The organism is Aquimarina sp., assembly GCF_977115655.1.
The window spans coordinates 57,672-110,061 of sequence record NZ_CDSBKO010000012.1; the positions used below are offsets into that span (position 1 = coordinate 57,672).

General features: G+C 33.9%; 37 protein-coding genes, 1 pseudogene and 2 riboswitches (1 of these 40 running past the window's edge). Of the genes and pseudogenes, 12 read left to right on the top strand and 26 right to left on the bottom strand.

Going from position 1 to position 52,390, the window contains the following annotated elements; all coding sequences use genetic code 11:
• The 6 genes from ACZIYX_RS07205 to ACZIYX_RS07230 all read right to left on the bottom strand — a co-directional run.
• A protein-coding gene (locus ACZIYX_RS07205; protein ID WP_462681535.1) for a DinB family protein crosses the window boundary here: on the bottom strand, window positions 1-267 show its 5' portion. It extends 204 nt beyond the left edge of the window; the window shows 267 of its 471 coding nt (coding positions 1-267); the start codon lies at window positions 265-267; the stop codon falls past the left edge of the window.
• Between the two features lie 16 nt (window positions 268-283).
• Window positions 284-3,013: a methionine synthase gene (gene metH, locus ACZIYX_RS07210; RefSeq protein ID WP_462681536.1), complete on the bottom strand. Its 2,730-nt coding sequence runs from the start codon at window positions 3,011-3,013 to the stop codon at window positions 284-286.
• Window positions 3,010-3,369, bottom strand: coding sequence for a four helix bundle protein (locus ACZIYX_RS07215; protein ID WP_462681537.1), 360 nt, complete (start codon window positions 3,367-3,369; stop codon window positions 3,010-3,012). Before ACZIYX_RS07215 ends, metH begins: the two co-directional genes overlap by 4 nt.
• A 10-nt stretch (window positions 3,370-3,379) precedes the next feature.
• Window positions 3,380-4,384 (bottom strand): homocysteine S-methyltransferase family protein, encoded by a 1,005-nt coding sequence (locus tag ACZIYX_RS07220; protein ID WP_462681538.1) that lies wholly within the window; start codon window positions 4,382-4,384, stop codon window positions 3,380-3,382.
• A gap of 157 nt (window positions 4,385-4,541) precedes the next feature.
• A riboswitch (SAM riboswitch) is annotated at window positions 4,542-4,646 on the bottom strand.
• Between the two features lie 601 nt (window positions 4,647-5,247).
• Window positions 5,248-6,750 carry a M12 family metallopeptidase gene (locus tag ACZIYX_RS07225; RefSeq protein ID WP_462681539.1) on the bottom strand — a complete coding sequence of 501 codons (1,503 nt, stop codon included), beginning with the start codon at window positions 6,748-6,750 and terminating at the stop codon, window positions 5,248-5,250.
• A gap of 271 nt (window positions 6,751-7,021) precedes the next feature.
• A complete protein-coding gene (locus ACZIYX_RS07230; RefSeq protein ID WP_462681540.1) occupies window positions 7,022-7,828 on the bottom strand; it encodes a hypothetical protein in 807 nt (268 codons plus the stop codon).
• 740 nt (window positions 7,829-8,568) lie between these two features.
• Here ACZIYX_RS07230 and ACZIYX_RS07235 point away from each other — a divergent pair.
• Window positions 8,569-8,817, top strand: a complete 249-nt coding sequence (locus ACZIYX_RS07235; protein WP_462681541.1) for a hypothetical protein — start codon at window positions 8,569-8,571, stop codon at window positions 8,815-8,817.
• Window positions 8,818-8,996: 179 nt separating this feature from the next.
• Here the strand turns inward: ACZIYX_RS07235 and ACZIYX_RS07240 are convergent, their stop codons facing one another.
• The 9 genes from ACZIYX_RS07240 to ACZIYX_RS07280 all read right to left on the bottom strand — a co-directional run bounded on the left by ACZIYX_RS07240 (window position 8,997) and on the right by ACZIYX_RS07280 (window position 17,297).
• A complete protein-coding gene (locus ACZIYX_RS07240; protein ID WP_462681542.1) occupies window positions 8,997-9,317 on the bottom strand; it encodes a 2Fe-2S iron-sulfur cluster-binding family protein in 321 nt (106 codons plus the stop codon).
• Window positions 9,318-9,401: 84 nt separating this feature from the next.
• A complete protein-coding gene (locus tag ACZIYX_RS07245; protein ID WP_462681543.1) occupies window positions 9,402-10,457 on the bottom strand; it encodes an NAD(P)/FAD-dependent oxidoreductase in 1,056 nt (351 codons plus the stop codon).
• Window positions 10,444-11,046 carry a precorrin-2 dehydrogenase/sirohydrochlorin ferrochelatase family protein gene (locus ACZIYX_RS07250; RefSeq protein WP_462681544.1) on the bottom strand — a complete coding sequence of 201 codons (603 nt, stop codon included), beginning with the start codon at window positions 11,044-11,046 and terminating at the stop codon, window positions 10,444-10,446. The genes ACZIYX_RS07245 and ACZIYX_RS07250 overlap by 14 nt, the downstream gene beginning before the upstream one ends.
• Window positions 11,047-11,066: 20 nt before the next feature.
• Entirely contained in the window at window positions 11,067-11,834 is a 768-nt protein-coding gene (gene cobA, locus ACZIYX_RS07255; RefSeq protein ID WP_462681545.1) for a uroporphyrinogen-III C-methyltransferase, read from the bottom strand.
• Window positions 11,835-11,842: 8 nt separating this feature from the next.
• Window positions 11,843-13,933, bottom strand: coding sequence for a HEPN domain-containing protein (locus ACZIYX_RS07260; protein ID WP_462681546.1), 2,091 nt, complete (start codon window positions 13,931-13,933; stop codon window positions 11,843-11,845).
• Between the two features lie 106 nt (window positions 13,934-14,039).
• Window positions 14,040-15,287 carry a sulfate adenylyltransferase subunit 1 gene (locus tag ACZIYX_RS07265; RefSeq protein ID WP_462681547.1) on the bottom strand — a complete coding sequence of 416 codons (1,248 nt, stop codon included), beginning with the start codon at window positions 15,285-15,287 and terminating at the stop codon, window positions 14,040-14,042.
• 103 nt (window positions 15,288-15,390) lie between these two features.
• The gene (cysD, locus tag ACZIYX_RS07270; protein WP_462681548.1) at window positions 15,391-16,332 is read right to left on the bottom strand and encodes a sulfate adenylyltransferase subunit CysD; all 942 of its coding nucleotides are present in this window, start codon (window positions 16,330-16,332) and stop codon (window positions 15,391-15,393) included.
• A 53-nt stretch (window positions 16,333-16,385) separates the two neighbouring features.
• A complete protein-coding gene (locus ACZIYX_RS07275) occupies window positions 16,386-17,012 on the bottom strand; it encodes a phosphoadenosine phosphosulfate reductase domain-containing protein (protein WP_462681549.1) in 627 nt (208 codons plus the stop codon).
• Window positions 17,013-17,045: 33 nt separating this feature from the next.
• Window positions 17,046-17,297, bottom strand: a complete 252-nt coding sequence (locus ACZIYX_RS07280; protein WP_462681550.1) for a DUF2061 domain-containing protein — start codon at window positions 17,295-17,297, stop codon at window positions 17,046-17,048.
• Window positions 17,298-17,635: 338 nt separating this feature from the next.
• On the opposite strand from ACZIYX_RS07280, the gene ACZIYX_RS07285 reads away from it, so the two are divergent.
• Window positions 17,636-18,178: a hypothetical protein gene (locus ACZIYX_RS07285; RefSeq protein ID WP_462681551.1), complete on the top strand. Its 543-nt coding sequence runs from the start codon at window positions 17,636-17,638 to the stop codon at window positions 18,176-18,178.
• 54 nt (window positions 18,179-18,232) lie between these two features.
• On the opposite strand, the gene ACZIYX_RS07290 is transcribed toward ACZIYX_RS07285, so the two are convergent.
• From ACZIYX_RS07290 to ACZIYX_RS07310, 5 genes are read right to left on the bottom strand one after another with little or no spacing between them, the layout of a single operon-like run.
• Window positions 18,233-19,414, bottom strand: coding sequence for a trans-sulfuration enzyme family protein (locus tag ACZIYX_RS07290; protein WP_462681552.1), 1,182 nt, complete (start codon window positions 19,412-19,414; stop codon window positions 18,233-18,235).
• Window positions 19,411-19,836: an OsmC family protein gene (locus ACZIYX_RS07295; protein WP_462681553.1), complete on the bottom strand. Its 426-nt coding sequence runs from the start codon at window positions 19,834-19,836 to the stop codon at window positions 19,411-19,413. Before ACZIYX_RS07295 ends, ACZIYX_RS07290 begins: the two co-directional genes overlap by 4 nt.
• A gap of 45 nt (window positions 19,837-19,881) precedes the next feature.
• Window positions 19,882-22,296 (bottom strand): bifunctional aspartate kinase/homoserine dehydrogenase I, encoded by a 2,415-nt coding sequence (thrA, locus tag ACZIYX_RS07300; protein WP_462681554.1) that lies wholly within the window; start codon window positions 22,294-22,296, stop codon window positions 19,882-19,884.
• Between the two features lie 12 nt (window positions 22,297-22,308).
• Window positions 22,309-23,274 (bottom strand): alpha/beta fold hydrolase, encoded by a 966-nt coding sequence (locus ACZIYX_RS07305; protein ID WP_462681555.1) that lies wholly within the window; start codon window positions 23,272-23,274, stop codon window positions 22,309-22,311.
• A 25-nt stretch (window positions 23,275-23,299) separates the two neighbouring features.
• Window positions 23,300-24,589, bottom strand: coding sequence for an O-acetylhomoserine aminocarboxypropyltransferase/cysteine synthase family protein (locus tag ACZIYX_RS07310; protein WP_462681556.1), 1,290 nt, complete (start codon window positions 24,587-24,589; stop codon window positions 23,300-23,302).
• Window positions 24,590-24,708: 119 nt separating this feature from the next.
• Window positions 24,709-24,820: riboswitch (SAM riboswitch) on the bottom strand.
• Between the two features lie 472 nt (window positions 24,821-25,292).
• Here ACZIYX_RS07310 and metK point away from each other — a divergent pair.
• The 3 genes from metK to ACZIYX_RS07325 all read left to right on the top strand — a co-directional run bounded on the left by metK (window position 25,293) and on the right by ACZIYX_RS07325 (window position 27,926).
• A complete protein-coding gene (gene metK / locus ACZIYX_RS07315) occupies window positions 25,293-26,549 on the top strand; it encodes a methionine adenosyltransferase (protein WP_462681557.1) in 1,257 nt (418 codons plus the stop codon).
• 227 nt (window positions 26,550-26,776) lie between these two features.
• Window positions 26,777-27,139, top strand: a complete 363-nt coding sequence (locus ACZIYX_RS07320; protein WP_462681558.1) for a hypothetical protein — start codon at window positions 26,777-26,779, stop codon at window positions 27,137-27,139.
• Window positions 27,140-27,566: 427 nt separating this feature from the next.
• The gene (locus tag ACZIYX_RS07325; protein WP_462681559.1) at window positions 27,567-27,926 is read left to right on the top strand and encodes a hypothetical protein; all 360 of its coding nucleotides are present in this window, start codon (window positions 27,567-27,569) and stop codon (window positions 27,924-27,926) included.
• A gap of 340 nt (window positions 27,927-28,266) precedes the next feature.
• On the opposite strand, the gene ACZIYX_RS07330 is transcribed toward ACZIYX_RS07325, so the two are convergent.
• Together ACZIYX_RS07330 and ACZIYX_RS07335 are read right to left on the bottom strand one after the other, a co-directional pair.
• A complete protein-coding gene (locus ACZIYX_RS07330; protein ID WP_462681560.1) occupies window positions 28,267-28,689 on the bottom strand; it encodes a DoxX family protein in 423 nt (140 codons plus the stop codon).
• An 84-nt stretch (window positions 28,690-28,773) separates the two neighbouring features.
• Entirely contained in the window at window positions 28,774-29,958 is a 1,185-nt protein-coding gene (locus ACZIYX_RS07335; RefSeq protein ID WP_462681561.1) for a heparan-alpha-glucosaminide N-acetyltransferase domain-containing protein, read from the bottom strand.
• 441 nt (window positions 29,959-30,399) lie between these two features.
• Here ACZIYX_RS07335 and ACZIYX_RS07340 point away from each other — a divergent pair, with 441 nt between their 5' ends.
• From ACZIYX_RS07340 to ACZIYX_RS07350, 3 genes are all read left to right on the top strand, one after another.
• Window positions 30,400-30,741 (top strand): hypothetical protein, encoded by a 342-nt coding sequence (locus ACZIYX_RS07340; protein WP_462681562.1) that lies wholly within the window; start codon window positions 30,400-30,402, stop codon window positions 30,739-30,741.
• 277 nt (window positions 30,742-31,018) lie between these two features.
• Entirely contained in the window at window positions 31,019-31,633 is a 615-nt protein-coding gene (locus ACZIYX_RS07345; RefSeq protein WP_462681563.1) for a deoxynucleoside kinase, read from the top strand.
• Between the two features lie 15 nt (window positions 31,634-31,648).
• Window positions 31,649-32,305, top strand: coding sequence for a DUF2461 domain-containing protein (locus ACZIYX_RS07350; RefSeq protein WP_462681564.1), 657 nt, complete (start codon window positions 31,649-31,651; stop codon window positions 32,303-32,305).
• A gap of 73 nt (window positions 32,306-32,378) precedes the next feature.
• Here ACZIYX_RS07350 and ACZIYX_RS07355 read toward each other — a convergent pair whose 3' ends face one another.
• The gene (locus ACZIYX_RS07355) at window positions 32,379-33,116 is read right to left on the bottom strand and encodes a hypothetical protein (RefSeq protein ID WP_462681565.1); all 738 of its coding nucleotides are present in this window, start codon (window positions 33,114-33,116) and stop codon (window positions 32,379-32,381) included.
• A 596-nt stretch (window positions 33,117-33,712) separates the two neighbouring features.
• A complete protein-coding gene (locus ACZIYX_RS07360; RefSeq protein WP_462681566.1) occupies window positions 33,713-34,957 on the bottom strand; it encodes a 3-deoxy-D-manno-octulosonic acid transferase in 1,245 nt (414 codons plus the stop codon).
• 107 nt (window positions 34,958-35,064) lie between these two features.
• Between ACZIYX_RS07360 and ACZIYX_RS07365 the strand changes: the two genes are divergently transcribed.
• The 4 genes from ACZIYX_RS07365 (at window position 35,065) to ACZIYX_RS07380 (ending at window position 41,802) form a co-directional block, all read left to right on the top strand.
• Entirely contained in the window at window positions 35,065-36,198 is a 1,134-nt protein-coding gene (locus tag ACZIYX_RS07365; RefSeq protein ID WP_462681567.1) for a DegT/DnrJ/EryC1/StrS family aminotransferase, read from the top strand.
• Between the two features lie 439 nt (window positions 36,199-36,637).
• A complete protein-coding gene (locus ACZIYX_RS07370; protein WP_462681568.1) occupies window positions 36,638-39,541 on the top strand; it encodes a DEAD/DEAH box helicase in 2,904 nt (967 codons plus the stop codon).
• 239 nt (window positions 39,542-39,780) lie between these two features.
• On the top strand, window positions 39,781-41,055 hold the full coding sequence (locus ACZIYX_RS07375; protein WP_462681569.1) for a metal-dependent hydrolase family protein: 1,275 nt from the start codon (window positions 39,781-39,783) through the stop codon (window positions 41,053-41,055).
• A 6-nt stretch (window positions 41,056-41,061) separates the two neighbouring features.
• Window positions 41,062-41,802, top strand: a complete 741-nt coding sequence (locus ACZIYX_RS07380; protein ID WP_462681570.1) for a phosphodiester glycosidase family protein — start codon at window positions 41,062-41,064, stop codon at window positions 41,800-41,802.
• Between the two features lie 344 nt (window positions 41,803-42,146).
• Here ACZIYX_RS07380 and ACZIYX_RS07385 read toward each other — a convergent pair.
• Window positions 42,147-42,450, bottom strand: a pseudogene (locus ACZIYX_RS07385) (IS1 family transposase); the annotation flags it as partial.
• 312 nt (window positions 42,451-42,762) lie between these two features.
• Complete coding sequence (locus ACZIYX_RS07390; RefSeq protein WP_462681571.1) at window positions 42,763-51,690, bottom strand: GEVED domain-containing protein; 8,928 nt, start codon at window positions 51,688-51,690, stop codon at window positions 42,763-42,765.
• Window positions 51,691-52,390 lie beyond the last annotated feature (700 nt).

Consider the following 52,390-nt stretch of genomic DNA (forward strand, 5'->3'; position numbering starts at 1 on the left):
TGTAGAGATAAAGACGTCTTTTCTCCAGTCTTGTTCGGTATTTAATTTAATATCAAAAGTTTTGTTTTCTTTTAGTTTTTCAATAACAAATATTCTCCAATCTACAAGGTGGTATACTAACTCTAAAATGGAATGAGATGCCTTTTCTGGTTTTTTATTCCAAAATAACAATGGTATATCCTGTAACGATTTTAATATTGAAGTACCAAACCAAGGTTCTCCTTCGAAAACTTCATTGTATTGAATTATGCTATCCTCTATACTCATAGATTTTTATATGAATTTAATCCAGTATATTTGGGCTCAACCATTTTTTTGCATACTCAAAGTCTATCTCTTTTCGTTCTGCAAAGTCTTTTACCTGATCTTCTTTTATTTTTCCTAATCCAAAATATCTGGCTTCGGGATTTGCAAAATAATATCCGGATACGGATGCAGCAGGCCACATTGCCATGCTTTCGGTTAACTCTACTCCTATTCGTTCTTTTACTTTGAGTATTTCCCAAATAGTTATTTTTTCGAGATGATCGGGGCAAGCAGGATATCCTGGCGCCGGGCGAATACCTTTATACGCTTCTTTTATTAATTCATCATTGCTTAAAGTTTCCTCATTTGCATATCCCCAATCTTCTTTTCTTACTTTTTTATGTAAGTATTCTGCAAATGCTTCTGCTAATCTGTCTGCCAGTGCTTTAATCATGATAGAATTATAATCATCCAGATTTTTTTCAAAAGCTTCTGCCAGGTCTTTTGTTCCAAACCCTGTTGTAACACAAAAGCACCCTATATAATCCTGAAATCCACTTTCTTTTGGTGCTATAAAATCTGATAACGCAAAATTAGGTTTGCCTGCATGTTTTTTTAATTGCTGACGAAGAGTCCTAAATACAAAACCTCCTTCTTCAGTAGTTACTTCTATATCATCATCATTAACTGTATTTGCTTCAAAAAGACCATAAATGGCTTTGGCTCCTAACAATTTCTCATCTAACACTTTTTTTAATAGCTCTTTGGCGTCTTTAAATAAAGAGGTTGCTTGTTCTCCTACTATCTCATCGGTTAAAATAGCGGGATATTTACCGTGTAAATCCCAGGATCTAAAAAAAGGAGTCCAGTCTATATAAGATTCCAATTTTTTCAAATCAAATTCTGTTAGTACCTGAATCCCCAGTTGGTTTGGTTTTACAATTTCAGAAGTCTCCCAATCTATTGTGTATTTATTTTTTCGAGCTTCATTAATGCTCAAATATTCTTTTTGCTTTGTTCTTTTTAAGAATCCTTCTCTAAACTTATCGTAGTCTTCTTTTAAGTCTCCTATATATTTTTGATTACTTCTTTTATTTAACAAATCCCCTACTACGGTTACTGCTCTGGATGCATCATTAACATGTACTACGGCATTTTTATATTGCGGATCAATCTTAACTGCGGTGTGTGCTTTGGAGGTGGTTGCTCCACCAATTAACAATGGGATATTAAAATTTTTACGTTCCATTTCTTTTGCAAGATGCACCATCTCATCTAAAGAGGGTGTTATCAAACCGCTTAAACCAATAATATCTACTTGTTCATCGATAGCTGTTTGAATAATCTTTTCTGGTGGCACCATAACTCCAAGATCCACAATCTCATAATTATTGCATCCTAATACTACAGATACAATATTTTTGCCTATATCATGTACATCTCCTTTTACTGTGGCCATCAGGATACGTCCATTTGTCCCATTACCTTCTACTGGTTTGGGATTCTTCTTTTTCTCTTCTTCAATATAAGGTAATAAATGCGCTACTGCTCTCTTCATCACTCTTGCAGATTTTACTACTTGTGGCAAGAACATTTTACCAGAACCAAAAAGGTCTCCCACAACATTCATCCCTATCATTAGATTTCCTTCAATTACTTCGATAGGTTTGTTTGCTTTTTGCCTTGCTTCTTCAACATCTTCTACAATATATTGATCGATCCCTTTTACCAAAGCCCGGGTGATTCTGTCCTGCAAAGGTTCTTCCCGCCAGGAAAGATCTACAACTCTTTCTTTACTGGTTCCTTTTACAGATTCTGCCAGATCTAATAATCTTTCTGTAGCATCGTCTTTTCGATCCAGAATAACATCTTCAACATGTTCTAAAAGATCTTTAGGGATATCATCATATACTTCGAGCATTGCGGGATTTACAATCCCCATATTCATTCCTGCTTTGATTGCATGGTACAAAAACACAGAGTGCATTGCTTCTCTAACTCTATCGTTTCCTCTAAAAGAAAAGGAAACATTACTTACTCCTCCACTAACACTACAGTGAGGCAGGTTTTCTCTTACCCATCGTGTTGCTTCGATAAAGTCGATAGCGTTTCTACGATGTTCTTCCATCCCGGTTGCTACAGGAAAAATATTTAAGTCAAAAATTATATCTTCGGGAGGAAAATTAACCTGATCTACCAGTACATCATAGGATCTTTTTGAGATTTCTATACGCCGTTCATAATTATCTGCCTGTCCTACCTCATCAAAAGCCATCACAATTACTGCTGCCCCATATCGCTTTATTTTTTTTGCATGTGCAACAAATTCTGCTTCTCCTTCTTTAAGACTTATTGAGTTTACGACGCATTTTCCTTGCACTACCTGTAGTCCTGCCTCGATGATATCCCACTTAGAGCTATCGATCATAATAGGTACTCTGGCAATATCAGGCTCTGCCATAATAAGATTAAGAAATCGTATCATTGCTTCTTTACCATCGATCAAGCCGTCATCCATATTAATGTCGATCACCTGGGCTCCCCCTTCTACCTGATGTCTGGCTACATCCAAAGCTTCGTCAAACTTTTCTTCTTTAATTAATCGTAAAAACATACGTGATCCCGCTACATTGGTACGTTCTCCTACATTAATAAAGTTAGTTTCTGCTGAAACTATCATGGGTTCCAAACCAGAAAGTTTTAAATATTTTCTGGTTGATTGTTTAGAGTTGTCGGTTGATAGGTTTTGTGATTTATTTTCTATCATGATGCACATTTTTTATAATAGTTGATAAATCCATTTAATAATTTTTTACATTTTAAAATTTGGGCTAACAGAATCTGATGCTGTTTTATTTCAAAATAATTTTGATCCAAAGCCAAATAGGATTGTGTTTCTAATTCATACAATGAACCTCTTGAAATATGTAAAAACTGAAGTGTATCTGCAGAAGTTCTTCTTCCGCATCCCTCAGCGATATTTGACGGTATTGAAATCGCACTTCTTCTCATTTGATTTGTTAATCCATATAATTCATCCTTAGAAAACGTTTTTGTAATTTCATAAAGATTATTAACTAATATTCTTGACTTCTTCCAAACTTCTGACTCTTTATACTCCATAATCTATCCACTAAAAACTATCCACAGTCAACTGTCTGGGTTTATACTTTTTCGCCAAATCTGCTATTGCTTTTATATGTTCTGGAGTGGTCCCGCAGCATCCCCCTATAATGTTCACCAAATTTTTCTCCATATATTCTTTGATTTGTTCTGCCATTTGCTCTGGTGTTTCGTCATATTCTCCAAATGCATTTGGTAATCCTGCATTTGGGTGTGCCGATACTGCAAAGTTTGCTTTTTGGGCAAGAACTTGAAGGTGCGGGGTTAATTGATTTGCCCCCAAGGCACAATTAAATCCCACAGATAACATTGGGATGTGGGATACTGAAATCAAAAAAGCTTCAGCGGTTTGACCGGATAATGTTCTGCCACTGGCATCTGTTATAGTACCACTTACCATAATCGGGACTTTTATATTTCTTTCGTCTTTTACTTCTTCAATTGCAAAAAGTGCTGCTTTGGCATTTAGGGTATCAAAAATAGTTTCTACCAATAAAATATCTGCTCCCCCATCCAATAATGCTTCTACTTGCTGTTTGTAGGCTATCCTTAACTCATCAAAAGTTACTGCTCTGTACCCGGGATCGTTTACATCTGGTGACATACTTGCGGTTCTGTTTGTAGGGCCAATAGATCCTGCTACAAAACGGGGTTTATGTGGTTCTTTTGCTGTAAATTGTTCTGCTACTTCTTTGGCTATTTTTGCAGATTGGTAATTAAGTTCATATACTAGTTCTTCCATGTTATAATCTGCCATAGCAATTGTAGTTCCTGAGAAAGTATTGGTTTCTACAATATCTGCGCCTGCTTCAAAATATAAACGATGTACTTGTTTTATTGCTTCTGGTTGTGTAATACTTAGTAAATCGTTGTTGCCTTGTACGGGCACCGGCCAGTCTTTAAAGCGTTCTCCCCTAAAATCTTCTTCGGTAAATTTATGTCTTTGCAGCATGGTTCCCATAGCTCCATCCAGAACAAGGATTCTTTCTTTTAATATTTCATTTATATCTTTCATATACCCACTTTAATATTTTGATTACCTCTAATACTATCCAACTTTTACAAATTCAAATACCAAATTGTTGAAAATAACAAAATGCGTCCTTTTTAAAAAGGAAATATTAATGTGTATCAAGAAAAACAAATGGAAAAAATAGCCAAGCTATGTGTCTTCGTTATCTATACCGTTTAACGGATAGAATGTAGCACCTTCTTTAACAGGTAAAGGGTTGCTAAGGTTTCACAGGGTCTATTCCCTCCACCTTTCTTGATAACAATTAATATGATTATGAACTAAAAAAGCATCGTTTGCTAATCTGGATACAAATAAAAGACATAGCTATTTGTTATGCAAGTTTATTTACTGATTTATGCAGTAACAATAAAAAATTAATATTATCTGGTTAAGACTTTAGGTTTTTATTGCTTCGAGATACCAGATCCACGACTGCTTTTTTTTAATATTGAATATCTTTAAAATGATCTTTAACCCGGATTATCAAATAATTTTCGAGGCAGAGCCAATTACCTTGAGGCAATTCTGTGAGGCATTCAGCAAAAAGCTTCTTTTCTATTTTGAGGCAAGCCAGGGGATCAGACTCCACAATGTAAAAAAACAACCAAAATCCTGAGAGTTACTTATTTTATTGTGTTTCTAATTATTTTGTTTATAGCAACAAAATAATAACCAAAAAAAAGAGGTCTGAAAAGTAATTTTAAATAAAAATTTATTTGAAAACATTAATAATAACTTCTCAAAAACTCTTTGTTTCTTTCTGTAAAATCTTCTTTTATAATTAGTTAAAAAATCGCAATAGAAAAAGAGGATGTCTGAAAAGTCAAACATCCTCTTTTAAACAAAGATTATTTTTTTTTACATTATCTACTCCAACTAGATCCTCCAAATCCTCCTGTTACACTTACCCGGGTCATTTTATTAGCTCCGTCCATTTTCAATTGTAAGGTTCCGTTTCCATTAGCATTTCCTTTAGGGACATCTGCCCAGTTCAGGTATATATTGTTGCCTATTTTGGTTCCATATCCTACATTTGCCCAAGCTGGTCGCCCTGATGTAAAATGACGTTCTCCAAACCACACTACACGGCTTCCTACTTGTCTTACATAATAATACCCCCCATCATTGGCATACCATCTTGCGGTTAGGTTATTGATATCATTACGCACTCCAAATCCGGCAGTTCTGGTTCCCGGAAGATTTAAAGGGAGTGTCGATTTTGTCCATACCGATCCCCCAAAGTTATTACCCGAGGTTTTAGTGATCTTGGTACTATTATAATTAACGGTTAATTTTAGTTCTCCTGATCCTTGTATTTTGCCTTTTGGCACATCATAAAAATTACCTGTTATTTTGTCTCCATCCAGCTTTCCTTTAAATATATTAGCCCATGATCCACTTGGATGTTCTCCAAACCAATATACATCGGTTCCTATATGCCTGATATAATAATGCCCTCCGTCGTTTGCTTTGTAATACCCGCTCATGTTTGGTACTGTACCACATATTTTTTTATACATTCTTGAAACTCCTATTTTATCCCACGCAGACAGCGCTGTACGCTGTACGCTATAGGTGCTTCCATCTTTTTTGGTTATGGTAGGGTTTCCGTTTTTAGAAAATGCATAGGAATCATACATCATAATACTACCAAAATCTAAGGTTGGTGAATATTCGTCTCCATCTTCTCCCCTTTCCACATAGGTTTTAAAGTTGTGTTCTTTTCCTGCTTGTATGTTAGCAAAATTGATATTTACATAGGTATTTCTATCTTTTCTGCTTTGCTCATGCCATAATCCAATGGCATGTCCTATCTCATGTATAGTATTACCGGTAGAACATCCATCTGCTAAATTAATATTTTGTTTTCCTCCTGTACGCCCAACACTAGATGAGCAACCGCTTCCTTTACGAAAATTCACATAAGCAGCCTGAGTGGTTCGTTTTATAAACTGAAGATTGGTTTTACTTTCCCAATGTGCAATGGCATCATACACTCTATCCTTATTAGGCAAAGTGCTCTCTATAGTATAATACACTACACAATTTGGCCAAAGACTGCTAACCCTGCCTGTACTTTTGGTTTGGTTTTGAAGCTCTTCTGGCGTAATAAGTATATCTCCTTCAAATACGTATAAATCATCCATTTTTTCTACGGTCAACTGCTGCCCCTGATAGGTTATTTCAGTAATTTCACCTGTTCTTTCAGGAAAAGCTTTTTCGGTTATATCTTTTTCTTGTGTGGCAACAATTTCTTCGGAAGTTTCTTCTGTGACAAGCTCTTTTTCGCAATTGGTAAATACTAATAATACCCCCAGTAATAAAGTTGAAATACTCGATTTCAACCAAAATGTTTTTAGTTTCATGTTGTTAGTTTTTATGGTTTTAATTTTTTGTGTAAAAAATAATTATACTGATGACTTATGAATTGATGTTCCGGAAATCAATTATATATTTTTCAAAATTAGGATACCTAAAAGACATATAGCAGAGGTGAAAAACCCTTTGCAAACAGGCTAATAACGGAAACTTTACGGGGCTTTATACCCTAATATTATTAGTAGTCTGTATAGAGATCATAAAAACAAAGGTTGTCCAAAACAGACAACCTTTATAAGACATATATACATTATTTTATTATCTGCTCCAGCTCGATCCTCCAAATCCTCCTGTAGAATGCACCTTCGTTATATGGTTAGCATCATCAATACTTCCCCGCAATATCCCACTACTATTTGCTCCTCCTTTGGGGACGTCTACCCAATCTAACCATAACTGACTGTAAAAACGACTTCCATAAGCTATGTTAGACCATGCTGGTTGCCCTGATATAAAGTTTCGTTCTCCAAACCATATTATCTGGTTGCCTATTTGCCGTATATAATAATACCCTCCATCATCACCTGTCCATCTGCCGGTTAGGTTATTGATATCATTTCTAACTCCAAATCCTGCCGGACGTGCACCGGGAAGATTTGCCGGCTTTGTAGTTTTTATCCAGACCGATCCTCCAAAATTATTTCCTAAAGTTTTACTAAGAATTACTCCATTATAAAGAACCGATATTTCTAAAGTTCCGGAACCTGCTATTCTTCCTTTAGGAACATCATAGAAATATCCTGTAATTTTATTTCCTTCTATTTCTCCCTTAAACACATTTGCCCAATTTCCTGATGGGTGTTCTCCAAACCAAAATATTTTATTGCCTATATGCCTGATATAATAATGCCCTCCATCATTAGCTTTGTAATAGCCATTTATGTTAAGGGGCATCTTGGCAGAAGTCACTTCTTTTAACGAGTCTGCAATTTTTTCTTGTGATACTTTTATATCTTCTGATATTTCTATAGTATCGTATCCTTCTTCTTTTTCACAATTTATAAACAATAGTATGCTACTTAGTAGTATCACTAAAATGCTGTATCTTAATTTTATCGTTTTCATTTTTATTTTATTTAGTGTTTTCAGCTTAATTATGTAATAGATTTTATACTAGATTTACAATCTATTGCCCCCTATTTTACCACCATATACATAGTATAATATTTTCTGGTCTACCTCAAAAATATATTAGTACCGTATAAGAAAACAGAGGTAAAGACCCCATTTTACATAGGGAATAGACTAGAATTATGAGAGGTAAAACACCTTTTTTAAAGAAAGGGCACAGGTTGGTGAGACCGCCTTAATTTCTAACCAAAAGGTATTTGTATACAATCTCCATAAGCTTTGGGTTGATACGATGAAGGTTCTAAGGGTTATTTATATGTTTCGAAGGACCTAGAAAGGCAATGTCATTAAGTTAAGCTGTATCTTTTTGAGGATTAAACATCTGTAAAAGCAAAATATCCCTTTACACTCATCATGGATTCTAGCTTACGCTGGAAATGACAAGCAGAAAATATTGTGTTTTGGTTATTTTGTCATTCCGTTGAAGAACGGAATCCATCATTAAAAATCTTTAAATCAATAGTTTAAATTCTTAACTTAATAATATTGCCGCCTAGAAAGGGTTTCGAACTGATAATTTATCAAATAAAAGGGTCAAAATATCGATTCTAAGCTCTTTGGGATCTATTAGAACCCTCACTATATGGGTAGTTCTCTTTATTGAACCTACACTGTGCTATAACTACTTTTAAAAAGATGTCTTTTACATATCGACACGTATACAACAACTATTTATGAAGGAATTAATGGCAAACAGAAATTGGTGGGAAAAGAACTGGAAATGGTTATTACCAAGTATAGGAATACTAGCTTGTATATCTGTATTCTTTATGATCACGGGTAATGCTACGTATAGATATGGTTCTGTTATTGCACAACCAGCATTAACAAACAATGCTTTAGAGATAGTTAAAAAAAATAATCACGTGGCAGAAAAACCAGGCGATTTATCTCCTGTTGATTTTTCTTTTATTAGAAGGTGAAGTTGCCTATAGTAACCATAACCGCATAGTTACTCTTACTGTTGGAATTAGAAGCACAAAAGGAAAGGCCAAAATGGATATTCTGGCACATAAAAATGGGTTACACCGGGACTATCAAAAAATTACGGTAAGAATAAAAAAGCCTACAAAGGAAACTATTATAGTTTTAGAGTAGTATATCAGGATTCTGGCGCGAGCTCTATTTCAAGTCCGTCTAATTCTGGGGTAATCGGGATTTGACATCCTAATCTACTATTATCTTCTACATAAAAAGCTTCTGCTAACATTAAATCTTCATCCTGACCCATCTCTGGTAATTGATGATCTGATAAAATATAGCATTGACAGGAAGCACACATTGCCATACCACCACAGGTGCCTTCAACTGGTAATTCATAAGCTTTACAAACTTCCATCAGATTCATAGCCATATCTGTTGGTGCTAATACTTCATGTACTACTCCTTCTCTATCTTTTATTTTTATAGTAATGTCTGACATATCCTTCTTTTTTTGTTGTACAAATATAAGTAAAGACCTCACAGGTTTAAAGCCTGTGAGGTCAAAAATATAATTTTTTAGTTACTAATTAATTGCTTTCACAACTTCTTTTTTAGCTTCTTTTTTGGTACCGTCAAATCCTTCTACTCCTCCTACTGTTGTATATTTCATTACATACTTTTTATCCGGGTGGATTCTTTGGTATGCACTTTGACACATAATTGCTGCTTCGTGAAAACCTGAAAGAATTAGTTTTAGCTTTCCTTTATATGTATTTACATCTCCTATAGCATAAATACCTGGTATATTGGTTTGATAATCGTAAGAATTATCTACTTTGATTGCATTTTTTTCTATTTCTAACCCCCAATCTCCTATTGGCCCTAATTTTGGGGATAATCCAAATAGCGGGATAAAGTAATCTGTTTCAAAGTGAATATACCCTTTGGTATTATGTTTAATACCAACTGCGGTTAAATGATCTTCTCCTTTTAATTCTTTTACTTCTGCTTCTGTAATTAAGTTTACTTTACCTAATTTGGAAAGCTCTGCTACTCGTTCTACAGAATCTAAAGCTCCTCTAAATTCGTTTCGCCTATGCACCAAAGTTACTTCGCTTGCTACATCTGCCAGAAAAATAGACCAATCCAGGGCAGAATCTCCTCCTCCTGCTATAACTACTCTTTTATCTCTGTACACTTCTGGATCCCGTATAATATATGCTACTCCTTTGTCTTCAAAATCTGTGATATTCGGGATAGGGGGTTTACGTGGTTCAAAAGAGCCTAATCCCCCTGCAATAGCTACTACCGGTGCATTATGTTTGGTTCCTTTATTTGTGGTTACCAAAAATGTACCATCTTCTAGTTTTTCGATAGTCTCTGCTCTCTCTCCTAATGTAAATCCAGGCTCAAAGGGTTTTATTTGCTCCATTAGATTACTCACCAAATCTCCTGCAAGTATTTCTGGGAACCCAGGAATATCATATATTGGTTTTTTAGGGTATATCTCTGAGCATTGCCCTCCTGGTTGTGGTAATGCATCTATAAGATGTGTTTTTAACTTAAGTAATCCTGCTTCAAAAACAGTAAATAATCCTGTTGGCCCTGCTCCGATTATTAAAATATCAGTCTTTATCATTTGCAACTTCTTTTTTTCCTATTAATCCTTTGGTGAATTCGTTTAGTGTTTCTACTTTTTCTTCGAAATCCCCTTTTATTGTTTTTCTGTATTCGTTTAAATTTTTAACTAAATCGTCAATATTTTCAGGTATTACTTCTTCAAAAAACTGACGTAGTCGTTTGGCAGTGGTTGGTGACTTTCCGTTAGTAGAAATCGCCACTTTTACACTTCCCTTGGTTACAATTCCTCCCATATAAAAATCACAATATGGCGGGTTGTCTGCTACATTAACCAATATGCTTTTCTTCCTACAGTCTTTGTACACTTGTATATTAACTTTTGGAATATCTGTAGTAGCTATTACAATATGCTTTCCTTTTAGAAAGCGTTTGTTATATTTTTTATGTATCCTTTGCACTCCAAATTTTTCTGCCAATGCTATTGTATTATCTCTATACACAGGAGATACTATAGTTACATTTGCATCCGGACTGGATTTTAATAAGAACGTAAGTTTTTCTTCGGCTACATTACCTCCTCCTACTATAAGTACTTCGAGGTTTTTAACTTTTAGAAAAACCGGATATAAATTATTTCTTTCTTCCATCACAAAGGGATATTGATCTATCAAGATACTATTTCTTCTTTTATCTCTTTATAGACAGAAGCAATTTTTACTTTTTTATTAACAACTTCTCCTATCACAATAATTGCCGGAGAGGATAGTTTTTTTTCTTTAACTACTTGTTCTATTGTTTTTATCGTTCCGAATCCAAAATGTTCATTTTTAGTGGTTCCATTTTGAATAATTGCTACAGGAACGTCCTGTTTGTTTTCGGCTGCAAAGATACTAACTATTTCACTTAACTTACTCATCCCCATCAAAATTACCACAGTTGCATTTGATTTTGCTGCCAGGCATACGTCCTGTGATAATTTGTGGGATTTTGTTGTTCCCGTAATCACCCAAAAGCTTTCTGAGGAACCTCGTTTTGTTAAAGGTATTCCTTGATATGCTGGTACTGCCAATGAGGAAGATATCCCGGGAACCATATTAGTTTCTATATCAAACTGTCCTACATAGTCTATTTCTTCTGCTCCCCGACCAAAAATAAATGGATCTCCTCCTTTTAATCGTACTACATGTCCATGGCTTTTGGCCCTGCTAACGATCAATTCATTAATTTGCTCTTGCTGGTATGCATAGCATCCTTTTCTTTTACCAACAAAAATTTTTTCTGCTTTAGGAGCATAGTTCAATAAACTCTCGTTAATGAGTGCATCATACAACACCACATCAGCAGACTCTAAAGCTTTAATGGCTTTGAGTGTTATCAGATCCGGATCTCCTGGCCCTGCCCCTACTACTGTTAATTTTGGTGTTTTATCAATCATGTTTTATTTTAAGCGTTTTCTACCTCGATTGCCCTAAATTCCTGTACTTTTTTCAAAAATTGTTTTGCACTTTTAATATAATCTACTGCAAAATCTTTTGTTGGAGCATTTTTTTGAAGCTGGTATATTAAATCTGAAAATGTACCGCTTAGATTTATTTTACCATTTGCTACAAATTCTTCATCAAACTGACTTATAATACCTGCATGTGTATTGGTTTTTTTATTTTCTGCCAACAATAATGCCTTTGCCGAATTTATTAAAGAGCTATATGCGTGATAAACTGCATCAGAATACACTTCATTATCAAAAGATATTTCAGCATTTTCTATTTTTTCTTCGCTTTCTAAAAACAGGGTAGCAATTAGATCAATAACTACTCCTGCACACTCTCCAACTCCTATTGCTTGTATATATTCTTCTTGTGTTCCCCAATCGATAAAATCTTGTTGTGTAAGATTATCTATATTGGACAGATCGGTAAGGAAATCGTAAAAGTATTTTTCTCCTTTTTCTGCATAATAATCAACAAAAAGCTTTCCTTCTGCATTTGCTTCATAATCATCTAAAATCCTGCGTAATGCTTCTGGCCCTCTTCTGCTTGGTATTTTGACTACTTTATCTGCAAAACGACCTTTACCGTCTCCCAGATTTCCCCCTCCTAATAATACTTGTAATGCTGGTGCTACTAATTTATCTTTAGTACGGATTGACATTCCTTGAAAACCAATATTTGCCATGTTGTGCTGCCCACAAGCATTCATACACCCGCTAATTTTAATCACCAAATCTTCTTTTTCAAGATATTGCGGATATTCTGTTTTTATAACTCTTTCCAGCTCTTCAGCTATACCTGTACTACTGGCTATACCCAGATTACAAGTATCTGTTCCGGGACATGCAGTTATATCTACGGCTTTATTATATCCTGCTTCTACAAACCCTAATTTGGCTAATTCCTGATAAAAAAATGGCAAGGCATTTTCTTTAACAAAAGGGATTAAAATATTTTGGCGCAGAGACAGCCGAATTTCTCCTGCTGCATATTTTTCTACTAAGTCTGCCAACAATCTGGCTTTATCGGTATAAAAATCCCCTAGCAATACTTTTATTCCGATTGCTACATATCCTTCTTGTTTTTGAGCAATTACATTAGCAGATTTCCATAAATCATAAGCTTTTGTGTCTTTAATTTCAGTTTTTGGAACTTCTATTTCTTTTGGTGTTGAAGTTTTATAAGCTTCTGGATCAATCTCTACTGTTTTTTGTACTATTGCATTTTGCTCTGCCTCTACCAACTCTTTAAAAGCGTCCAGCCCTACATCTTTAATTAAAAATTTCATTCGGGCTTTGGCTCTGCTTTTACGCTCGCCATGACGATCAAATACTCTTAACACCCCTTCCATTAAAGGAATAATCTTGTCTGTTGGTAAAAAACCATATAACTCATCTGCATGTCTTGGTTGTGAGCCAAGACCTCCACCCAACATTACTTTAAATCCCCGTACCCCGTTTTCGATTTTGGCTATAAAACCAAGATCGTGCATATAGGATAATCCTGTATCCTCGTCTGTTCCTGAAAAGGACACTTTGAATTTACGCCCCATCTCCTGGCAAATAGGATTTCTTAAAAAGAAACGGAACAGTGCATCTGCATAGGGAGAGACATCAAAAGGTTCTTTTGGGTCGATTCCTGCTGTTTCTGATGCGGTTACGTTACGAACAGTATTACCACAAGCTTCTCTTAAAGTCACATCATCTTTTTCGAGCTCTGCCCATAGCTCTGGCGTTCTGTTAAGATCTACGTAGTGTATCTGTATATCTTGTCGTGTAGTAATATGCAGGCGACCTCTGGAATACTCATCGGATACTTCACAAATACGTCTTAATTGATTGCTCAATACTTTACCATAAGGTAATTTAATACGAATCATTTGTACTCCTTCCTGACGCTGACCATATACCCCCCGAGCTAAACGAAGGCTTCGAAACTTCTCTTCATCGATCTTACCATTATGAAATTGCTCTATTTTATTAGCTAATTCTATAATGTCTTTTTCTACAATTGGGTTTTCTATTTCGGTTCTAAAACTTTGCATCTCTTTTCGTATTTCTATCCTCAAAAAAGGACATAGTTATGACTTTTGTATGGTATATTTTACTTTAAAAAAAAGTTCTTTTTTTCTTTCCTTAATCAGCTTTTATCTAATCGATGAAGCCTACTCCAGAAGTGTTATTGTTTTGTGAGTCTATCAAAATAAAGGATCCCGAGGCTTTGTTCTTACTGTAAGAATCTATCGCCAAAGGTTTGCTTAATTGTATGTTCACTTTTCCTATTTCGTTAAGGCCTAATGTACTTTTTGTAGTATCTTCTCCAGAAAAATCTGTTGCAATGGTACCACTTATGTTTTTTATTTTGGCTAAAATCCTGCTGCTTCCGCTTTGTATAAAATAATTTGTTCCTGGCTTCAGATCTTTACTATCCATCCAACATACGGTTGCTGTTAGCTGTTTTTCTACTCTTGGTTTTTCAGATGATTTTACAATCATATCTCCCCGGCTTACATTTACATCATCTTCTAATGTAATTGTACAGGAGCTTCCTCTGCCTGCTGTTTCAAACTTTTGGTCAAAAAAGTATATTTCTTTTATTTTTGATGTGGTTAATGAGGGCAGGATTGTCACTTCTTCTCCTACAGAAAGGTCTCCTCCGTATATTTTACCTGCATATCCTCTAAAATCATGAAATTCGTCTTTTTTAGGACGGATTACTGTTTGCACCGGAAAGCGAGCTTGTGCTTTTTCGTACACATCCTGTGCGTCCAACTCTTCTAAATGTTGCAATAAAGTTTGCCCGGTATACCAAGGTGTATTTTCAGATTTATCCACAACATTATCTCCTTGTAAAGCACTTACCGGAATAAAAGTTATGTTTTGTTCTTTGTAATCACTTTTTGCAATTAAAGTTTTAAATTCGGCTTTGATAGCTTCGTATTTTTCCTGAGAAAAATCTACCAAATCCATTTTATTAATTGCTACAATAACGTCTTTAACTCTTAGTAAGTTATTAATAAAAAAATGACGATATGTTTGTTCTATTACTCCTTTACGGGCATCCACCAAAATAATTGAAGCTTGTGAAGTTGATGCTCCTGTAACCATATTTCTGGTATACTCGATATGCCCCGGAGTATCTGCTATAATATAACTTTTTGTTTTTGTAGAAAAATAGATATGTGCTACATCGATAGTAATTCCTTGTTCGCGTTCTGCTACTAATCCATCTGTTGCCAACGAAAAGTCTAAGTAATCAAACCCATTAGCTTTACTTCTGGTCTCTATAGCTTCTAATTTATCTGTGGTTAATGATTTTGTATCGTATAGGATACGACCAATTAAGGTACTTTTACCATCATCTACACTTCCTGCTGTTGCTATTTTTAATACTTCCATAGCTATTTATTTTTCTCTTAATAGAGAGTATTTTAATTTAATATTCAATTTAAGTGTTTGCTATATTTTGGATTCCAGCCTTCGCTGGAATGACAAAAAAGCACTAAAAGTATCCTTGTTGTTTACGTTTTTCCATAGCAGCTTCGGATCTTTTATCATCAATACGAGCTCCTCTTTCTGAGATTGTGGACTCTCTGATTTCTGCTACTACTTTATCTATTGTTATTGCATCCGACAATACTGCTGCAGTACAAGACATATCTCCTACGGTACGAAAACGAACTAATCGTTCTTGTACTACCTCATCTTCTTCTCTGTAAACAACATCATCTTCTGCAGACCAAATCATACCATCTCTAACAAAGGTTTTACGTTTATGCGCAAAATATATAGACGGGATTTCAATATTTTCTTTTTCGATATAACTCCATACATCTAATTCTGTCCAATTGCTGATAGGAAATACCCGTACATTTTGTCCTAAATCAATTTTTCCATTAAGGTGGTCAAATAGCTCTGGGCGCTGATTTTTTTCATCCCATTGCCCAAAATCATCTCTAACCGAAAAAATACGTTCTTTTGCTCTTGCTTTTTCTTCGTCTCTGCGTGCACCACCAATTGCTGCATCAAATTTAAACTCTTCTAAAGCATCTAAAAGTGTAGTGGTTTGCAAACTGTTACGGCTGGCATATTTTCCTTTTTCTTCTATTACTTTACCTTCATTAATAGAATCCTGAACATTACGAACAATAAGTTCTACTCCTAATTCTTTTACCAACCGGTCTCTAAACTCTATGGTTTCAGGAAAATTATGTCCTGTATCAATATGTAATAACGGAAAAGGTATTTTTGCGGGATAGAATGCTTTTTGTGCTAATCGCACTAACGTGATAGAGTCCTTTCCTCCTGAAAAAAGTAATACTGGCTTTTCGAACTGTGCTACTACTTCTCGAAAAATATAAATTGCTTCACTTTCCAGAGGGTTTACAGTTAATCTTTTTGCATCTGTACCCTTTTCTTTTATATTTTTTTCAATCACTTCCATTTAATTTCTATTCTATTACGTTTTTGATACTATTTTTAAAAAGCTCCTCTAAATTAGTTGGTATGTAATCCACATTCTCTGTTTTCTAATACTTTTGTAGGGTCAAAATATTTAAACTCGTTTGGCAGATTATTTTCTTTTAAATAGGTGTCCAATTCGGCATCACTGTAATAATAAAACGGGCTCACCTTTAACACTCCATCCTTACCCATACTTAAGATATCTAAAGAGTCTCTTAATGCTGTTTGTCCTTTTCTAAGATTAGTAAACCATACATCTGGTTTAAAATCTGCCATTGCTCTTTTAAAAGGCTCTAACTTGACTTGTTCTGTAAAAACCTTATGTTTAGGATCTTCTATATCCGGAATCCCCATAACAACATCTCTGTGTGCAGTAGTTTGTCTGGGCACATATAATTGAACATTCAACTCTAATAATTTAATAACTTCTTCTGCGTGCCTGTATGTATTTGGTGTATTATAACCTGAATCACACCATATTACCGGAATATCAGATAGTGCTTTTGAGCATACATATAAAATTGCTGCTTCATAAGGTCTAAAATTAGTGGTTACTACGGGGGTTTTCGCATTTAAAACTGCCCATTGTACAATTTCTAAAGGGTTTTTGTCCTTTAGAGTTTTATTTAAGCTTTCTATTTCTTTTTCTGTAAAACTCATGATTTACTTAATTTCTTTTTCTTTTTAAAGCAATTATTTCCCCCATTTGATTCGATTCCAAATTCTTTCATGAAAGAAATAAAGAATCATTTTTGTAACAAAATCAACAGATGCGATAGATGTAGCAAGTGCTATTTCACCTGTTAACAGGAAAGATACAATTAATGTATCCAATGTACCTACTACTCTCCAGCTTACTGCTTTTACAATACTACGCAATGGTTTTTCTGAGGATTTATCATCCTGATACGTTGATTTTTGCGTAGCTACTTTATCTAATATCATCTGGTTTACAATCATTTTTTTTAAAAACCTATTACCCTATCGGGTTAGTAGATTATTAAACAAATGTATATATAATATTTTATTTACAGCATAAAAATCAAAGAAGTTCTTACACAAAGTATTAGAATTATGATATATTCAACAAAAACCCTAGTAACTTAGTAGATTATTAAAATAACCTGCATAAACACCAATAATTCATCAAACAAAATCTACTAATTTTTTATTAACAACCCTTAAAAACCTCCTAAAAAAGGGGTTCTTATTAAGGAATCTACAATATGCCATTTATATATTTCGTTAACAAAACCAAGTAGTAACTTAAAATACATATTGAAATGAAAAAAAATGTTCTGCTTTTATTTATAGCAACTACCTCATTGTTTTTGTCTTGCAAAAAGGATGATGATTCTTCTATAAATGCAGATGCTTCATTAGTACCCGGAGAATGGAGCTTGTCTGAAATAAAATCTGAAAACGGAAAAGTTTCTACCACTATTGAAAATATACCTGTAAGTGGCAATTACTTTATAACCGGAAAGGATTATACTGCAAAAATTACTTTTACCGAGTTTTCTGATACCAATAAACCTAATACTTTTGTTGGTTCTGGAGGGTTTACTGTAATTGCTACTATTAAAATCCCAACACAGTCTATCGATTATGAACAGATCGTTCCTAACTTTTTAGGAGTTGGAGAATGGAAAGTTGAAAATACGAGATTAATTACTACTGTTGCCGGAAAAAACAAATCTTTTGAAATCATTACTTTGACGGATAAAACAATGCGTATAAAAACCGACATTAAAGAAACTGTTGAACAAAAAGGTTTTACTTTTGAAGTAACAGGGGATCAAATTTTTACTTTGACAAAAAAATAACATCCCAACTTATTTTACTAAAAAGCCGGCTCTTTAACAGGCCGGCTTTTTTATTTATCTTATCTGTTCTAATGCTTGCTCAATATCATTAATTATATCCCCAATATATTCTAACCCTACAGAACAACGAACCATGCCATCTGTAATACCTACAACCAATTTATCTTCTTCTTCCAGTTTACTGTGTGTAGTAGAGGCTGGATGGGTTATTATAGTGCGGGTATCTCCAAGATTTGCAGATAGCGAGCACATTTTTACGCTATCAAAAAAGGTTTTACCTCCTGCAACTCCTCCTTTTACTTCAAAAGCTACAATATTGCCTCCTAATTTCATTTGCTTTTTAGCAACTTCATATTGTGGATGAGATTTTAAAAATGGATATTTCACCCAGTTTATTTTGGGGTGTGTTTCTAAAAACTGTGCTAATTTTAGCGCATTTTCGCAATGACGATCTACCCGAACCGCCAATGTTTCTAAACTCTTAGATAACACCCATGCATTAAAGGGGGACAAGGATGGGCCTGTGTTTCTGGAAAAAAGATAAATCTCTCGTATTAATTCTTTTTTACCAACAGTTACTCCTCCCAAAACCCTTCCTTGTCCGTCAATTAGTTTTGTTGCGGAATGGATTACTAAATCGGCACCAAATTTTATTGGGTTTTGTAAATAGGGAGTTGCAAAGCAATTATCTATTATCAAGAGTAAATTATGTTTTTTAGCCAGTTTACCTAATAGCTCCAAATCCAATATATCTACCCCCGGGTTTGTTGGTGATTCGGCGTATATAATTTTTGTGTTTGGTTGTATTAAGGTTTCTAATTTCTCTGCTTCGTCTACTTTAAAATAACTGGTTTCTATATTCCATTTTGGAAAATATTTGGTAAACAGTGTGTGTGTAGATCCAAAAACAGATCGTGCAGAAATGACATGGTCTCCTGCATTTAACAATGCGGCAAAAGTAGAGAAAACGGCGGCCATTCCTGTTGCAAAGGCATAGCCATCCTCTGCTCCTTCTAATTTGCAGATTTTGTCTACAAATTCTGTGGTGTTTGGGTTACTAAAACGGCTATACAGATTGCGCTCTGTTTCTTCGGCAAAGGCTGCTCTCATTTCTTCAGAATCTTCAAAAACAAATCCCGAAGTTAAATACAATGGCGTAGAGTGTTCTAAAAATTGTGTTTTATTGGTTTGCGTTCTTACCGCTTGTGTTTCAAAATGCAGATTGTCCTGACTCATACTACTTTATTATTAACTATCACTTTATACTCTATGGTAGCAGTTGGCTCTAACGTTTTGGAAACCGAGCAATATTTCTCAAAGGATAACTCTGCTGCTCTTTTTGCTTTTTCGGGATCAATATCCCCTTCTAAGTAAACAATGACAGCAATTTTTTTGAAAGGTTTTGCTCCATTAATTTCTTGACGGGTTCCATCTACTTCGGCTCTGTAATCTGTAATTTCCTGTCTTTGCTTTTTTAAAATAGAAATCACATCTATAGCACTGCAACCTGCAACCCCCATTAGCACATACTCCATTGGGCTAGGTGCCATATCGTGACCTCCAACCTGGGCTGTACTATCTATATGCGTTATATGTCCTCTTTCGTTTTTTAACTCAAAATAAAAATCATTGTCTATTCGTTTAAGCTGTATCTTCATCTAATTGTGTTTTATATATTTTATAAAAATTGGTTCTATATTTTATCATCCTCTTTCTGCTAATCGCAGTATATCGCCAAACACTCCTCTTGCTGTTACTGCTGCTCCTGCACCGGCTCCTTGAATTACAATAGGCTGATCCCCATAGGACTCTGTATAAATTTCAAAAATAGAATCTGATCCTTTTACTTGCCCTAATGCACTACTTTGTGGAACAGAAACTAATTTTACATCCAGATTTCCTTTTTCCTGAGATAAATCTCCCCAAAGATCACCAATATATCGTAATACATAGCCCGGAGTTTGTTCTTCTTTAATTTTTTTATAGACCTCATCCAATTCGGTAAGCTTTTCTAAAAATTCTTTTGCTTCTCCTTTTCTTAATGGCTCAGGAATCAGATTATGAATATTGATGTCTTCAAATTCATTGCTAAGGTCTAATTCTCTTGCGAGTATCAAAAGTTTTCTGCCCACATCATTACCGCAAAGATCCTCTCTTGGGTCTGGTTCTGTATATCCTTTATGTATGGCTTCTTGTAACACTTCACTAAATGGTCTTTCTTCTACTGAAAATGTATTGAACAAATAACTTAACGATCCAGAAAAAACACCTTTTATTCGGGTAATATTTTCTCCTGACAAATGCAACAACTTAATGGTATCAATTAATGGTAACCCTGCTCCTACATTGGTTTCATATAAGTATTGTTTTTGATTCTCTTCGAGTTTAATCCTTATTTTTTTATAAAAATCAAAACTCAGTGTGTTTGCTACTTTATTTGATGACACCAGATCAAAACCATGCTCAACCAAAGAAATATAATTTTCGGTAAACTTTTGGCTTGCTGTGTTATCTATAGCAATCAAATTTTCTAAGTGATGATCGTCGGCAAATTTTATCACATCATTAACTGTATATAAAACTCCTTCTTTAATTATATTATTTTTCCAATTTTGATCTATACCGTTTTTATTTAAAAGCACTTTTTTAGAGTTTGCTATAGCAAAAATGTTCAGTTTTATTTTTTTTCTACTTTCAATTTGTTCACGAGATTTCAAAATTTGGTCCACTAATGTACCTCCTACCAATCCATGACCAAATATTGCTATGTTTATTTTTTTTGAAATTTCAAAGATTTCACCATGAATAACGTTTAATGCACGATGTAATTGTTCTTTTCGAACTACTAAACTTACATTTTTGCCTGTAACTGTATTATTAAACAATAATGGTATTACCTGATTTTTGATTAGTGCGTTGTATGGTTTATGAAAAGTACTTAGGTCTTGTCCTATTATAGATATCACAGAAACCTCATGTTCTATAGTGATACCACTAACATCCCGTTTATAAAAATCAGATTCAAATTCTTGTTCTAATATAGATTTGGCTTCTTTTGCTTTATCTGCTTCGACAACAAAACCTATGCCTCGTTCTGAAGATCCCTGAGATATAATACTAACACTTATATTTTTATTTGCTAATGCTTTAAATATTCTGGCATCTACTCCTACACGCCCCAGCAATCCCCTTCCTTCCAGGTTTATCAAAGCTACATTTTCTAAAACTGAAAGAGATTTAATTCCTTTTTCGCTTGCTTCTCCTGTAATTAAGGTTCCTTGGTTTTCGTGGTCAAAAGTATTTAATATTCGTAACGGGATATTTTTTTCAATAAGAGGTATAATGGTTTTGGCATGTAATATATTCGCTCCAAAATAAGCTAGTTCATTTGCTTCTGTGAATGATAATTTTTCGATTTTTTTTGCTTCTGGCACCAAATCGGGGTTTGCGGTATAAATCCCGTTTACATGCGTAAAATTCTGAAGTTCTTCTGCTTCAAGATAGTTTGCTAGCAACGATGCTGTGTAATTACTACCATTTCTACCAAGTGTAGTGGTTTCATTTTTGGTATTAGATGCTATAAAACCAGTTACAATGTTTACTGTATCCCCATTATATTTTTGAAAGTGATTGATTACATTTTCTTTAGATAATTTATCTAACGGTTGTGCATCCCCAAATTGACCATCGGTTATGATAAGTTCCCTGCTATCTGTAAAATGAGCATTGATGTTTTTTTCTTTTAAAATCCGGGTTACCAACTTGGCCGATATAACTTCTCCTTGAGATAATACCTGATCTTTTATACGTTTACTATAGTCGCCCAAAAGCGAGACTCCTTCAAGGAGTTTATCCAGGGTTTCAAATTCTTCTGTAAAATCAACATCTTGAAAATCAGATTTTTGATATTTTTTAAACGCTTCTAACGATGCTTGGTAATCTTGATTTTTAACTGCTTTTTCAAGCATTTCTTCCAGTTCATCTGTTGCATTGCCTCTGGCAGATAATACAACGGTGATATTTTCTTTATTTTTTACTTTATTTTCGATTATATTTATAACGGTTTCTATTCCTTTTCCGTTAGCCAGGGATTTACCTCCAAATTTTAAAACTTTCATTTTTCTTCTCTTTTAAAAAACGTCCTTTAATAACGTGCTTAATTGTTCATATTCTATTAAAAAAGCATCATGACCATGAACTGAATTAATTATTCTGTGACTCACATTTTGCTTTACTTGTTTAAGTTCTTCGAATGTGATTTTGTCTTCTGCAACGGTAAAAAACATATCTGAATCTACACTTATAATGTGAATATCAGATTCTATTTTTTGAGCAACTTTTAAAAACCCTTCTCTTCCTTTGGTTATATCGATATTTGCAAGAATATGGTTTAGTGCTTTATATGCACAAAGGGTAAATCTGCTATTTAATTTTTCTCCATGATGAAATAACCAACTTTCTATATTATATACTTTTTTTTCTTGATTATATGTTCTATTAAATTTTTGTTTAAAGGACTCCGGGGTCCTGTAAATTAACATTGCATGTAATCTGGCATCATAAACCGGGTTTTTAGAATTTAATAAAATCTGCTCTTGTACCAAGCAATTTGCTTTTAACCAGTCTGTAGATTTCCAATCTGTCGCAATTGGTATTAAGTGTTCTATTAATTTGGGGTTAAGAGCGGCTAACTCCCATGCTATTCCCCCTCCTACAGATCCTCCGATTGCTGCATATAATTTATTTATCTTTAAAGATTTTAATCCTGCCAAAAAAATTGCTGCAATATCCCTGGCATTAAATGTTTTATAGTCTTCTATAAGATTTTCTTCTATACCATCATATCCGTTTCCCGGGATATTAAAGGATAAAATGGTATATTTATTGGTATCGATACATTTACCTTTTCCTATTAACCCGCTCCACCAACCGTCTTTTCCACATACTGTAGAGTTTCCGGTAAGAGCATGGTTTACTAATACAATCGGAGCTGTATAAATAGGTTTTCCAAATACTTGATATGTAAGAGGTATTTTGTGAATACACCTGTCCTTTACTGTAATAAAGTTTGAAATATCTAATTTTTGAAGCGTCATAAAATCGAGATGGGATCTTTTGGTTTTACTTAACAGTTGCTATTATTTTGGCAAATGCTGCTTTTAAATCTGTTTTAAGATCTTCAACATCTTCTATACCTACAGATAGACGTATCAAATCTTTTGTTACTCCGGTAGATTCTTGTTGTTTTTCGTCCAGTTGTTGATGGGTTGTGCTTGCCGGATGAATAATCAAAGATTTAGAATCTCCAATATTAGCTAATAAGGAGAAGAATTTTGTTTCATCTGCTATTATTTTGGCAGAATCAAAACCTCCTTTTACTCCAAAAGTTATGATCCCACTTTGTCCTTTTGGTAAATATTTTTGTCCTAGTTCGTAATAAGGGTCATTTTTAAGCCCCGGGTATTTAACCCAAACTACTTCTTCTTGGTTTTCGAGCCATTTAGCCAGTTCTAAAGCATTTTCACTATGTTTTTTAATTCTGATCTCCAGTGTTTCTAAGCCTTGTAAAATTTGAAATGCATTAAATGGGCTTAATGCAGCACCATGATCTCTCAAACCTTCGATTCTTGCTTTTGCTATAAAAGCCGCAGCACCTAATGCCTCATGATATACCAGCCCGTGATATCCCGCTGAAGGCTCTGTAAATTCCGGAAATTTACCATTAGACCAATCAAAGGTTCCTGCATCAATAATTACTCCTCCAAGAGAGGTTCCATTACCACTAATATATTTGGTAAGAGAGTGGATCACGATATTAGCTCCATATTCGACAGGATTTAATAATGCTGGCGTTGCTACAGTATTATCTACTATCAAAGGTACTTTAGCGTCCCTTGCTTTTGCTGATATTGCTTTTAAATCCAGTACATCTAATTTTGGATTACCCAAAGATTCTACAAAGAACACTTTTGTGTTTTCTTGTACTGCTTTTTCAAAGTTCTCGGGCTTGGATGGATCCACAAATGTGGTAGTAATTCCAAATCTTGGAAGTGTAACATTTAATAAATTATAGGTCCCCCCATATAAACTACTAGACGCAACGATATGATCTCCTGTCTTAAGCAATGTAAGCAATGTAGTATTAATTGCAGCTGTTCCTGATGCGGTTACCACTGCTCCTATACCTCCTTCTAAATCTGCAAGGCGTTGTTCTAAAATATCATTTGTAGGATTGTTTAATCTGGTATAAATAAACCCTGATTCTGATAAATTAAATACATTGGCTGCATGATTTGAATTTTTAAAAACGTATGATGTAGTTTGATAAATAGGTACTGCCCTGGTTCCTCCATTAGCAGAAACGTCATGACCTGCATGTAAAGCTTTTGTTGCAAATTTTTGTACGCTCATAATTTTCTGATTTAAATTTTTAAAAAAAATCAAATACCCCAAACACTCTTTATAGTGAATAGATTTAGAAAATTAAAAAGAAAGGGACACAACAATTATCCGAAAAATGTAATTGTATCGAGTTATCTTCTCCTATAATTAAACAGGATAGAATTTAGCACCTTCTCTAAATAAATTAAAGGGTTGCTAAGGTTTCACAGGGTCTATTCCCTCCACCTTTCTTAATAACTTACCAATATGTATAAGAAACTTGACGGCAAATCTAATAAATATTTTTAAACAACATCTATTTTAATGAAAAATTATTTCTGCAAGCATACATGATATTTCATACATAGCCATACTGGATAAAAAAAGTAAATGTTCCTTTTTGTTAAACTTATAAACAAGGAAATATAAATTAATAACGGAGAATACTAAGGTATACTTCTGAAAAACAGATCTTGTTTTTAAGGTAATCCACAGAGAATCAAGCCCTCAATAAGTGATTAAAATTAATGATACGTTAAATGCTTTTAAGTATTATCATTTTTTTTACCTTTGGAAAATATTTTTACGGGAAAGATTTGACTGATTGCAACCCAAAAATACTTAATCACAGATTAACGGTATTAAAAATGCTAAAGCAGTTCGGTTTATTAAAATTCATCGGAAGCTTTATTTTGCAACTTTGTCTAAAAAATCCCAATAAAACCAATAACGAATGGCATATTTATTTACTTCAGAGAGTGTATCTGAGGGACACCCAGATAAGGTAGCAGATCAAATTAGTGATGCATTATTAGACAACTTTTTGGCTTTTGACCCGGATTCTAAAGTAGCATGTGAAACCTTGGTTACTACAGGACAGGTAGTGCTTGCAGGAGAGGTGAAATCCAAAACCTATCTTGATGTGCAACATATTGCAAGAGAGGTTATCAATAACATCGGGTACACAAAAGGAGCTTATCAATTTAGTGGCGATTCTTGTGGTGTAATTTCTCTTATCCATGAACAATCCCAAGATATAAACCAAGGGGTAGATCGTGAAAACAAAGAAGAGCAAGGAGCCGGAGATCAAGGAATGATGTTTGGTTATGCTACCAAAGAGACTGCTAACTATATGCCTCTGGCTCTTGATATTTCTCATAAAATCTTAATAGAGCTGGCTAAATTAAGGCGAGAAGGTGTTGAAATACCTTATTTACGTCCGGATTCTAAAAGTCAAGTTACTATTGAGTATAGTGATGACAACATCCCTCAACGTATAGTAGCAATAGTTGTATCTACACAACATGATGATTTTGACAAGGATGATGATAAAATGTTGGATAAAATCAAGAAAGATATTATATCTATTTTAATACCTCGGGTAATTGCACAACTACCCGAATATATACAAAAGTTATTTAACGATCATATTACATATCATATTAATCCAACAGGAAAATTTGTAATAGGTGGTCCACATGGTGACACAGGTCTAACAGGGCGAAAAATTATTGTAGATACCTATGGTGGAAAAGGAGCACATGGCGGAGGTGCTTTTTCTGGCAAAGACCCAAGTAAAGTAGACAGATCTGCAGCTTACGCTTCCAGACATATTGCAAAAAACCTGGTTGCTGCGGGTGTAGCTAATGAAGTATTAGTGCAGGTATCTTATGCTATTGGTGTGGTTGAGCCTACTTCTATTTTTGTAGACACCTATGGCACCAGTACTCTTGGAATAAAAGATGGGGAAATAGCTAAAAAAGTAGGTGAAATATTTGATATGAGACCTTCAGCAATAGAAAAACGTCTTAAATTACGAAATCCTATTTATCAAGAAACTGCTGCTTACGGGCACATGGGCAAAGAACCTCAAATAATTACCAAAATTTTTGAAAGCCCGTATTCTGGCAAAATCGAAAAAGAAGTAGAGCTGTTTACCTGGGAGAAACTAGATTATGTAGATACTGTTAAAGAGGCTTTTAAAATATAAGATAAGATGATTCATTTTATCCTCTTTTAATTGTTCTTTATCGATTTCTTTGTAAAACCCTGAAAAAATGAGGTTTACCCGTATTATAAAATCAAGTAATATTACTACATTTGTCGCGTTAATGTGTATCAATCATAAAAACATATCTACTCTAAGGGGAAATGATATTGATATGTCTTTTTAAAATTTCAATATACATCATTAATGAACATACTAAAACCCGGGAAATGAAATTAAAATTTGCAATAAATGTCGCTTTTTTATTACTATGTGGTATCTCATTTGGTCAAAATTTTGAAAACGAATTTACTTCAGTAAAAAATATTGACAACCAAATTCTGGAAGAGCAATACAGTACCGATAAAATTTCTACTACTGACAGATTAATAGTACAGACACCTATAAAAGATGAGGACGAAAGTTTTTATAGCAAAAAGGAGTGGAAAAAAATAAAAAAGCAGCTTAAAAAAAATAAGAAAAGATTTTCTAATTCAAACAATAGCATCCACACCTCTAAAATAATAGATACTATTTACCTGAATATTCCTATACCAACCCACACCAGAGAATCACGTTTATCAGGATGGTAAAAATATTCATTAGAGATGTTTTTAAGACAAAAAAATGGGCTAGTCAATGTTGACTAGCCCATTTTTTTGTCTTAAAAACAGGCTTCTGCCACCCAAGAATATACTTTTTTCGAGAAATAATTTTATTTAGAACCATTAAGAATAGCTCTAGCATCCTGTATTTACTTGGTTTTATATAAATTCCTGTTTTTTTTAAAATTAAAAAAAACAGGAGTAAAAAAAAGTGTTTTTTACCCAAAAAAGCCAGTAAACACAAGACATTCATAACTACTTCAGGGGAAAAATCCCTATAACATATTGTGGTTTTTCCGTAAGTAAAATTCAAATAGTATAATTATCTTAGTAACTGAAATTCAAATACTTATTTAATTACAAACAAAATAAAAACTTTATTTTTTAAATTATTAACGCCTCAAAATCTAAAAAAATGAAAGCATTTCTGACTACTGTACTACTCTTAATATTCAATTTATCTATAGGACAAAATAGTGTTGCCAACTATAGGATTATCGACCAAACAAATAAAAACGGTTTTCAAACACAAGATAATCACAGCAATGATGAACTTAATAAATCCAGGATAGCAACTACCTCCAAAAAAACAGAGAATAACAGCAAACCTATAAAAGTTGAAACCTACAGCGAAAAAGAATGGAAAAAGATAACAAAACAAATCAAGAGAAATAAAAAGAGGCTTTCTTACATGAAAAAGGATATGTATCCTGCAAAAAAAATAGATACTGTGTATCTACATCCAAAAAAAGAATCTCTATTATCAGGATGGTAATGCTTGGTTATTAAACCCGGATTATCAATGTCGTTAAGTTAAGCGGTATCTTTTTGAGGATTAAATATCTGTAAAAGCAAAATACTCCTTTACTTCCATCATGGATTCCGGGTGTAGGCTGGAATCCAATATTAACAAACTTTAAATCAATAGTTTAAATTATTAATTTAATAACATTGCCCGGATTATGCATTAGATAAAAAATCCACTACAGCTCAAAACCGCTTCAAACTTCATTAACGAAGTTCTAATGCAACTCGGGTTTAATGTAAAAAACAAAAAAAACCGTTTTACCAACGGTTTTTTTTGTTTAAAAATACTGCTCAATCAAGATCTCTTATTATTGTTCCATCTTCAAATAATAGTCTACAGAATGTTTACCAGATCCATAAAACAAGAAGAATATACATATTAACAAGATTACACTGGCAACAATAAGGTTTGCTATATCCAAAGCGCCCAAAAAGTTGATAACCACAGCTCCTATTAATAAAGGAAGTTGTGCCATTACTGACCACCTGGTCAACAAGCCAAAGGCAATAAGAACGCCTCCTATTAAATGTGCAGGGGCTACGTAATGAATTATAATCATAGAACCTGCCAGGTTTTGAACAGGTTTAATAAGGTCTACCAAAATCTGGCTGTTACTTATAAAGTTTATTCCTTTTATAAATAAAAATACACCCAAAGCGATTCTTAACAAATCCAGTGGGTAATACGTATGGGCATTAGCCCATTTATTTAATGATTTTATTGTTGGCATAATATAACAAGTATTGATTACACAATTATAATATACTCATTTTTAAGCAAATAAAAAAGAACAATCCTTAAAAACAAAGCCCCATTATCGTCTCATGTATCGAATACTTTTAAATTTTTGAACAATATCACTTAATAAATCCACTGCAGATCCTGAAACAATTTTAATCTTTTGGTTGGTTAGCCCCAACAAACCATAAGCCCGATTTTTTATATCTTCTTCAAACTTATAATAAGATAAAACCAATGTACATATACTAAGTATAAACAGCAACGCTCCTATAAAAACTTGTAATGGTGTCAAACTATGATAAAAAAACCTGCTAAGACCTAATCCAAACCAGCTTCCATAAAGAACAAAAAAGTGAACAATATAAATCGACAATGTTCTTCCTCCTATTTTTGTTATTACTTTACTAGTTACATAATCTCTGCCAATAATGAATATGGAAAAAAGCATGCACACATTTCCTAATCTTATAAACAAAAAGTTATTGTATGCTACAGATTTAAAGATTGCAATCCCTGTAAACGAATGCCCAAGCATTAAAACAGGTGATGAAAAGAAGACCAATAAAATCCCGACAAAAAAGAGAATCATTATCGTATAGGAATAAAACTTTTTGTGCTCCCCGTGCTTTAAAAAAATAGTCGCCATATAGCTGCCAAAACACACATAACCAAACCAAGGAAGTAATGTAAAAACAGATCCGTTTTTATTTGTAAAATAATTAGCCACCGTTTGTGGTAAAAACTCTAATATACAACTACCATATACAGGTTGCAAAAGAAATATAGTAACACCTAATACAAGTACTGTGTTTTGAAACCAGGTCTCATTAATACGGCACAAAACAAGATAAATACCTATCAATAACAATAACGAAGTTCCTATGCATTGCAAAACATCTACATAAAAAAATGAGGCATTAACTGTTCCTGTAAAAAGAGCATAAAAGCTTAACCGCAATAAATACCCCCAAAAAATTACTTTGATTGCACGTTTTACTCCTTTTAATACTCTGGGATTTTCTAACCCGGTAGTTTTTTGTTTTAGTAATAAATATGTAAAAACAAAACCTGTTATCGTAAAAAATGTAGGAGCAGTCATTCCTCTAAAATACTCCCATATAGTATATATAAGATTATTTTTATCCCGATACACATCTCCTAAAAGAGAGTGCACAAAATGCCCTTGAAGCATCATAATTATTGCGAATGCCCGTATTGCATCCATAAAATGCAATCGACTACTGCGTTTAGTCATCATTGAAGTATTTGGTTAGTTATTCCCCAAAACGAATTTCGGGTTTCATTATTGCTTAAAAGCGCGCAAAGCTAACCAATTTTTATTTGTATTTCTATACTGATTTTTAAGTATTTACAATTAATATACCTGCAAATTACCACAAAGAACAAATACCTTTGTTTTCAAATAAATACTTGCCAATTACAACAATAGTTTTTTTAAAAAAAATTGTGCAAAAACACACATTTACCTAGTTCTAAATGCTTCCTTTTAAGAAGGGCCAAAGATATACTTTGACAAAATTAATTAGCGTTATTACAAACCTGAGCTTGTTGTTTTTAATAAAGAATATGTAAAAAAGAAGGGATTTATCTATAAATTTAACCAGACACAAACGTATTAAAAAACCAATAACATTTGCATTATTACCTTTATTTTTTTACAAACAAAAACCTTAATCTTATGAAAACTGATATGTATACCAAATTTATAACGACCATTATTGCTATTTGTCTTGTTATTATTGTAATAAGAGATACCGATATTATTCAAAAAGCTAACGCAAATAATATTTTGGACAGAAATTATACTATTCTCCCCATCAATAATGACGGTTCTATAACTGTAAAACTAAGTAGTACCGATGTGTTGGATGTAAATATCAAAAACATAGACACGTATGATAAACTAAAGGTAGACGTTACCAGCATTAGCACCAAAGATGAATTAGATATTAATATTGATGAAATTGGAGGAAGTTATGTATCAAGCGGCGGGCCTATAAAGGTAAAAATAAGCAATTAACAGCTATTATATATAACCTATTACAATACCTGTATTTAAGAATATTGAGGGCTACAATAATATTGAACTAATTTTTGTCTGACCACCCTCCCCGATTTCTAAAACATACTTTGTTTTGTAACTAATCCCCAAAAACTAAAATCCTTAATAAAAGACAGCATAGATATATTAAAATTCTTTTCTATCCTTTTTATGTTCCTTATAAAATGCCCTATATTTACGTGCAAACTTTGGCACGCACTTTTTTATAAAAACACATCAAGAAAAACAATCTACTATGCATATAGCGATAGCTGGAAATATCGGAGCCGGAAAAACAACATTAACCCGATTACTTGCTAAACATTATAAATGGGAAGCTCATTTTGAAGATGTATTGGAAAATCCTTATCTGGAGGATTTTTATAATAAAATGGAACGTTGGTCTTTTAATCTTCAGATTTACTTTCTTAACAGCCGTTTTAGACAAATATTAGAAATTCGGGAAAGTGGAAAAGATATTATTCAGGATAGAACTATTTATGAGGACGCATACATTTTTGCGCCAAATCTTCATGCAATGGGGTTAATGACAAATCGTGATTATGAAAACTACAGATCTCTTTTTGACCTTATGGAAGGTGTTGTAGAAGGTCCTGACCTGTTAATATACCTTAGAAGCAGTATTCCCAATCTGGTAAATCAAATTCATAAACGAGGCAGGGAGTACGAAAACACAATTAGTATCGATTACCTAAGCAGGCTTAATGAGCGTTATGAAGCATGGGCCCATGATTATAACAAAGGAAATCTTCTTATTGTAGATGTAGATCACATTAATTTTGTAGATAACCCTGAAGATTTGGGCAATATTATTAACCGTATTGATGCAGAATTAAACGGGTTGTTTTAATACTAAAAAAACAAAATGGACTTTACTGCTCTTTTCCAATTTTTACAGGATTTACAAAACAACAACCATAAAGAATGGATGGATGATAATAGAAAAAGGTATCAAAATATCCGAAATTCGTTTATACACTGGTTAGATGAACTAGATGGGCGATTTGCTGCCATAGATCCCACTTATTGTTCTACTTCTGGCAAAAAGGGAATAAATCGTATTAATAATAATTTACTTTTTCATCCAAACAAACCTGTTTATAAAGATCATTTTGCCGCCGGATTAGACCAACTAACAAAACAAGGTGATTTTTATATCCAGATTGGCATTAACGAATGCGAATTGGCAGGAGGCTACTGGAAACCCGACAACAAAACCCTTAATAGCATTAGGGAAGCTATTGATTATAACGGTGAAGAATTAGTAAAAATACTAAACAAACATAGTTTTAAAGCTACTTTTGGCGGTATGATTCCTGATAAGAACATGTTAAAAACAGCTCCAAAAGGATACAGTTCTGACCATAAACATATTGACTTACTCAAACACCGAACTTTTGCTGTAATTCACTCTTTAACCAAAGAAGACATACTTAGTAACAATTTTACGGATAAAATTATAGAAGTTTACAAAGAAATGCTTCCGTTCAGGCGATATCTTAATAAAGCCGTAACTGTGTAGTTTATAAATAAACAAGAGACATAAAAAACTTTACACCTCTTGTTTGTTTTTGATTTAAATCGATTTCAATAAATTAATGAAATCTCGTATAAGATCTATAAGAGCCTGTACCAGAAATTCTTGTTCTTACAACTTTTCTTTCTGTATTATTTGAAGTGAGGTGGTTTGCATACCATATTCCATTATCAAAATCAACTTGGTATTCTAAAAACCATTTGTAATCAGACCAAGGCCATATTCCATCTTTTTTCCATGCATAAAATTGTACCCTAACTCTTCCGCATATCACATTTGTCCAAGTGCGTGTATCATCTAATTCTCTCCAGGATCCACCAAAATAAGATTCTCTGGTTAATGCAGATGTTCTTGCTCCCTCATCACAAAACTCAATATTAGAAGGTGTAGAAGAAACAGGTGCATAGCAATATGTATTTCTGAAATTAGTTGCTCCTACATCATAACATGCTGCTTTTTGGTTCAATTCGACATAATTAGCATCCAAAATTTCTACTTGCTTCTCAAACTTCTGGATTTGTCGACCAGAAGCTTTTAAAGCTTCTTTGCTAGCTGTTTTTGCAATTCTATCCGGCACCTCAATATTATTATTAGTAACCTGCACAAAAACATCAAACGGAGTTAGTTCTTCATTTTTTATTACTCCTTTTTCTTGATTACTATATGCATTCCCGTATAATCTTTCTATAACCACTATATCATCTTCTTCTCCTAATGCTATAAAGCTAAATTCGTGACCCTGTTTTTGCACTTTTGCCACAAGACGTGAATGCATGGATACATCGGCAGGAAGCACAGCATCTTTAGTTGGCTCCTCATTTAATACTATTTGTTGCTAGTTCTGCAACTTCTTCTTTTTCGCAAGCAATAAATCCTATACTAAGGATTATTACAATCATTACTGTTTTTAAAAGTCGATTTTTCATAATTAATAAGTTTTAGAGTTATACCACTTTAACTTTGAAACAGCACTAATAAATTATTTCTTTTTCATCTGTTCTTTGTTAAAAAATATAACCGTAACTACAGCTATGCTTGATACCAAATCAAGTCTGGCACAAGATTTTTGCCTTGAATACTTAAAAAACAAATTCAATTTCTATACGCACGATTTCAAAGTTAAAATGGTATTATTTATTTTGTTTTATTTAAAAATTGGCAGCATTAAGTACTACCCAAATCCCCAAAACAAATCTATGACCAAAATCGGCAAAAAAACAGAGTTAATAAACTGTTTATCAAAGAAAAAGAACCCTGCAAAAAACAAGGTTTATACTATTAAAAATAAGTTAAAGCACTAAATATTTGTACGGTAAAACTGTTGTTTATTAAAAAAATACTATGATATAATCATAGTTTAAAGTGTGCTAAAAAAAAGCATTTTGCACAAATTTAGCAATGTATCAATTTAGATAAATACTCCAAAATAGTTCTTGTAGCCCCTGTATTGCTATTGATAAAATGCCCTGAAATCATACCTGTTTTTTCTCTGAATTTTTTATCCTCAATTAGTTTATTGGTAATGCTAGTAAATTCATCTGCATCAGAAACAGAAAACAGTCCTGCTAGTTTTTGAAGTTGTATAGCCTCTCTAAACTTTTTAAAATTTTTACCTATAATAATCGGGATCCCAAAAGTTGCCGGCTCCAAAATATTATGCAATCCTCCTGTGCCCATTGCCCCTCCTACATAAGCTATATCTGCATAACTATAAACTCTGGATAAATACCCTATAGAGTTCAAGATAAATACTTGTTTGTCTTTTAGCACTACCTCACCTTTTTCTGAATATAAAACTGTTTCCTTTTTGATTTTTTGCTGTAATGAAGAAATGTTATTTTCTTTTATTTCGTGAGGTGCAATAATAAAACAAAGAGTATCCGGAGCGTCATTCACAAAATCTACAAAAACCTCTTCATCTTGTTGCCAGGAACTACCTATTACTACACAAAGCCTGTTATCTACAAACTCTGAGATAAAATCTACATGGTTATCCATTTCAATCTGGCGGGAAACTCTATCAAAACGAGTATCCCCGCTTACCGTTATATTAGCAAAACCATGTTCTTTCATTAAAGTTTCAGATACTACATCCTGAACAAAAAAGTGATCTACCTTTTTTAATACATTTCGCATAAAACCCCCATACCATTTAAAAAATGCCTGATCTTTTCTAAATGCTGCCGAAATAAATACCGCAGGTATGTTTTGAGACTGTAATGTTTTTAAGTAATTAGGCCAAAACTCGTACTTTACAAACACCGCCAAATCTGGCTTTACAAGCTGTATAAATCGTTTGGCATTTGATTTTGTATCCAAAGGAAGATACACAATCAAATCTGCCAAAGTGCTTTTTTTCTTTGCTTCGTACCCCGAGGGAGAGAAAAAAGTCACTAATAATTTATGATCCGGATATTTTTTCTTCAAAACTTCCATAACCGGTACACCTTGCTCATATTCTCCTAAAGATGCACAATGAAACCATAAAACCTGCTCTTGAGCAGGAAAATATTTTTCAAGAGTCTCAAAAACTGTTTTCCTTCCATTGGCAAATAAGTTTAGCTTAGCACCAAACCAACCAATAACCGGAAGCAACTTATTAAATATGCTTATCAGGATGTTATATAAAATGCTCAAAAATCATAATTTTTATGAATTGCTAAAATACAGCTCTTTTTACATAAAATTGCATTGGCAGTCATTTCAATATTTTGTATTTTCGTCGAGTTACAACAAACACATTCATGAAAAAAATACAAATGGTTGATCTTAAAGGTCAATACGAGCAAATCAAGGAACGTATCGATTCGTCTATACTTGATGTTATAGAATCAACGGCTTTTATTAATGGACCAGAAGTTCATAGTTTTCAAAAAGAATTAGAAGAGTACCTGGCGGTAAAACACGTTATTCCTTGTGCCAATGGTACCGATGCATTACAAATTGCAATGATGGGATTAGGTTTACAACCTGGTGACGAGGTTATTACTGCAGATTTTACTTTTGCTGCAACTGTAGAAGTAATTGCCTTACTGCAATTAACTCCTGTATTAGTAGATGTAGAACCAGATTCTTTTAATATTGATCCTGAAGCCATAAAAAAAGCGATTACTCCCAGAACTAAAGCTATTGTACCTGTACATCTGTTTGGGCAATCTGCCAATATGGATGCTATTATGGAAATTGCCAAAGAGTATAATTTATATGTAATCGAAGATAATGCGCAAGGTATTGGTGGAAACTATCATTCAAAAAACGGAAATATCTCTAAATCCGGAACCATAGGTCATGTAGCTTCTACTTCGTTTTTTCCTTCTAAAAACCTAGGGTGTTATGGAGATGGCGGTGCTATTTTTACCAATGATGACGACTTGGCGCACAAGCTTCGCGGCATAGTTAATCATGGTATGTATATACGATATCATCATGATGTTATTGGTGTAAACTCTCGCTTGGATTCTATACAAGCTACTGTATTAAGAGCAAAACTTCCTAATTTAGACAGCTATAATAACGCACGAAGAGATGCTGCAAAAAAGTACACTAATGCTTTTACAGGTCAGGAGCATATTATAACTCCCCATATTACCGGATCAGAGGATACCCACGTATTTCATCAATACACATTAAGAATAACTAATGGCAAACGAGATGCTTTGGTACAACATCTTAATGATAATGATATCCCTTCCGGAATCTACTACCCGATTCCTTTACACAGTCAAAAAGCGTATAAGGATGATCGTTATAACGAAGCGGATTTTCCTGTAACTAATCAATTAATAAAAGAAGTTATTTCGTTACCAATGCATACAGAACTAGATAATGACCAGATTGATTTCATTACTAAAACTGTTATTGATTTTGTAAACAAATAAAGCTTTATTTTATCATTTATAAGCACCTAAGATAAGATCAAAAAAGAGAATATCTAAAAATTAATGTATCACTATTATAAGCCTGAAGAAGTTTTCTAACCAATAATACCATTTTAACTTTGAAATAGCACTAATAAATTATTTCTTTTTCATCTATTCTTCGTTAAAAAATATAACCGTAACTACAGCTATGCTTGATACCAGATCAAGTCTGGCACAAGCTTTTTGCCTTGAATACTTAAAAAATAAATTCAATTTCTATACACACTATTTCAAAGTTAAAATGGTATAAGATTACAAATTGGTATCCAAAATTTCTAAAGGGAACATTTATAATATTTATACTTTTTTAAACATCCTCTTTTTTGATTTTGTTTTAAATAACAAAAAACATTAATTCTTTTTAATATATAACCCCTCAATCCCCTTATCTATTTACATGGATTCATTTTGTATTTGCTATAATCTTGTTGATCATAATTTACCAGAAATTCCCGCCTTACCAGACGCTTATATTGTACCTATAACCGATAACTATTTAGGATACGTAGAAAAACAAGCAACCCCGCAAACTCTGCAAAGTTATGATATAGCGTTTTATGATACCCCACACGAGCAATTATTAAAAATTTGTTCTGATCTAAAAGTTAGTGCTCTGGAACAACGATTTGTAATTACAAAAAGAAGAAAAAGCTTACCCCTTGCAGAAATAGCAAAAGATCCTAAAGTTAAAAATGTTCTGTTAAACTATATAGATAAAAAATTATCTGCTTTTTATTCTTTGATTGTTACTCATAATTTTTCTATAAGTTTTAATGCACAAAGAAAAGATCCTTTCGAAAACCACAGACTTTCTATTAGCAATAATGCACTGCAACCAATACTAGAGTTTACAAAAACAGAAGATGGTATTGAATATGCTTTTTCTCTTAAAGACAAAGACACTATTTTAATTCCAAAAAATCATGACATACAAATACTACTTAATGATCCTTCATGGGTTATTATAGACAAATGCATATATCAAATTGAAAACCTTAATGCCAATAAACTAAAACCGTTTTTTGACAAAGAAAAAATCACTATTGCCAAAAAACACATTAAAATATATTTAGAAAAAGTAATTATTCCTATAATTAAAAATGTAGATGTTATTACCCATGGTTTTGATATTGTAACCCATCAAGACATAACATCGTATGGGATTGAAGTAATTCAGGATTTTATTCAAAACACCTATGTTGTAAAAGTTATTTTTGAATACGGCGAAGCTTTATTTGATTATAACAGTACAAAAACTACCGTTTCTAATGTAGATTTTAAAAAAGGGGATCAAATTGAAATTATACAAACCAAACGAGATGCTGAAGCCGAAAATAAAATTATCAGCCTGCTAACATCCAAAGGTTTACAAATAAATAATAGCCACTTATTAGAAATTAAAAAACCTGATGATCCTTTTGAAATTCTGGAATGGCTAAAACAACACAAAACCGAGTTAGAGAAAGAAGGATTTAAAATAAAACTACCTTTAATAGAGGATAAAACCGTTAGTATTTCTTCTCATACTATCCATTTAAACAGCAAACAAGAAAAAGATTGGTTTGATATTAAAGGTGTTGTTACTATTGGAGAACAAGAAATTCCTTTTGCGAAATTCGTAAAATACATAAGATTAAATGATCGTTTTTTTCCTATGGATAACGATACCGTATTTATTATTCCAAAAGAGTGGATGACCCGATATAAAAAAATGGTAGATTTTGCTCAGGTAACCGATAAAGGAGTACAGCTTCCTAAAAGCAATTATACGCTATTGAAAGATGTTATTCCTCCAGAAGAGATACCCATAAAAGAAGATACACTTCAAAATCCATACACCCAATCCTCTAAACTTAAAGCTACATTACGCCCCTATCAAGAAGAAGGAGTACAATGGTTAGTTAACCACCATCACCATAAACTTGGTGCATGTCTGGCAGACGATATGGGATTAGGAAAAACTTTGCAAACTATCGCAATGTTACTTTTTGCAAAAGAACAATTAACTCCTGCTAAAGAAGAAGTGAAAACAGTTAGATTAGACTTGTTTAACGACCCATTAGAGATAAAAACTTATCTTAAAGCTCTAATTGTCCTGCCATCTTCTTTGGTTTTTAACTGGGCACATGAAATATTAAAATTTGCACCACATCTTACTATTATAAAATATACCGGGGCTGATCGCAAAAAAATAGTACCATACCTAGAGACCTATGATATTGTTTTAACTACCTATACCACTATATCCAAAGATATTTCTACGTTAAAAAAAGTGAATTTTACGTATTTAATAACCGATGAAAGTCAACAGATCAAGAACAAGGAGTCTAAAATATTTCAGGCAATAAATACAATTAATACTGCTCATAAAATTTCTTTAAGTGGTACTCCTATAGAAAATTCTTTATCCGACCTTTGGTCACAAATGGAGTTTATTAACCCGGGAATGCTTGGCAGCTATTCCTTTTTTAAGGATCATTTTAAAACCCCAATAGAAAAACATCAGGATGCAGAGCGTATTCAAGAATTAAAAACTCTTATCGACCCTTTTATATTAAGAAGAACCAAAGAACAGGTTGCCAAAGATCTTCCTAAATTATCCGAACAGATTATATATACAGAAATGCTTTCTGCGCAAGAAAAAGAGTATGAATCTCAAAAGTCTGCGGCCAGAAATTTACTATTAGGCATTGACACCGTTTATAATAATAAAATTAATATCATCAATACTTTAACCAAGCTTCGGCAAATTGTTAATCATCCAAAACTTACAGATCCTGAATCGGAGAATCTTTCAGGAAAATTTCAGGATGTCACAAATTACTTAAGCACTTTGGTAAAAGCCAACAAAAAAGTATTGGTTTTTAGTTCTTTTGTTTCTCACCTTAATTTATATCAAGAATGGTGCAGACAGAATAATATAACCTATGTTACCTTAACAGGACAAACTAAAGGAACAGATCGGGAAGCGGTAGTATATGAGTTTCAAAAAAACGATGCGGTATCCTTATTCTTTATTTCTTTAAAAGCAGGTGGTATAGGATTAAACCTTACCAAGGCATCTTATGTAGTATTATTAGATCCATGGTGGAACCCTTTTATAGAAAAGCAAGCTATTGCCAGATCCCATCGTATTGGTCAAACTGATAACGTAATGGTAACCCGATTTATCACCAAAAACACCATCGAAGAAAAAATAATACAACTTCAGGAAAAGAAAAAAGGCTTATCTGATGAGATTATCGATGTTAATGCCATACCGCAATATATAGAGCAAAACCTTGAAGAGTTATTAAAATGAGTTATACCAAATGGGTTCTAAAAATATGCTAAAAAATGCGAAATTGCTTTTCTCTTTGAGGCAATAAAATTTTTGCACAGCACTTTTGTACTGAAGGGATTTGAAAGTCAAATACCCTTTTAAGATTTATGTTTGGTGTATGGATATTTCTAAAAGAAATCCTAATCTATTCCTAAATCACGACTATTTATTATAAATTGTTGCTTTTACAGACATACTTTTACATAAATCCTTATACCATGAAATACATATACACCTTATTATTTATACTGTTATACTCTACAATTATAGCACAAGACACTTATTTACAATGCGGAAAACTATTAGACACTAAAGCAGGAAAAGTATTATCTGAAAAAACTATTATTGTTTCCGGAAATAAAATTACCAAAATCGAAAACGGATATATTACTGGTAAAAAAGGAGATACTACGATTGATCTTAAAAACAAAACTGTATTGCCCGGTTTAATAGACATGCACGTGCATTTGGAAGGAGAAACAAACCCCAAAGCCTATCTGCAAAAATATACCGATAGCGAAGCTGATATTGCTTTTAACTCTGTTGCCTTTGCTTCAAAAACGTTACTATCCGGATTTACTACTGTACGGGATCTGGGAGGGAGTGGCGTTAATATTTCACTTAAAAAAGCTATTGAAAATGGAAGAATAGAAGGTCCCAGAGTATTGACCGCAGGAAAAATATTATCTACTACCGGTGGACATGGCGATCCTACAAATGGTAACAAAAGATCTTTAATTGGGGACCCGGGCCCAAAAGACGGTGTAGTAAATAGTGTAGAAGATGCTAAAAAAGCAGTACGACAACGCTATAAAAACGGAGCTGATCTTATTAAAATAACTGCTACGGGAGGTGTTTTGAGTGTAGCAAAAAGTAGCTCAAACCCCCAGTTTACTATAGAAGAAATAAAAGCAATCTGCGAAACCGCAAAAGATTATGGGTTTCATGTGGCAGCACATGCACATGGGGATGAAGGCATGCAACGTGCCATCTTAGGAGGTGTAAAAACCATAGAACATGGTACTTTAATGAGCGAAAAAACCATGGATATGATGAAACAATATGATACCTATCTGGTACCAACTATTACTGCTGGAAAAGAAGTTACCGAAAAAGCAGCTATTGATGGTTATTATCCTGCTATTATTGTTCCTAAAGCTCTGGAGATTGGTCCAAAAATTCAAAATACATTTAAAAAAGCATACGATCGTGGAGTGGGCATTGCTTTTGGCACCGATGCAGGAGTGTTTAAACACGGGCAAAACGGAAAAGAGTTTGGTTTTATGGTAGAAGCAGGTATGCCTGCAATGGCTACCTTACAAAGTGCAACGATCACCAACGCCAAAATCCTGAATATGCAAGATCAGATCGGGCAAATTACTCCTGGCTATTTAGCCGATATTGTAGCCGTAAATGACGATCCAACCCAAAAAATAAGTACTATGGAGAATGTAGTGTTTGTAATGAAAGATGGAAAGATATATAAGAACTAGCGGGTAATGAAAAAACTTATTGGTTCTATAATAATACCCGGAGCACTGATATTATTAACCAGTTTCTTTTTTATTAAGAAATCAGAAACTCAGGCTAAAAAATCCAGGTTTTTAAGCTATGAAGTAAATCCTTTGCTACAAGAGTTACATTTTTATTGGAAAAACAAGGACACTATTAATTACAAAAGCTTTCAAAAATTAAAATCAGGGCTTGAAAAAGAAAACAAGGAATTGATTTTTGCAATGAACGGGGGAATGTATAATAAAGATCTATCTCCTCAGGGACTTTATATTGAAAACGGAGAAACCAAAGCCAGGATTGACACATCCCAAAACGGATATGGCAATTTTTACCTTCAACCCAATGGGATATTCTATGTAACCAAAAAAAACAAACCTGTCATTTGTACCACAAAAATGTTTAGGCCTAATGAACATATCAAATATGCAACACAATCTGGTCCTATGCTATTGGTTGATGGAGAAATCCATCCTAAATTCAGAGAGGGATCCTCTAATGTCCATATCAGAAACGGAGTAGGAATCTTACCCAATGGGAATTTACTTTTTGCAATATCTATAGAGAAAACAAATTTTTATGATTTTGCTTCCTATTTTAAGCAAAACGGTTGCAAAAATGCATTGTATCTCGATGGATTTGTATCCAGAGTATATCTACCTTCTAAAAACCAGAATCAATTAGACGGAAACTTTGGTGTAATTATAGGAGAAACTAAAACAAAATAACAGATCTAAAAAAATATTGTACTTAATCCATTAGTACAAAGTATTAAAATAGTAAAGTTTACTAATAACAGATCGGGGTAGAAGTAGTTTTCTTAATCATAAAAAACTATCCAAAATAGATTCGTATATATACGATGAGGTATATTTTGTTTCTCAAAAAACAAATCGTTCTTCTTGATAATCTTTTAATATAGCTAAATTAATATGAAATGGCATAAAAGATTTATAAAGGAAATAATCGAAGTTTAAGGCAAAAAACGCAGTCATAGCAGAGCTATAACGAGTATTTTTAAGACGTAGAAATTCGATTATTTACTATAAAGATTAATGTTATTTTATGCTGATTTAGCTATATGAGTACGTAAAGTCAAATTCTTACACTCTATTCTATTGATGCAATATCGAAACACTTTATGAATTTCTTTAGGGATCAATCCGGATAAATATTTAATCGATCGGTATAAATTCTACCAAGACAAACATAACATATTATTAATCAAAGACCTGATAGTATCCTTTATTTTTCTACCTACAACAATAATCAACAACACTTTTGATCTCTCTTTTTATAGCATAGGTAATCCAGGTTACATTATTCTTGCTGCCAGTAAAACTCTACAGCTCATCGACCTTAAATTTGCAGCCTAACCCCCTACTATAAGACAGAATTTTAATTTAATACCGTTTACACTTTGAATTTACCGCAATAAAATACTCTTTTTTATTTCTACTTCAGAATAAAAATGAACCGTAGCAAATGCTATGCTTAATTTTTCTCCTTCGTATAAACAAAAGAATAGTCCATTTTCTTCTACAGTAAATTCAAAGTACAACTGGCATAACCACTAATTGTTAGTATTCTGGATAATACTGTATTTTTTGAAACACCTATAATTCTAGCAATACTCAAAAAAAACCCGAGCATAAAGCTCGGGTTAAATATAGCTAAGAAATTGGGGGTTACTTCTTAACTAATCTGGTTCTCATTAATTTTTGACCATCATATACTTCCAATACATAAGTACCTGGTATAATATCATAAACAGAAATACTATCGCTGTTTAACAGTCCGTATTTAACAACTTGTCCAAAAATATTTATAATACTATACGTTAAATTCTTTGCCTTAGAGTTTGCTAATTTTACCTGTACATAATCTGATGCAGGGTTAGGGTACACCATTATTTCATTCCCTAAAGTTTGAGTGCGAGCATTACTAGAAGATGGAATATCGGTAATATTAACGGTATAATCTTCTACTTCTCCATGTGCAAAAGTTTCACAAGCTGTTTGATTCTCTCCATATTTTATAGAAACCCGCATTCTTGTTGAGCCTAGTACAGCACTTAATGGGATTTCAATATCGTTTTCAAAATCTATATAACCATTAACAGAAGTTAGACTAACTACTCGTTCATGTACCCCAAAGACTCCATCTTTGTTAAAATCAATCCAAACTCCCCAGCTGCTATAACTCGAATCAACGCCAGATGGTTTTTTATCACAACAAAAATTCACTCTAATTCTATTCGTGGTTCCTCTAATTACAGTAGCAACTTTTGATGTAAAATCTGCATAACCACCATTATCTCCAGAAGTGTTTGTCATTCCTCCAAAAGAAACATAGTCTATCTTTCTATAAGTAGAATTACTTCCTTTAGAAACACAATAAATATCTTGTGTTTTAAAGGTTTTCTTACCAGCTTTAGAAACATTTCCTGCTCTATCTTTGGCTTTTACAGAAACGGTATACTCGGTATTAGCTTTCAAGTTAGATACTTTATAAGAGGTCCCTGTTGTAGTACCTAAACTGGTTTCTCCGTTAAACACTTCATATTGCGCTATGCCTATATTATCTTTAGAGGTATCCCAAGAAATAGTAGCCTCTGTTTTTGTAATATTAGATACCACAAGATTAACAGGAGCTGTAGGAGCTTCTGTGTCTTTTGGTAAAATGTTAACGGTATAGTCTTCTACTTCGCCTTCTGCAAAAGTTTCACAAGCTGCTGGTGTTCCGTTTTTCTTAAGCACCACTCGCATTCTTGTTTTTCCTAGTTTTGCTGTAGCAGGTATGGTAAAAGTACCATTCACTTTAGCTTCTTTAGATGTCTTGGCCCAAGCTTTTTCTGTGTCCTCAAACTTTCCATCTTTGTTATAATCGATCCAAACCCCATATCCTGACTCTGTAGCAGTGCTTTTTGGAGTAATGCTAATAGTATTTACATCTCCTTTTGCCAGCTTTGTGGAAATCGATGTATAATCTGAATACCCTTTGGTATCGGTAGAGGCATTGTTTATAGTATTTAATACTACTTTGCTGATATACTGGTCTTTCCCATTGGTTGCTTTAGATTCACAAAGTGTTGTAAATGTGACTGCATTACTATCTTCAGAATAATTTCCTGCTGAATCAAGAGAATATACAATTAATGTATAAGTAGTATTAGGTTTTAACCCCGTAACAGTATTAAAAGTATTTGTTGTTAAGTTACCTACACGCTTATTTATTTTATTATTCCAAATACCATATCGAATTCTTCTGATATTATATTTAGAAGCATCCCAAGAAAATTTAGCACCTGTTTGTGTTATATTAGATACTTTAAAGTTAGTAGGAGCCGCAGGAATAATATTAATTGTATACTCTTCTACTTCGCCTTCTGCAAACGTTTCACAAGCTGTTGGTGTTCCGTTTTTCTTAAGCACCACTCGCATTCTTGTTTTTCCTAGTTTTGCTGTAGCAGGTATGGTAAAAGTACCATTCACTTTAGCTTCTTTAGATGTCTTGGCCCAAGCTTTTTCTGTGTCCTCAAACTTTCCATCTTTGTTATAATCGATCCAAACCCCATATCCTGACTCTGTAGCAGTGCTTTTTGGAGTAATGCTAATAGTATTTACATCTCCTTTTGCCAGCTTTGTGGAAATCGATGTATAATCTGAATACCCTTTGGTATCGGTAGAGGCATTGTTTATAGTATTTAATACTACTTTGCTGATATACTGGTCTTTCCCATTGGTTGCTTTAGACTCACAATAGGTGGTAAAGGTGACTGCTCTACTGCCTTTAGAAAGATTTTTTGCTTTATCATGAACAAATACCCTTACTGTATAGGTAGTATTTGGTTTTAAATTAATCAGCTTAAGGCTAGTCACACCTCTATAACTAGTTTCTAGTTTTTCTGATTTGCCATCTGCATAGACAACAACCCCACTTACACCTTCATTTTTTTCTAGAACATTATCATAAGTAAGGGTAACAGTTGTTGATGCTATATTAGATACTATAACATTGCTAGGGGCTTTAGGAATAATATTAATTGTATACTCTTCTACTTCGCCTTCTGCAAAAGTTCCACATGTTGTTGGTGTTCCGTTTTTCTTAAGCACCACACGCATTCTTGTTTCTCCTAGTTTTGCTGTAGCAGGTATGGTAAAAGTACCACTCACTTTAGCTTCTTTAGATGTCTTGGCCCAAGCTTTTTCTGTGTCCTCAAACTTTCCATCTTTGTTATAATCGATCCAAACCCCATATCCTGACTCTGTAGCAGTGCTTTTTGGAGTAATGCTAATAGTATTTACATCTCCTTTTGCCAGCTTTGTGGAAATCGATGTATAATCTGAATACCCTTTGGTATCGGTAGAGGCATTGTTTATAGTATTTAATACTACTTTGCTGATATACTGGTCTTTCCCATTGGTTGCTTTAGATTCACAAAGTGTTGTAAATGTGACTGCATTGCTTGGTTTAGACCTGTTTCCTGCTTTATCTGAAAAAAACAATTGCAATGTATAGGTAGTGTTTGGCTTTAAATTAGTAAACAACATTCCATCTGTATAAGGCGTAAAACCAATCTTATTATTTTCATTTGATGAACTTTTTATAATTTCATAAGAATATATATCAACATCTTCATCAACTTTATCATAACTAAGCAAAACTCTTGTTTGTGTTATGTTAGATACTATAACATTGCTAGGTGCTTTAGGAGGGGTAACATCACTACCTTCTGGTAAAATATTAATGGTATACTCTTCTACCTCGCCTTCTGCAAAAGTTTCACAAGCTGCTGGTGTTCCGTTTTTCTTAAGCACCACTCGCATTCTTGTTTTTCCTAGTTTTGCTGTAGCAGGTATGGTAAAAGTACCATTCACTTTAGCTTCTTTAGATGTCTTGGCCCAAGCTTTTTCTGTGTCCTCAAACTTTCCATCTTTGTTATAATCGATCCAAACCCCATATCCTGACTCTGTAGCAGTGCTTTTTGGAGTAATGGTAATGGTATTGGCAGCTCCTTTTGCCAGCTTCGTGGAAATCGATATATAATCTGAATACCCTTTGGTATCGGTAGAACTATTATCTATAGTATTTAATACCACTTTACTAATATACTGGTCTTTCCCGTTGGTTGCCTTAGACTCACAATAGGTGGTAAAGGTGACTACATTGCTTGGTTTAGACCTGTTTCCTGCTTTATCTTGACCATATAACTGTACGCTATAAGTAGTATTAGCTTTTAGGTTATCTAGTTTAAGACTCGTATATCCTTTATTACTAGCATCTAATATTTCTTCACTAGTTGTAAAAACATGAATATTATCTATATTTTTGTCTGTTTCTTTAATATTATCATAAGTAAGGGTAGCACTTGTTTGTGTTATGTTAGATACTATAACATTGCTAGGAGCTTTAGGAGGGGTAACATCACTACCTTTTTTAACGATGTTAATGATATAATCTTCTACTTCTCCCTCTGAAAAAGAGCTACAAGCATTGCCTATGTTTTTATTACTTATCGCAACACGCATTGTTGCAGAACCTTCTTTTATTGTTGAAGGTATGGTAAAAGTTCCACTAACCCGAGCATCCTTTGATTTATCCTTGGTAAACACTTTTTCTGTATCCTCAAACTTTCCGTTTCTATTATAATCAACCCAAACCGCATACCATGCATCTGAAGTAGTGCTCTTAGGAGTTATGGTTATCGTGTTCGCTGTTTCTTTAGCTAGATTTGTCCTGATTGTTTCAGATGTTGTATAATCTGAATATCCCTCTGTATCCGTAGAAGTATTGTCAATATTACCTAATACCACCTTACTAATATACTGGTCTTTCCCGTTGGTTGCTTTAGACTTACAAAGCGTTGTAAATGTTACTGCTTTACTTGGTTTAGACCTGTTTCCTGCTTTATCTATAAGAACTATGTTTACTGTATACGTAGTGTTTGGTTTTAAATTTGCTACGACAACAGAAGTCCCGTATGTATCTTTTTGTTTGTAGTCTACTATTGGTGATATTTCAACAAAAACTTTAGCTACCGCTCCTTCTGAATCAGGCTTTTCACCCCATATAAGCTTAACACTTGTCTGTGTTATATGAGATGTTTTAAGGTCACGAATAGCGGTATGTGGTGTAACATCTGTGCCTTCTTTAACAATGTTAACGGTATACTCTTCTACTTCTCCTTCTGCAAAAGCTCCACATGATGTCGGTGCTGCATTATTCTGTAAGGCTACCCTCATTGTTGTTTTACCTAATTTTGCTGTAGCAGGTATGGTAAAAGTTCCACTAACCCGGGCATCTTTTGATTTGTCCTTGGCAAAGACTTTTTCTCCTTCTTCAAATTCTCCATCCCTGTTATAATCGATCCAAACCGTATACCATGCATCTGAAGCAGTATTTTTGGGAGTAATAGCAATGGTGTTGGTTGCTCCTTTTGCTAGCTTCGTTGAAATAGAGGTATAGTCAGAATACCCACCTTCGCTGGTAGAATAGTGATCAATAGTTCCTAATTCTATTCTTTTGATATATTGATTGGTTGCATTGGTTGCTTTCGCAATACAATGTGTTTTAAATGTTACCGTTTTGCTTTTAAGAGAAGTATTTCCTGCAGCATCTTTTGCCAACACTGCCAACGTATACGAAGTTTTGGAGGCTAAACCGGTAAGGGTATACGAAGTTTCTCTTGTGCTATGGATAAGTTTACCGTCACGAAATATTTCATATTCGGCCACTCCATGATTATCTGTAGAAGCGTCCCAGGAAAGTACACCACTTGTTTGTGATACATTGGTAACTTTAAGGTTGTTAGGGATTGTGGGAGGTTCGGTTTCAGCAAATTTTGAAACAATAGTAACGGTATAATCTTCTACCTCACCTTCTTCAAAAGTTTCACAAGCAGCTGGTGTCCCGTTTTTCTTTAACACCACACGCATTATTGTAGCACCATTTTTAGCCGATGATGGTACTGTAAACGTTCCTGTAACTTGAGTTTCTTTGGATTTATTTTTAGTCCAGACTTTTTCGCCTGTATCGTCAAAATCCCCGTCCTGGTTATAATCAATCCAAACCCCATATCCTGCTTCTGCAGCAGTACTTTTAGGAGTAATGGTAATGGTGTTGGTTGCTCCTTTTGCCAAGTTAGTTGAAATCGATGTATGGTCTGAATATCCGTTCCCACCATCCGAAGACTTATTAATATTACCCAATACTACTTTACTGATATATTGTTCTTTTGAGCTGTTTGCCTTAGCAACACAATTGGTGGTAAATGTTACCGTATTGCTCGTAGCAGATACATTTCCTGCTTTATCTTTAGCTTTTACAGTTATTACATAACGAGTGCTTGGTTTTAAATCTGTTATTGTATAATAGGTATTTGTTGTAGTTTTTAGAACTGTTTCCCCATTAAATATTTCATATTCGGTTACCCCAATATTATCTAAAGAAGCTGACCAAGATACTCTTGCTTTAGTTTGTGCAACATTAGATACCGTAACATTGCTGGGAACCGTAGGGGGTTTTGTATCTGTGGTAATAATAGTAATGGTATGGTCTTCTACTTCCCCTTCTGCAAAAGTTTCACAAGCCGTTGGTGTTCCATTTTTCTTAAGCACCACACGCATTCTTGTTCTACCATCTTCTACTGTTGATGGTATGGTAAAATTCCCGATAGCTTTTGTTACTTTAGATGGCTCTAGGCTCCATACTTTTTCGCTATCATCAAACTTTCCATCTTTATTATAATCAATCCAAACCCCATATCCTACTTCAGAACGGTTATCACTAGGGGTAATCGTAATTTTATTAGATACTCCTTTTATGATATCGGTTACACTGTATGTAGTATGATCTAGATATCCTGCTCCTCCACTAGAAGCGGTATTAATACACCCTAACTCTACTTTTTTGATATACAGTTTTTCTTTGTTGGTTGCTTTTGCGGTACAATAATCACTAGCCAGGGTTTTGAATGTTACACTACTTGCTTTAGATTCATTTCCTGCTTTATCTTTAGCAACTATTCTATATGTATAAGAGGTGTTTGGTTGTAAATCATCATATTCTAGATCTGTGGTATAGTTATAACCTAAGAGTTTTCCGTTTCTAGATATATAATATCTATCCAATTCACGATTATCTACAGAGGCTTTATAAGAAAGTCTAACACTAGTTCTTGTTATGTTATAAGCTCTAAGATCTTCAGGAGCTGTAGGAGCTGTAGTATCTTTTGGGTCAATAATAACTGTATACTCTTCTACTTCCCCTTCTGCAAAGGTTTCGCAAGCTGTTGGTGTCCCGTTTTTCTTTAACACCACCCGCATTTTTGTAGTACCTGTTTTTGCTGATGATGGTACTGTAAAGGTTCCGCTTACTTGAACATCTTTTGATTTATCCTTGGTAAAGACTTTTTCTGTATCTTCAAAATTTCCATCTTGGTTATAATCAATCCAAACCCCATATCCCGCTTCTGCAGCAGTACTTTTTGGGGTGATGATAATAGTATTGGTAGCTCCTATTGCTAACTTTGTTGACATTGATGTATAGTCTGAATATCCTTTGGTATCGGTAGAGGCTTTGTTTATAGTATTTAATACTACTTCTCTGATATACTGGTCTTTCCCGTTGGTTGCTTTGGACTCACAAAAAGTGGTAAAGTTAACTGAAGCGCTATATGCAGAATTACCAGAAGCACATTTGCTTCGTACTTGTGCTTCGTACCTGGTTAAAGCTGATAGTCCTTCAATTTTAAGAGAAGCAAGATCTGCTGAAACTTCTTTTATAGTCCACGAAGAAGTTCCTGCCTTGCGGTACCTAACATCATAGGATGCTCCAGAAACCAAATTCCAATTTAGAGAAGCTGTAGAAGCATTAATGTTTGCTACAGCTACTTCTTTGGGTTCAGTTACATCACAAACTACAGATGCATCGGTAATACCGGTAACAATTAGTGAATAATTTTGGCTCCCCCCGGTTAATGTTCCTTTATGGGTAACTGTAATGGTATAGGTTCCTGAGGCCCCATCAACCCCTATTCTTTCAAAAGGATCTACATTATTATCTGTTTTAGCATTGGTGGTTGCCCCGGTTAATTTATAGGGTAAATAAGTGGTGCCATCTTTAGAAATCCTTAAATCTAAATCATTTACCAAAACAGGTATTCTAGAGTTTATGGCTTTAGTAACAACTCCAGGTCTATCTGTCCAGGAGATTGAAGCCAATAGCGGATTTGTTCCATCAGCAGTAACTGTAATTTTATAGGTTTGCCCTTGTTTTAATGTCAGTTCTTCAATTCTTGTTTCTTTTCCTTTTTGAGTAATGGTTTGTGCAGCTCTTTTGGCATTTAGTACTCCCCAGCCAAAAATAGCATCAGGCCCTGTAACCCCGGCATCATCTGCGGTATGTAAAGCCAGCCCTTTTAAAGTAGCGGCTTTCATATATTTTTTATGAACATTTTTATGATGTTGCTGTAATAATAATAACGACCCAGTTACATTTGGTGTAGCCATTGAAGTTCCTGTTAGCTCTTTATATGCCTTATCATTACTTGTAATAGTTGAATAAACATTAGTACCTACCGCAGTAATATCTGGTTTAATTCTAAAATCATCTGTAGGGCCTTGATTGCTTGAAGGATTTATTAAAGCAGAGACAAAATTACCATTGTCATCTACATGTACATCTTGGGCATTGGCAACTACTAAATTATTTTTAGGAGTTGTATTAGTTATTAATTTATCAAATCCAAAGCCAGTATTGGGATTCTTATTTGCGCTATTATCCAGACCGTCATTACCAGCGGCAACAACCATTAAGTATTTTGAGGCTTTAAACATAATATCATCCCATCGTCCGGATTCATCAACATATCCCCCAAAGTAATATTGAGGTATTTGCAGTGCTCCTGTTTTATCATTTCTAAAACTAGCTCCATATGAGTGGTTAGAGACAAGCATTTTATTCATAATCTGCTCTGTTACTTCTGCTTCATCATTATTCCAATCCGCAACTTTTGCTTTGATATGGGGAGCTACGCCTTTTGCTTTTTCTTTCACCCCAGAGGCTGCAATAATTCCTGTAACATGCTGTGCGTGATCGTTCAATTCACTAGCTTTATCCATCATAGACACGCGATTAGTGCCTCCTGATCCGTCAAACTCCTGATGCGTAACACGCACTTTACCACCATCCCAAACATAAGCTGTCATTTCTTGCCCCATAAGGTTCAATCCTAAAGAGCCACCTGTATGTAAGTGATTTGTTCTTGTTGATTTGGTTGTTTTAATGCCATTAGTAGAATTATAGATAGGTTTTCCGTCTACTACTTTTTGAAGCTCCATAAAAGTACTGTCGGCTTTTCTTATCTTAATTTCCCAGCCGTGTATTTTTGCTAACCTTAAGGCTTCCTCTTTTTCTTTTAAGGCTATTGCTTCGAGTTCTTTTTTTAAAGCTTTAAGCTCTTCCAGTTCTTCTTGGGTATAGAACTCTTCGGTTTCTTGTGTTGTTTCTGTTTTTTTAGTTTTTTGTTTTGTTTGTGCATAAGATTCTGCTTGCAATCCTAGTATAAATAATATACTAGTCAATAGAATCTTTTTCAATAGCTTTTTTTTCATTTTAGTGAGTTTATATGGTTAATTTTTCTCATTTAGTAAATATTGTTACTATTAATTTTAAACAGTTGAAAAACGTTTGACCCTATTTTTTAACGATTTATTAATAATCTATTAACTAAATAAGTTCACAATAAAAAACCGGAAAAATCGCACTCATTTTATCCGATTTCAACTATATATCAGGGAATAGAAAAAGTAAACGTGGCTTTAGTTAAGCTTACTTTTATGTTAAAATATCAAGTAACAAAACATGTTTTTTTTTGGTTATCCAGTATATTGATATTATTATACCCCTAGCATTGGTTTGGGCAAGGCAGCGGGTCCGGTTCGCAACAGCTTTATACTCTCTATGGCACAGGGGGTTCTTGCTTTTTCACAGCAGGGCAGCAAGGGCACAGCACACGTTATCCGTTCGGCCCGCCAGTTGGGGCTTCCGCTTCGGGTGGTGGCTTGTTAGCACAAGGGACTGGCAGCCCCTTTTTTGTTTTTTGCACCAATAAAGTGCAAACTTACAGTTGTCTTAGTGAAAATTATAACTAACTGATTATAAACATACAGCAGCATGCAGGAAGGTTTTGTTGCCCATGCAAAACGTTCCTGCACAGTACAGGAAGGTTTTGTTGCCCTGTTGGGGCTCCTGCAAGGATGCAGGAAGGTTTTGTTGCCCATGCAAAACGTTCCTGCACAGTACAGGAAGGTT

Excerpts from the sequence above, each read along its gene's own strand:
- ACZIYX_RS07375 (WP_462681569.1), top strand. The coding sequence starts at position 39,781 with ATGAAATACATATACACCTTATTATTTATACTGTTATACTCTACAATT.
- thrA (WP_462681554.1), bottom strand. The coding sequence starts at position 22,296 with ATGAAAGTTTTAAAATTTGGAGGTAAATCCCTGGCTAACGGAAAAGGA.
- ACZIYX_RS07220 (WP_462681538.1), bottom strand. The coding sequence starts at position 4,384 with ATGAAAGATATAAATGAAATATTAAAAGAAAGAATCCTTGTTCTGGAT.
- ACZIYX_RS07325 (WP_462681559.1), top strand. The coding sequence starts at position 27,567 with ATGAAAGCATTTCTGACTACTGTACTACTCTTAATATTCAATTTATCT.
- ACZIYX_RS07240 (WP_462681542.1), bottom strand. The coding sequence starts at position 9,317 with ATGTCAGACATTACTATAAAAATAAAAGATAGAGAAGGAGTAGTACAT.
- ACZIYX_RS07380 (WP_462681570.1), top strand. The coding sequence starts at position 41,062 with ATGAAAAAACTTATTGGTTCTATAATAATACCCGGAGCACTGATATTA.
- ACZIYX_RS07290 (WP_462681552.1), bottom strand. The coding sequence starts at position 19,414 with ATGAGTCAGGACAATCTGCATTTTGAAACACAAGCGGTAAGAACGCAA.
- ACZIYX_RS07275 (WP_462681549.1), bottom strand. The coding sequence starts at position 17,012 with ATGAGTTTTACAGAAAAAGAAATAGAAAGCTTAAATAAAACTCTAAAG.
- ACZIYX_RS07350 (WP_462681564.1), top strand. The coding sequence starts at position 31,649 with ATGGACTTTACTGCTCTTTTCCAATTTTTACAGGATTTACAAAACAAC.
- ACZIYX_RS07235 (WP_462681541.1), top strand. The coding sequence starts at position 8,569 with ATGAAGGAATTAATGGCAAACAGAAATTGGTGGGAAAAGAACTGGAAA.
- ACZIYX_RS07260 (WP_462681546.1), bottom strand. The coding sequence starts at position 13,933 with ATGCAAAGTTTTAGAACCGAAATAGAAAACCCAATTGTAGAAAAAGAC.
- ACZIYX_RS07230 (WP_462681540.1), bottom strand. The coding sequence starts at position 7,828 with ATGAAAACGATAAAATTAAGATACAGCATTTTAGTGATACTACTAAGT.
- ACZIYX_RS07225 (WP_462681539.1), bottom strand. The coding sequence starts at position 6,750 with ATGAAACTAAAAACATTTTGGTTGAAATCGAGTATTTCAACTTTATTA.
- ACZIYX_RS07265 (WP_462681547.1), bottom strand. The coding sequence starts at position 15,287 with ATGGAAGTATTAAAAATAGCAACAGCAGGAAGTGTAGATGATGGTAAA.
- ACZIYX_RS07250 (WP_462681544.1), bottom strand. The coding sequence starts at position 11,046 with ATGGAAGAAAGAAATAATTTATATCCGGTTTTTCTAAAAGTTAAAAAC.
- ACZIYX_RS07370 (WP_462681568.1), top strand. The coding sequence starts at position 36,638 with ATGGATTCATTTTGTATTTGCTATAATCTTGTTGATCATAATTTACCA.
- cobA (WP_462681545.1), bottom strand. The coding sequence starts at position 11,834 with ATGATTGATAAAACACCAAAATTAACAGTAGTAGGGGCAGGGCCAGGA.
- ACZIYX_RS07285 (WP_462681551.1), top strand. The coding sequence starts at position 17,636 with ATGAAAAAAAATGTTCTGCTTTTATTTATAGCAACTACCTCATTGTTT.
- ACZIYX_RS07340 (WP_462681562.1), top strand. The coding sequence starts at position 30,400 with ATGAAAACTGATATGTATACCAAATTTATAACGACCATTATTGCTATT.
- ACZIYX_RS07335 (WP_462681561.1), bottom strand. The coding sequence starts at position 29,958 with ATGATGACTAAACGCAGTAGTCGATTGCATTTTATGGATGCAATACGG.
- ACZIYX_RS07305 (WP_462681555.1), bottom strand. The coding sequence starts at position 23,274 with ATGACGCTTCAAAAATTAGATATTTCAAACTTTATTACAGTAAAGGAC.
- metK (WP_462681557.1), top strand. The coding sequence starts at position 25,293 with ATGGCATATTTATTTACTTCAGAGAGTGTATCTGAGGGACACCCAGAT.
- ACZIYX_RS07330 (WP_462681560.1), bottom strand. The coding sequence starts at position 28,689 with ATGCCAACAATAAAATCATTAAATAAATGGGCTAATGCCCATACGTAT.
- cysD (WP_462681548.1), bottom strand. The coding sequence starts at position 16,332 with ATGGAAGTGATTGAAAAAAATATAAAAGAAAAGGGTACAGATGCAAAA.
- ACZIYX_RS07280 (WP_462681550.1), bottom strand. The coding sequence starts at position 17,297 with ATGATATTAGATAAAGTAGCTACGCAAAAATCAACGTATCAGGATGAT.
- ACZIYX_RS07320 (WP_462681558.1), top strand. The coding sequence starts at position 26,777 with ATGAAATTAAAATTTGCAATAAATGTCGCTTTTTTATTACTATGTGGT.
- ACZIYX_RS07365 (WP_462681567.1), top strand. The coding sequence starts at position 35,065 with ATGAAAAAAATACAAATGGTTGATCTTAAAGGTCAATACGAGCAAATC.
- ACZIYX_RS07390 (WP_462681571.1), bottom strand. The coding sequence starts at position 51,690 with ATGAAAAAAAAGCTATTGAAAAAGATTCTATTGACTAGTATATTATTT.
- ACZIYX_RS07215 (WP_462681537.1), bottom strand. The coding sequence starts at position 3,369 with ATGGAGTATAAAGAGTCAGAAGTTTGGAAGAAGTCAAGAATATTAGTT.
- metH (WP_462681536.1), bottom strand. The coding sequence starts at position 3,013 with ATGATAGAAAATAAATCACAAAACCTATCAACCGACAACTCTAAACAA.
- ACZIYX_RS07295 (WP_462681553.1), bottom strand. The coding sequence starts at position 19,836 with ATGAAGATACAGCTTAAACGAATAGACAATGATTTTTATTTTGAGTTA.
- ACZIYX_RS07345 (WP_462681563.1), top strand. The coding sequence starts at position 31,019 with ATGCATATAGCGATAGCTGGAAATATCGGAGCCGGAAAAACAACATTA.
- ACZIYX_RS07310 (WP_462681556.1), bottom strand. The coding sequence starts at position 24,589 with ATGAGCGTACAAAAATTTGCAACAAAAGCTTTACATGCAGGTCATGAC.
- ACZIYX_RS07245 (WP_462681543.1), bottom strand. The coding sequence starts at position 10,457 with ATGATAAAGACTGATATTTTAATAATCGGAGCAGGGCCAACAGGATTA.